Raw genomic sequence first — 57,671 nt, 5'->3', positions numbered from 1 at the left:
GCGGCGACCCTCCCTGATAGGCCTGACCGAAGATCAGCGTCTCGCGCATCTCGGAGATGTCGGTCGCCTTCTTCTTCAGGTCGTTGAACCAGGCGCCGTCGGCCGTCTCGCCATAGAGCACGGTGCCGATGATGCGGTTGTCCTTCAGCACCAGCCGCTTGTAGACGCCGCCGGCCGCATCGCGCAGCACGATCTCCTCGCGATCGTCGCCATCGGCGAAGTCGCCAAGGGAAAACAGGTTGATGCCGGTGACTTTGAGCTTCGTCGGCGTGTCCGAATGCACGAAGGCGGCGGAGCGGTCGCCCGACAGATGCGATGCGGCGACACGCGCCATTTCATAGAGCGGCGCCACCAGGCCATAGACCTGGCCGCCGACTTCGGCGCATTCGCCAAGCGCCATGATGCTGCCATCCGAGGTCTGCATGCCGTCATCGACGACGATGCCGCGGTTGACGGCGATACCGGCGTCCTTGGCAAGACCGATATTGGGGCGAATGCCGACGGCCATCACCACCAGCGTCGCGGGAATGATGCGGCCGTCATCAAGCTCGATGCCCTCGACCTTGCCGTTGCCGATGATCGCCTTGGTATTGGCCTTGGTGATGACCTTGATGCCGCGCTCTTCGACCGCCTTCTGCAGCAGATAGCCGGCGGCGGGATCGAGCTGGCGTTCCATCAGTGTTGCCATAACATGCAGAACGGTGACATCCATGCCGCGCGAGGCAAGGCCGGCAGCCGCTTCGAGACCAAGCAGGCCGCCGCCGATGACGATCGCCTTCTCGCGCGACTGGGCGGCAAGCAGCATCGCCTGCACGTCATCGAGGTCGCGATAGGTGATGACGCCGGGCAGATCCTTGCCCGGGACGGGAATGATGAAGGGCACGGAGCCGGTGGCAATGACAAGCTTGTCGTAGCTCTCGACGACGCCGTGATCCGACGTGACGGTCTTGGCCACCCGATCGATGGCGACGATCTTGTGGCCTTTGTAAAGGGTGATGTTGTTCTTGATGTACCAGCCGTCGCCGTGGATGATGATCTGCTCGTAGTCCTTCTCTCCCGACAGAACGGGCGACAGCATGATGCGGTCGTAATTGACGCGCGGCTCGGCGTTGAAGATCGTAACGCTGTAAAGACCGGGCGCCTGTTCGAGGAGGTGCTCCAGCATGCGGCCCGGCGCCATGCCATTGCCGACGATGACAAGTTTCTGGGTCATAGTTCCAAGTCCTTGAGATTAGGTGGCGGCTACAACGGGGGCAGAGGACCCACGGCGCTCGAGTTGCCTTACGGAGAGATGCATCCAGACGAGCGAAATCGCCACAATCGCGAAAAGTAGCAGGAAACAACTGGACCAAAGGCCGGTGATGTCCTTGAGCAGGCCAAAGACGATCGGCAGGATAAATCCGCCAAGGCCTCCCATCATGCCGACAATGCCGCCGACCGCGCCGATGCTCTCAGGGTAGTAGGCGGGGATGTGCTTGAAAACGGCCGCCTTGCCGAGGCTCATGAAGAAGCCGAGGACGAAGATGACGACGATGAAGACGGCCGGGGTAATTCCAAATGCCGAGCTCGTTGGTGTGACAGCGGGCAGGGAAAGGACTAGGGTAGCGACGGCCGACACCGCAAGCATTGCATACATCACGCTGCGTGCCCCCTTCTTGTCGGAGAGTACGCCGCCGAAGGCGCGAAAGACGCTGCCAGGAATGGAATAGGCAGCCGCAACCATGCCGGCAACCTCAAGATTGAAGCCATAGGCGCCGACCAGATAGCGTGGCAGCCAAAGCGAGAGGGCGACAAAACCTCCAAAGGCGAAGAAATAGTAGAGCGAGAAGCGCCATACCTGAATGTTTTTCAGAGGTGCGAATTCCTGAAGCAAGCTCCTGGATGCAACCCCGCGATCGCGACGAGCGCGGAAGGCCGGATCGTCGGTGGTGGTGAACCAGAAAACGATCGCCATGGCCGCGAGTACCAGCGCCCAGATTTCCGCAACCGCCTGCCATCCCCACGCGATCAGCACGAAGGGAGCGGCAAACTTGGTGACCGCCGCTCCGACATTGCCGGCGCCGAAGATGCCGAGTGCCGTTCCCTGCTTCTCTGGTGGAAAGAACGGGGAAACATAGGCGACGCCTACCGCAAAGGAGCCGCCGGCGAGGCCGACGCCCAGGCCGGCAATCAGCATTTGCATGTAAGTGGTTGCATAGGACAGGAGGAAGGTTGCCACCGCAGCTGCCAGCATTGTGAGCGTGTAGACCAGGCGGCCGCCGTAACGCTCTGTCCATATCCCGAGCAGGATACGAACGACTGATCCGGTGAGCACGGGTGTGCCGACCAGCAAGCCGAATTCGGTCTCGCTCAGGCCGAGTTCCTGCTTGATGCGAATGCCTATGATCGCAAAGATCGTCCAGACGGCGAAACAGATCGTGAAGGCGAATGTGGAAATCCACAATGCTTTCGCCGGTTCGCCGGCGGACATGGGCTGTGTTTTCTTAAGAACAGACATGGCTTCTCCCGGGGCTCGACAAGGTCGTGCCAATCCATCATTGAGGGTCAGAAACACAAAAAGCCGCACCTCAGGGCGCGCGTACGAAAGTACACGGAATATCCTGATCGGCGGCTTTGCCTGAGGCGTCCGTCATTGGACGCTAAAATGCGGCCTTTCGGCTTGCTAGTTTAGAAGCAAGGACCGTGCCAATTCAAAATTGGCCCCCAGTTACGGCGTTCTAAGCAAAAAAGCTTCCGCCGGGCAGGCCATGAAGCGATTAAATCAGCAGTGCGCGCTCCCAATATTTGGGCATTGCTCACAAAGTAGGCATGTCGGTCGTGTTTTTTTGAGCCGCGACATATTCATCAATGCGATCAGGATCAAAAAGGGTGCCGTCGAAAAACCCGTCTGGGCCAAGCGTCAGCATGCCACTTGAGCCAACGGGCGTTTCCATACGCAAGGCGCCCTCGACCTTGGAGCTTGCGGCTGGCATCGCGAGACCCAGCGCCTTCAGAGCGTTCCGGTAAATATCCGGTCGATAAGTGTTGCCGGCGATACGCTGGTGAGATGCGGTGTGTTTGACCTGACCCCAGCGAACCATCTGTGTGTAGAACCAAAGCGCGTGGCTCTTCCACGGAAACGTCGCCGCCTTCGCGTTTGGGACGAAAAAGTCCTTTACGGTTTGAGTGTGCTGGCCACCGATTCTAAGCTCGCCCGTCACTGCGGGCCGCAAAAATTCCACAGACTTGTCGATGTATGCAGGTCCGGAAAGCAATATGGCAAGCTCCTCATGGTTGGCAACATCGGCACACCAGAGTGACGCATTGTAAAGCGCCGTGAGCAATGCGGCGAGGGCTTCGGGATGGCTGTCGCCCCAACGGCCATTCACTCCCAGTACCTTTTCGGGGCTGGATTTCCAGATCGCGGCCTTGACCGTCGCGAGATGCGCACCTCGTTTCAAAACGCCGAACGTATTCCACGGTTCACCGGCGCAATAGCCATCGATGAAACCAGCCTTCAGTGCATTTCCCATATCCGCAGGAGGCAGGATTGCGATCTCAACCTCCCGATCGGGATCGATGCCGCTCGCAGAAAGCCAATATCGAAGTTCGTAGTTATGTCCGGAATAGGGATGCACCACGCCGAAACGGAGCTGATCTCCAGTTCGCTGTGAGATCACCCGCCGCAGCGCCATGCCGCTTGAGCGGGCATCGAGATTGCCAATCGCACCATTCTCGACCATTGCCCGCCACAAGCCACCCGACACCGTGACGGCATTTCCGCCGAGGCCAAGCGCCATGGGCACGATCATTCGCGGCGCCGGCGCCGTGAGTCCAAGGTTACAGGCGATCGGCATCGGCGCGAGGATATGGGCAACCTCAAAGTGCCCGACAGCTAATCTATCCCTGATCGTTGCCCACGAACGCTCGCGCACGAGCGTGAGATCCACCTGCTGCGCTTCGGCAAAGCCCCTCTCTTTGGCAACGACCAGGAGGGCACTATCCACGAGCGGCAAGAAGCCCGCGGTGATTTCGTACCTACTCGTCTTCATGTGTCCCCTCCCGGATCGAGCAGGCTTGCCGCGGTAACGAGGCTTTGAGCAATCTCGACAATTTTCCTGTTCTGGCCCATCGCCGTTCGCCGCAGGAGTGCATAGGCCTCCATCTCCGAAAGCCCGCGCGCGCGCATCAGCAATCCCTTGGCGCGTTCGATCAGCTTTCGGTTTTCCAACTCGCCGCGTGCTTCTTCAAGTTCGCGGCTCAGTCGCGAAAACGCATTGAAACGACTAATCGCCATCTTAAGGATGGGACGAACACGTTCCTGCCTTAGACCGTCGACGATATATGCTGAAACCCCAGCGTCCACAGCAGCTTCGATGGAAGCTTCATCGGACTTGTCTACGAACATCGCGATGGGCCGATTTACGGCACGTGATATCTGAAACATGCTTTCCAACACGTCCCGGTTGGGGTTTTCAAGATCGATGACAATCACATCAGGATTGATCTCGGTGATCCGCCTCGCAAGACCCGTCATATCGGCGATGATTGTTACGTTGTCGTACCCTGCGTCCCGCAAACCTTCTTCAATGATGGATGCGCGAATGCGGTTCTCATCAATCACCAGTACATTCAGACTGTTAGGTTTCATGAGATCGAAGCCACAGGTTATCGGCATTCATTCAATGTCAGGCGCGCAAATAGTGACGGCCGAAACGAAGAGACTCCGCACATGCGGGAAGTCTGCTTCAAAATCAAGCGCTGTCTTGGGTATTGTTGCACGAATAGCGACATGGCAGATATTGAGCGGGTGTCTTCGCTCATTAAACGTAGGGTCACCGCAATCTGGAGTAAAAGATATTACCAGATGTCAGAACTAACCGAAGCAAGCGCGCGATCGGTCTGGTGATAGCATTGTGGGCGAGCGGAGGCTGAAGGCGGAGGATCCTGGCACATTAGAACGTCGGCGCTTATCATGCACTGCATTTTCGGGATGAAACCCCTGGTCAGTGATGCTGACGTGGAACAGGCGGCAAAAAGGCTCTGTTCGTTATGATTGAGATCCGAAGAAACGGCTTTTTGTCGAACGGAAGCCGAGCCTTTCTGACATCTCATGCGCGGCTTTCAGAAGACTGTCTAGATAGGAGGCACGGTTGCGCAGGCCGTCCTCACGTGGGGCAACCAGGCAGAGAGTGGCGATGCACGAGCCCTCGGCCTGATAAATTGGGACAGCGAAGCAATGAGTGAAATTCTCCACCTCGCTGTTGAAGGTGAAATATCCGTCGTCGGAGGCCTGCCGCACCTGAGCGATGAAATCCGCCGGTTCCAGTTGCCTGCCATCCGGCAAGACGAAGTCCTCTGGCGGAATGAAATCAAGAATTTCTCGATCCGAAAGATGTGCGACGAGCAGACGTCCGGAGGCTGTCCAGGGAATGGCGACGAGTTCACCGACATTCGAGGAGATGCGGAACGGACGGATGCCCTCGCGCATCATGGCGACCGTGTATTTATTGCCTTCCAGCAGGCACATCTGCGCGGTTTCGCGGGTCTCCTCTGCCAGAGCGTTCAGCACGCGATCGCATTCGCGCATTAAATCGAATTGTTCGGCATAGGCAGTTCCAAGGAAATAAAGGCGACGGCCGAGAAACACCCGGCCATCGTCCCCTTGATAGTCAAGCATGCCGTGGCCGAGCAAAAGATTGACGAGTTCATAGATAGAGGAGCGCGGTGCGCCGATTTCCGTGGCGATCTCGTTCGGACGCATTGGCTGACGCTTCATCCGCAGAAATTCAAGGATTTCGAAAGCTCGATCTAGCCCACGCATGCGTCGCGATACGGTATCGTTCGGTGTGTCGGCCATGCTCTTCTCCGAATATTCTCAACCGGTCGCAACCGGCGCAATGGGATGCCGTGCGGCGGTGGGTTCTTGCCGATTATTCGGCATTGATGCCCGATGGCCCTCGAGGAGAGGCTGCGATAGCATTCGCCTGTGTGCTAACGCAACGCTTGTCCCGCGCCACCTTATCCCTGTCAGTTGAAACTTGAGGTCTTGAGGAATTCGGCAAGCCGATCTGTTTTCGGACGCACAAACATGTCCTTCGGGTCTCCTTCCTCACAAATGACGCCTTGATTCATGAATATGACACGCGATGAAACCTCGTAGGCGAAGCGCATTTCATGCGTCACGAGCAGCATCGTCATGCCGTCGGCGGCGAGCCCCTTGATGACCTGAAGAACCTCGCCCACCAGTTCGGGATCGAGGGCTGACGTCACTTCATCGAACAACATCAGCCGCGGCGCCATGGCGATTGCACGGGCGATGGCGACACGCTGCTGTTGGCCACCGGAGAGCTGGCCGGGATAATGTTTGGTGCGGGTTGCAAGGCCAACGCGGTCGAGCCATGTGTCGGCGACGGCGCGAGCTTCCGGCTTCGACATCTTCTTCACCTTGACGAGGCCCAGCATCACGTTTTCGGCTGCGGTCATATGCGGAAAAAGATTGAACTGCTGGAAGGCCATACCCGTCAGCGCGCGTTGACGAGCGATTTCCTTCTCGCTCTTGCGGCGGCGGGTGCTACCGTCGACGTGATAGCCGATCTCCTCGCCATCGAGGCTGATCTTACCCCCCTCAAATTCCTCCAGCATGTTGACGCAGCGTAGCATCGTCGTCTTGCCGGAGCCGGACGAGCCGATAATGGAAATGACCTCGCCCTCCTGTACGCTACAGTCGACGCCCTTGAGGACCTCATTCTGGCCGTAGGTTTTGCGCAGGCCCTGGATGTCTAGAATTGTCTTGGCCATCGGTCGGATCTCCTCAGGACGGCAGTGCGGTCTTGCGCTCGACATATTTGCCGAAACGCTCAATACCGAAGTTGACGATGAAATAGAGAGCGCCAGCGAGAAAATAGAACTGGAGGCTCATGAAATTGCGGGAGATGATCTCCTGTGTGCGCAGGAGCAGCTCGGCAACGCCGATGACGGATAGCAGCGTCGAGGCCTTTACCATCTCGGCGGCGGTATTCACCCAGGCCGGCAGGCACTGGCGCATTGCCTGCGGCCATAAAACCGAGGTGAAAGTCTGGCTGAAAGTAAGGCCGATTGCCTTGGCGGCCTCCGTCTGACCTTTCGGGATGGCCTGAAGCGCGCCGCGCACGATTTCACCGACATGCGACGAGCAAAAGATTGCAAGGGCAAGGACACCAGCAGAAAACGGTCCCAGATTGAGACCTACCGCGGAAGAGACGTAATAGCTTGCCAACACGAGCACGAGCACGGGCGTGCCGCGGATGATATCCGTATAGGCCCGGACGGTAAGGCGTAAAACGGTACCGCCGTAGACGAGCGCCAGACCGACGAAAACACCGAGCAAGGAACCGGCGAGAATGGCCAGCAAAGAGATCGACACCGTCACGCCAACGCCGTTCATGATAACGTAGCGGGCGATCCAGATTTGTTCGAAAAATGTGTGGGACATCCGGTCTTACCTGGGCAGAGCCAGCCGGCGCTCGACGAAGCGCATCAGGGCAGCGATGAGGAAACAGGTTGCGACATAGAGAGCTGACGTGACCAGCCAGGTCTCTATGACGCGGAAACTCTCGACATTGATCTTGCGGGCCGCGAAGGTGAGTTCCGGCACGGCGATGGCGGCGGCGAGAGACGTGTCCTTGAAGAGCGAGATGATCGTCGAGGACAATGACGGCAGCACGTTGCGCAACATCAACGGGGCGATGATGGAGCTGCGGATCTGCATCGATGTCAGGCCGATGGAGAGACCGGCTTCGGTCAGGCCCCTCGGAATTGACAGCAGTCCGGCGCGGAATACTTCCGCCAGATAAGCTCCGGAATACAGCGCAAGCACCAGAACGAAACTCTGCAGCTTGTCGAGGCGGAAGCCCATCTGCGGCAGCGCGAAGTAGGCGAAAAGCACCAGGACGAGGATCGGCAGGTTGCGGACCACCGTGACATAGACCTGCGCCGGCACGACTGCGATACGTTTTTTTGACGTCAGCGCGAAGGCCAAGACGAGACCGATCGCAGAGCCGATCAGGATCGAGACTACGGCGAGGCCGAGGCTGAGCGCCAGACCGCTCAAGAGAAAGTCGAAGTTGCGCCAGACGGCTGCGAAATTCAGCGTGTAACCCATGGCGGGCCGTCCCTTTTCAGGCTGGCGGAGCGGGGAGGTTCCCGCTCCGCTCTGCTGTTACTTGAACTCGACCGGGAAGCCGATCTGCGGAGGGGTAAGATCCTTGCCGAACCAGGTCTTGTAGGACTTGGCGTAGCTATCGAATTCGACGCCCGTCATAGCTTCGTGCAGCGCGGTGTTGACGAAGTTCAGCCAGTCCTGATCGCCCCGCTTGACCGCGCAGGCATAGGTCTGCGGGTTCCAACCGAAGCCGGCATCCTTATAGCGGCCGGGATTCTGCGTCATGTACCAGGCGAGCGACGACTGATCGGTGGCCACCGCATCGGCACGTCCCGATTCCAGCGCTTGATAAATGAGATCGACGGATTCGTACTGATCGACCTTAGCGTCGGGTAGGGCCGCATGGACCATGGACTCTGCATAGACGTTCTGGAGAACCGAAATGGTGATCGAAGAGCCGGCCGCCTTCAACGCGGCATAGTCGCCATATTTGCCGTCAGCCTTGAGCATCAGCCCAACGCCTTCACGATAATAGGGAATAGTGAACGCAACCTGCTGCGCGCGTTCACCAGTAACGGTCATGAACTGGCAGGTAATGTCGACCTTGCCCGTCGTGATGTTCGGGATACGGGCGTCGGACGACTGGTTTACATATTCGATTTTATCGGGATCGCCGAAGAGTGCCTTGGCGATGATGTGGCCCATATCGACGTCGAAGCCCTGAAGCTTGTCGTCCGCGCTCTTGAAGTGCCATGGCGCGTTGGTGCTGCCGGTGCCGAGGACAAGGTGCCCGCGAGCGAGCACTTCGTCGAGTTTGCTGCCGTCGGCGAAGGCAGGCGTGGATGAGAGGAGGGTTGCGGCGACCAGCGACATCACGCCGGCGCGGAAGGAAATAGTCATAGCGTTCCCCTTGGTTAAGCGCTTTTGGATATCCAATATACCGGACATGTGTCTGTTCTCTTGGATGGGCATATCAAGGAGCACGGCTGATGACTTGTCAAGAGTGGCTGATGTTGCCGATCGTTAAGGATGTGAATGTGAGGACGAGTTGGCATCCGTCTTTCCGATGACCTGCTTCGGATCGCGGGCGTCAACGCTTGATCAGGAAGTCCAGAGCTTCGAGGATGTCATGCTTCCGAACCTGACGGCGACGGAGACGAACCCCGCCGTCCGGCAAGCTCGGGCGGTCTCGGATCAGTGTATTTTCAGCAATAAAAAGTGTGAGGCCGGATGATGATCAATCTGTCCGTCGTGATTTGACCCGTCTTTCCGCTTGGCACCGACCCTGCCAGGCGGAGACAGGCCTATGAAGTGCTTCACTATTCTGAAGCAATTGCGGGATCAAAGGTTTGCTCGTTCGGAAAAGCTAAGGTGATGTTACCGTTAAGCGTGCGGCGGCAGGGGAGCACCGGCGAGTTTTGTCTTGATCCAGTCCGAAACGCGATAATAGCGCAGGGTGAGCTTAGGCCCATAGTTCATGTAGAAGGGCGCTGACGTCAGCGGCTCCAGCTTGAGCGAAAGATCCTTCTCGGGCACGCCCCTAGCCCATTCCGCCAGAATGCCGCCAAGCATGCTGCCTGTCGGCACACCGCGGCCGGAAAGACCGGTCAGCGCGACAACGCCGGTTGCCAGGTCATAGAGGCGCGGGACCGTGCGATATTGCATGTCCAACTCGCCGAACCAGAAGTATTCCCAGCGGATCTCCTGTTTGATCTGCGGATGCAGCCACTTCAACCTATCGCTCATGACTTGCCGCGTGTATTCCATGTCGCGGCCACGTCGACCCATTGGAAACATGGAGGCGACGATGCGTCCTTCGGCATTGTATTTGTAAACATAGATATCGCCGCGGCCATCGTGGATGGTGGTGTTTCGCGGCAGGATCGATTGGCGCTCCTCATCGGAAAGCGGTTGGGTAGCGGCGACGAAGACTTTCTGGATTTTGAATGTCTGGTCAAGTTTCGGCCAGCCGCCCACGGTGTAGGCGCCGGTCGCGAAGATCACCTTGTCAGCGATGACCTCGCCCTTGGCCGTACTGATCGCCCATCCGTCGGCCTGGCGCTCGCATCCGGTCACCGGCGAGTTGGTGTGGATGATGCCGCCCTCTTGGATCACCGCCCGCGCGAGACCCCGGGAATAGCCGAGCGGGTTCAGATGCCCCGCCTCCTCATGCAGCCAGCCGCCATGAAAGCGCGGGCTGCCGGTGATAGCCGCCACTTCGTCCTTGTCGAGCGCCCGGGTCCTGGCGCCGACGGCATTGTAGGTCCGCACCTTCTCCTGGATCGTCTTCATCGCGCCGGGGTAGGGAGCGCCCATGACATAGCCGTTCTGCTGCCATTCGCATTGGATCTGATAGCGCCGGATCATGCTGGAAACGCGGTCATTCGCGCGGGTCTGCCGGGCGATCAGCCGCTCGGCCCAGGGCTCGTCCAGCATCGCGCGCAATTCGGGCAGGCTGTAGTGCGTGAAGGTCGGCGTGCAATGCCCGGCATTGCGGCCGGAGCCGCCGAAACCGATTTCTTCCTTTTCGAGAAGCACGACGCTGATGCCGCCGCTGGCAAGCTCCAGCGCCGTCGTCAGTCCGGTATAGCCACCGCCGACGATGCAGACGTCTGCCTTGGTTGTGCCTTCCAACTCTGTGGTTTCGGGAGCCGGCGGTGCCGTCGCGTACCACAATGTCGTCTTGAACGGCGAAAACTTGGCCATAGCGGTTTTCCTCAGTTCAGGTCGCTGCGGGCGTCGAGCGCATCGCGCAAGCCGTCGCCGATAAAATTGAAGCTGGTGACGGCAAGGGTGATGGCAACGCCGGGAACGATCGCCAGCCACGGGGCACTGGCCAGATATTGCTGGGCACCGTTCAGCATGTTGCCCCAGCTTGGCAAGGGCGGCTGGATGCCGTAGCCGAGGAAGCTGACATAGGCCTCAAGCAGAATGGCGCGTGCAACCGTCAGGGTCGCCGCTACGATGATCGGGCCTATTGCGTTCGGCAGCAACTCGCGAAACATGATCCAGCCGTTGGAAAGGCCGAGCATGCGGGCCGCCAGCACAAAGTCGCGTTCGCGCAACGAGCGCACCTCTGCCTCGACGATGCGCGCGACCTCCATCCAGCTCGTCACAGCTATAATGACGGTGATCATGAAAGGGCTCGGCTTGATGAAGGCGGCGAGTGCCAGCAGCAAGAAGATGCTGGGGAATGACAGGAAGGCGTCGACGAAGCGCATCAGAAGCATGCCGAGGCGGCCGCCATAATAGCCGGCGACGACACCGATCGTGGTGCCGATCAAGGTGCTGAGTACCATGGCGAAGAAGCCCACCAGAAGCGAGATGCGGCCCGCCATGAAAAGGCGCACGGCAACGTCGCGCCCGAGCGGATCGGTCCCGAAAATATGGTAGCCGGCCGTAAAGGGTGGCGCGAAGCGATGGCGCAAATCGATGAAAAGCTCGTCATAGGGAAGTAGCGACGGCCCGATCAGGCAGGTAAGGATGATGAGCGTGATCATGGCGACGCCGAGGAGGGCGAGCCTGTGGCGAGCGAAACGGCGCAGCGTGCGGTTCTGCCACCAGCGCGTATGCGCGAATACGGGCGGGGAGAGACTGGTGGGGGAAGAGGAAGACATGGCGTTTCTCCTAACCGAGCCGGACGCGCGGATCGACGAAGGCGACCAGCAGATCCGCGAGCAGATTTCCGATCAGCGCGAAGACTGCCGAGAACATCAAAAGGCCCATGACGACCGGGTAGTCGCTGTAGCCGAGACTATCGAGAAAGAGCCGCCCCATTCCCGGCCAGGTGAAGACGGTTTCGGCCACCAGCGCGCCCCCGAGGATCGTCGGCAATTGCACGCCGGCAAGGGTGATCATCGGCAGCAGAGAATTGCCGACGACATGCCGCATCAACACGCGTCGAGGCGACAGGCCCTTGGCCTTGGCGGTGCGGACGAAATCCTGGTTGATGACATCGAGCGTGGCGGTGCGCATGTAGCGGCTCCACACAGCAATGTTGACAAGGGCAAGCACCAGGCTCGGCATGATCAGGTGGATCGCATAATCACCGAACGAGCCATTGCCGACCGTGTACATGTTGCCGGCCGGCAGCCACTTCAGCTTCAGCGAGAAGATATAGATGGCGACAAGGCCGAACCAGAAGGTCGGGATCGACAGTGCCACCATGGCGCCGATGGTGGCGCTATAGTCGAAGATCGAATAGCGCTTGGTCGCACCCCTGATGCCGATCCAGGTGCCGAGAACGATCGAGATCGCCATCGAGGTGCCCATCAGGAGCAGCGTAGCGAAGAGGTGGCCGAGAATGATCGATAGCACCGGCTGGTTGTCGCGATAGGAATGGCCCCAGTCGCCCATCAGCATGTGCCTCAGCCAGTCGAGATACTGGATGGGCAGGGGACGGTCGAGGCCCATCTGCGCGGCGATCCGGTCGAGAGCCTCCTTGGTCATGCCCGGCGTCAGCGTATATTGGGATAGCGGACCGCCGGGTGCGAGGGTGAGAACGGCAAAGCCGATCATCGATACGAGCAGCAGCAGTATCAGGCTCTGCCAAAGGCGACTGAGGAGATAGCGAAGCATGGCATTCGTCTCCGATGGTGATGAGATGGGAAGCGGCCAGCCCTCCGACCCGCAACGGATCGAAGGGCTGGAACGGGACGGCTAGGCCTTGGCCCAGTACCAAGTGCCGACGTTCCATGTGTCGATGCGCACGTTGACGTTGGGGATGACGTTTTCAACCCCTACCTTGTGCCCGCGCACGGTCGCATATTGGAACAGCGGCAGAAAAGGTAGGTCGTGGCGCATGATCTCCTGGATCTTCTGGTAGACCTTCTTGCGCTCCTCCGGCACGAAGATCTGGCCGCCTTCAGCCAGGAGTTTGTCGACTTCCGGATTGGCATATTGCCAGGAGTTCTGACCGGCTCCGCCTTTGGCGGTGATTGCGGTGGAGCGGAAGTAATCCGACGTGTCGGGATCGGAGCCGGTCTGGAAGTTGATGCCGACGACGACGGAATCGAACTTCGACATTGTCCAATAATCGCCCCACATGACCGCCGGCGGCAGGTTGGAGATGGTGAGCTCCACGCCGATATCCTTGAAGGTCTGCTGCATGAACTGCTGCACCTGCTCACGGATATGGTTGCCGGCGGTGGTGGAGTTGGTGAAGGCGAGCCTGACGCCGTCCTTCACGCGAATGCCGTCGGCACCGGGCTTCCAGCCGGCATCGTCGAGGATCTTCTTGGCCTTGTCGGTGCTGAATTCCTGCTTCGGCAGGTCTGGATTATAGTAGAAGGACTGCTGCGGTATGTAACTTTCGGTCGGCGTCGGCAGGCCATAATAGAGCGCATCGATAATCGTCTGCTTGTCGATCGCGCAATAGAGCGCCTCGCGTACCGCCGGGTCCTTGAACTGGGGGCGCTCCATGTTGAAGCCGACGGATTCGACGGTGGCAGCCGGAACAACGGCGACGGCCTTGCCATCCAGCCCCTTGGCCTCGTCATAGTGATCCGGCGTAATCCATTGGAGGCCAACGACGTCGATATCGCCGGTCTTGAACTGCGTATAAAGCACCGTCAGGTCGGGAATATATTTGTAGACCAGGGTCTCGAGGTAGGGACCCTCCCCGTAATAGTCGGTGTTGGCCGCAAGCGTGATGTGATCGCCGGCGATGCGTTCGACCCATTTGAACGGGCCTGTGCCGATGGGCGCGTTGTTAAAGGGCGCGCTGTTCTTGTCCTTCTCCGCGCCAAGGATATGCTTGGGCACGATGAAGGTGGCGGCGAGGATCGACGGGTAGGGCGCAAACGGCTTTTCCATCCGCCAGGTAATTTCCGTCGGCGAGACGACGGTGAGATCGCGCACCAGCTCGTGACCAGTCTTGCGCCAACTGCGGAAATCCGGATCGACCATGAGTTCGAGAGTGAACTTGACGTCTTCGGCGGTGAACGGAGTGCCGTCATGCCATTTCACGCCGTCGCGGAGTTTGATCTTCCACTTAAGACCGTCGGCCGAGATGCCGCCGTTTTCGACGGTCGGGACTTCGGCTGCAAGCGCGGGAGAGAACTTGCCATCCGGGGTGACGTTGAAGAGCGGATCGAAGACGCTGAAATGGATACCCTCATCGACTTCGATGTGTATCAGGTGCGGATTGAAGACGGTCGGCTCCTGCGAAAAGCCGATGACGAGCTGACCGGTCGGCTTGGCGGGCGGTGCCGCGAAGGCTTCGCCGCGGCCGAGAATATTGGGCATGATCAGCCCGGAAGCGCCGAGCGCCATCATGGTGAGCGCCTGACGGCGGGTGGGTTTCAGGAGGATAGTGTCGTTTGCGTCGGACATGTTGTTCCCCTTTTTGTTGGTAGGACGTTGGCTGTTCTTCTCTCTTATTGTTTTTGCTGTCTTTTATTGGCGAGCAGGTCAGAAACCGCTGATCAGTTCGATCTTCGAACCGTCGTGGAAGCGGGAGAAACGGAAGTTCTTGGGATCGACGATCGGCGGCTTGCCGGTGACGATATCGGCCATCAGTCGCCCGGCGGCCGGACCGATGCCGAAGCCGTGGCCGGAAAAGCCGGTCGCGATATGGAAGCCTGGAATGCTGTCGATCGCGTCGATCACCGGCACGGCATCGGGCGTCACGTCGATATAGCCGGCCCAGCGCTGGGCGATCTCGGCCTTTTCGAAAACCGGGAAGGCTTTCTTGAGATTGGCAAGCGCCGTGTTCGAAAGCTTGGTCGACGGTTTCGGATCGAGAACGCGGCAATATTCGAAGGGGCTTGCCTCATCCATCGCCCAGCGGTCGGGAATGCGGACCTCGTCAAGAAAACGGCCGGAGAGGCGGAAATTCAGCGAGCGCCATTCCTTTTTGAACGCCGGCAAGAACTTGCCGGCATAGCGGAAGGATTTCGGCACGATGTCGACGATGTTCTCGTGACCGGAGGCGATGGTGTAGCCGCCATCCTGGCGCTTTCGCAAAGCAAAGCCGTTGGCCCAGATCGCCTGCTCGGGGCCGCCTTCCAGCGGCTTGGTGCGCAGTACGGAGTTCATCACCTTCAACTGCGGCAGGTCGAGTCCGAACATGCCGGCAAACAGGCTTGACCAGGCGCCGCCGGCGAGAACGACCGCCTTGCAGGCGATCGGGCCGCGCTCGGTGATGACGCCCGAGATTTTGCCGCCGGCCGTCTCGATGCCGCGCACGGCGCATTCAGTGAGGATCGTCGCACCCTTGTCGCGCGCGGCTTCGGCGATTGCCGGCGCTGCGCGTTGTGGTTCCGCCCGGCCGTCTGACGCTGTAAAGAGCGCGCCTTTCAGGTCTAATTGGGAGCCCGGAAAAAGGCTCTTGAATTCAGCGGCGCCAACCATGCGGCTATCGAGCTGATAGCCCTCGAGATTCCGGTTCCATCGCTCATGATCAGCATATTGCTTGTCGTCGGCGCAGGTAAAGACGATGCCCGCTTTCCTGTAGCCAGTGTCGCGGCCGGTGCGTTTGTCGAGCGTGCTCCAGATGCGCAGCGCCTCCGCCATCAGCGGTACCTCGCGCGGGTCACGCCTGGAAATGCGTACCCAGCCCCAGTTGCGGCTCGACTGCTCCTGGCCGATTCCCCCCTTTTCACAAAGCGCGACACGCAGACCGCGCTCAGACAGTTCGAGGGCTGTCGAGGTGCCGATGATGCCGCCGCCGATGACGACGACGTCGACTTCCTTGGGCAATTCCGTATCCCCATGCACGGGGACTACATAGGGGCCGGGCATACTCAGTAAGACTCCTCTAGCTGGCAGTTGATCGCAAACTCCGCGACGCTTGCTTCGTTCGGCAGCTCGATCAGCATGGAAACGATGCGGGCGAGATCCTGAGGGCTCGTCATCTCGCTATCGGCCCTGCCGCTGATGCCGCGCGCCATGTCGGTTGCGACAAAACCTGGGCATATGGCCGTCGCGCGGATGCCGAGATCGAATCCTGCGTGGCGAAGCGCATGGGCGAGAGCCACAGCTGCGAATTTTGATACGGCATAAAGCCCGGATTTAGCGCTTTTGACCCGCTTGCCGGAAAGCGAACCAATGATAATGACGCGACCTCGGCCGCTTTCGGACAAAGCAGCCCAGGTGGCTTTTGCCAGACGCTGCGGGGCTTTGACATTGACCTCAAACAGCTGATCCATGTCGTTGTCATCAGCCTCGATGACGGTCTTGGGGATCATGATGCCGGCATTGGCAACGACTGCGTCGATGCGTCCGAAGGCATCGATTGCCGCATCGTTCCAGCGTATCCCGGCCTGCGCATCAAACGCGTCATAGGCAAAGATATGGACGCGAGCAGGGTCGGCCCAGGCCGGCATTTCCGGCTGCCGCATGCCGAGCGAAAGGCGCCAACCGCGGGCGGCCAATTCTTGCGCCAGGGCAGCACCGATGCCGCGGCTGGCACCCGATATCAAGGCGACGCGGTCTTCACTCACAGCCTTCTCCAATACTCGGTTCGTCATGATCGCTCCAAGATACGCCGATAGGTCCGGCGCAAGATGTCGAGGACCAGGTCGTGCTCTTCATCGGTCATCTCCGAAAAGAATTCGCGGGACTGCAGCGTCACCAGCCTGCGCACATGCTCTGCAAGCTGGGCACCTTTGTCGGTGATGTAGAGGGCTTGAGCGCGGCTATCCTCCGGTGCGATTTGTCGCCGCAGGAGCCCATGTCCCTCCATCTGATCGACAAGCCGCCCCATGGCCGAACGGTCCTTGAAAATCACCTGGGCGATCGTGGAAGGGCGGATGCCGGGATTTCCATCGACAAGAAAGAGCGTGGTGATCTTGCCCGTACCCTGGGCGACATCGAGACCTTCGAGCTTCTCGTCGAGATCGCGGGACACCGCGATGTTGATGCTGCGGATGTAAAAGCTCAGCGTATCCTCGAGCACATCGATGTCGATGTCCTTAACAGAGGTAGGGCCATTCTTGGTCGGTGTCGTCATGGCACGGGGCTCGCGATGGCAGCAGAAATCCACGCCCGCAATCCGTCAAGAAAGGGGATATCGCTGAGATGAACGACAATGGATCGTTTGAATTTTCAACGATATGAAACGTCGGATAGTGGACAAATGCAACTATTTTTTTCGACGTCGGTACAAATTTTAATCGCGGAAAGTCATTGCCTATTTCATAAGCTTGGTGCGCCGTGAAAAAGGCAACATGATCAGAAACATCCCGTTTTACATCCGCAGCAGTAGAGTCCCGGACAAGCGATCCCCTTTAAGCACTTGCTTCCCAGTCACCGCCGGGAATAGCTGCGACGAGGCGTTGCGTATAGGCGTGAGCTGGCGCCTGGAAAATCTGTGATGGTGGTCCATATTCGACGATCTCACCCTTGTACATCACCGCCACCTCGTCGCAGATCTGGCTTGCGACGCGCAGGTCATGGGTAATGAAGACCATCGCCACTTTGGTATCCTGCTGAATCTCGGCAAGAAGCTGAAGGATCTGCGCCTGAATGGAGACGTCGAGCGCGGACACGGCCTCGTCGGCTACGAGCAGCACTGGGTCGAACATCAACGCCCGCGCGATACCGATGCGCTGTCGTTGGCCTCCGGAAAATTCGTGCGGAAAGCGATCATAGGCGCCCTCGTCGAGGCCGACGCGTTTGAGCAGCCGCAACGCCTTGGCCCTGGCCTCCTGCATCGACATCGCGTGTGCCATCGGCCCGACCGTCAAAATTCGGCCGATCGTATGGCGGGGGTTGAGCGATGCAAACGGATCCTGAAAGATCATCTGGATATAGGGTCGCATCGGCCTGAACGCCTGATCAGACATGGTCGCGATATCGCGACCATCAAACAGAATCTTGCCGCCGTCCGAGTTCATCAGCTTCAGGAGCACGCGGCCGAGCGAAGACTTGCCCGAGCCCGATTCACCGACGACTCCGAGCGTGCGGCCCTTACGAATGGAGAAGCTGACATCGTTCACCGCATGGACAACCCGCGCTTTGGAGAAAAAGCCGCCACCGCTTCGATAGGTCTTGTTGAGGTTTTGCACCTCCAGCACGACAGGCGTGTCGGTGGCCCCCTCCCGATCCCTACCGGTCATTCGAGGAACGGCGGCGATCAGCCTTTGTGTATAGGGATGGGTCGGCTCCGTCAGGATCTGCAATGCGGGCCCCTGCTCGACCATACGACCCTTTTCCATGACGATAACCCGGTCGGCAATTTCAGCGACGACGCCGAAGTCGTGGGTGATGAACATGACGCTCATGTTCTTGCGCCGCTGAATCTTGCGAATGAGATCGAGAATCTGCGCCTGCGTCGTGACATCGAGCGCCGTGGTCGGTTCGTCGGCGATCAGGATATCGGGATCAAGCGCCAGCGCCATGGCGATCATCACCCGTTGGCGCTGGCCGCCAGACAGGCGGAAAGGATATTGATGCTGCAGCATGACAGGGTCGGGCAATCCAACCTCGGACAACAACTCCTGTACCTTTTCCTGCCGGCTCGAAGGGGTGCCGACCTTATGGGTCTCAAGGACCTCCAGGATCTGATCGCCGATCGTCATCAAGGGGTTCAGCGCCGAAAGCGGATCCTGGAAGATAATGGAGACAGCCCGACCGCGCAGCCCCTGAAGTCTTTTCGGATCAGCGCTCAAAAGGTCAATGCCCTGGAATCGGATGCTGCCGCTCGTGACCCGGATAACCGGCGCCAGCAGGCCCATGATGGCGTTCGCCGTTACCGATTTGCCGGAACCGGATTCACCGATAATGCAGAGAATGTCGCCCCTGTGCAGATCAAAGGAGATATCCTCGACCGCATAGGCGCGCTCCATGTTCTTGGGAAGGCTCACAGTCAGTCCACGCACCGAGAGAACCGGATCGCTGAAGGCAGCGACATTCTGGATATGGGATGGGGTCATGGAAACCTTCCTTGCTCTGAACCAGGGACAACACGCCGTCTCAGCGAGAACTCGTGATTGACAGAAGCAAGAAGGATGCCGGCATTACCGGACATGACGCAAGCAGAGAAATTCCTTGAGCGAATATTCAATTTCACGACGTTTGTGGCTTTTCGCAATCGTCCTTTGACGTTCAGGCGCTATCGACATTTCCTAGTGCTTGCTGGCTTGTAGGATTGGGAAAAGCCCGCCGACCATCTCGGCGTGCAATACGGGTCTCTTCAAGTGGGTGTTGCTGAAGAGCCCGGGGATGTCACTCCGTCGGACAGGTCAATTCACAAAGGTGCGGGGCACAAGGCGCCGATGCTGGTCAAATATCTCAACATCATTGAACAGGACCACCGGTTTATCAAGAAGCTGAGCCGCCCGATGAGAGGCTTCAAATCTTTCTAGTCTGCGTCAGCAACCCTGGATGGCATCGCTGTGGCGCGTATGACCCGCAGTCACCAATTTCCAACCAGTGGCCAATCGGCATTTCAGCAATTCGCTGCACAATTGCGTCCGGCGATAGCTGTTTCTGCGGCCTAAAAAAGTTTGCGACAGCCAGCCCTAATCACGAGAAATTTGCCATTTGACGATTGGGCGAAAACACTGAGGTCCGAGCGCCTGGCGCTCCGCACGACCTCATCATCCACCAGGTCAACATCCTCGAGATGGAACGGCGAAAGCTATCGTCTCGCTCAAAGCCGCGCCAGAAAGGCAGGCTAAGATCCTTTGGGAAATCACTACGCGCGCAAGACGCCCCCGGCTCGGGCTACGCCCTCCCGGCCGTCTCATACGCGCGTAAAGCGTGGCCGACTTTTACTCCGCCGCGTGGCAGGGTTTTGCTCCGCCCTTGACACGCCTCTGAAAGATTTTTGCGTTCCGCGGGGTTGCTATCCGGGCGAAGGGCCTTCAGTAGGTCCTCCTTGAAGAATTGATGCGTAAGACCGGGCTGCGTTTCTTGCAAAAGGTTCAGTGACTGAAGTGACTTTACCGCACTGACCGATCCGCCGATCGCGCGGATGCATTGAATTCTTCAATCCCGATACTGCGCAGTTGTTCATATTCGGGAGCGCCGGGAAACAGCTTCGCCAATGTTACGAGGCCGCCCAGCAAGAATGCTCGATCAGCATCTCCTAGGCCCGCTCTTACGACCATTGCACCTAGCAAAGCCTGCTGACGCCGTTGAGCCGTTTGCTCAGCCGACATGCGGATGTTCCTTAGCCGTTCCAGACCTATGATCCGCCGGTTGAGACGTTTCAGAGGTGGTGAGAGAGGTCTCTTTTGTCTGCCTGCGAAATCGAGCGGCAATCTCGTTAAAGAGTGCGTCGATCTGCGTGTCGGTAATCTCCATCTCGGCCACGCCCGACTTTGTTGCCGCACGTGCAAATCGTTCGGCAGACTTAACTATCAATAATCTTTTACGTTCCATCAGCGCCTGAATTTGAGTGTCGAGATCTAGAGCCGTTGATTTTGAAGCCATATTATCCATATCCCCGTGTCGGTGAAGCTAGGTAGATGCCATTATACTGACTAGTAAGAGTTAGTAAAATAGATTATTTTGATCCGATAGAACCCGTCAGGCGAAACAAATGCCTCGCGTTGGCGGTTCAGGGAGCGATTTGACGGATGCATACTGAACTAGACGGAGAAACGACTATTGCCGATCATGTTTGTTAGGGCACAACTGATCAGTCGAGGCGCTGGACGTTGCGTGATTGCCGCCGCCGCCTATCGCCATCGTAGCCGGATGATCGATAAACAGACCGGCATAGCCTACCGTTCTCGGGGCGATACCGCGGAACTGGTGCATGAAGAATTGGCGCTTCCTGCGGACGTGCCGACCTGGCTAAGCAACGCGATCGAGGGCCGATCCGTGGCCGGCGCCAGCGAGATCCTTTGGAATGCGGTTGAAGAGTTTGAGACGAGAGTGGATGCCCAGCTGGCGCGCGAGTTGATCATCGCACTGCCGGAGGAACTCACACACGAGGAGAACGTGACTCTGATGCGCGAATTCGTGCGCGATCAAGTGACAGCGCGCGGCATGGTCGCCGACTGGGTTTATCACGATAAGCCGGGGAACCCGCACGTCCATCTGCTAATGACCTTGCGGCCTCTGGCGGAAAATGGATTCGGGTTGAAGAAGGTGGCGGTCATCGACGATGACGGTCAGCCGGTGCGCATGCCGGCGTTGGATGCCTCGAAGAAGGGCAAGCAGGTCTATCTGAGATGGGCCGGAGACAAGGAAACGATGAGGCAGTGGAAGTTCGCCTGGGCCGAAATGGCGAGCCGGCATTTGGCGCTCGCCGGCCATGATGTTCGTCTCGATGGCCGCTCTTATGAGGAGCAAGGGATCGGCGGACTTACGCGGCACCATCTCAGTCCGGCTAAGGCAGCGTCGCAGCGACAGGGCGCACAGATGTTGTTCGCACCCGCCGAACTTGCGCGGCGGCAGGCCATGGCCGACCGGTTGTTGAGGAATCCCGAGCTGTTGCTGACCCAGCTTTCCAACCAATATTCCACCTTCGATGAACGCGACATCGCCAGAGCGCTCAACCGCTACATCGACGATCCCGCAGCCTTCGCAAATATCCGCACTAAGCTGATGATGTCGGATGAACTGGTGCTCTTGAAGCCGCATCAGGCATATTGGGAGAGTGACGCGTCAACAGAACCTGCAGTCTATACAACGCGCCAGACGTTGCGCACCGAATGGGAGATGGTAAAATCTGTAGAGGTATTGGTAAGAAGCGGCGGCTTCGCGATTGGCGCGCAACGGGTACGTGCCGCAATCGAACGACTTGAACACCGTGATCCCAATCTGTTGTTCCGGTTGGATGCTGAGCAAGTGGATGCGGTATATCATGTTACCGGAGACAGCGGGATTGCGGTCGTCGTCGGCCTTGCCGGTGCCGGCAAGTCAACACTGTTGGAGGCTGCCCGTCTTGCTTGGGAAGGTGATGGTCGGCAGGTGGTCGGGGCAGCGCTTTCGGGCAAGGCGGCCGAAGGTCTGGCGGTGAGCTCCGGCATCCAGTCACGCACACTGGCTTCTTGGGAGCTTGCCTGGAGCAAGGGCCGTGATCTGCTTGGGCCCGGCGACGTGCTCGTCATCGATGAGGCCGGCATGGTGTCATCGCGTCAGATGGCGCGGATGTTAAGGGCGGGAGAGCAGGCAGGAGCCAAGGTGATACTGGTCGGCGATGCCATGCAGTTGCAGCCGATCGGGGCAGGGGCCGCCTTCCGCGCCGTCGCCGAGCGCATCGGCTTCGCTGAACTGTCCGATGTGCGTCGGCAGCAACAGCAATGGGCCCGCGCTGCATCGAGGCAATTTGCCGAAGGCGCGGTGGAACAAGCGCTCGATGCCTACGCCGCCCAGGGTCATATCATCGAGACGCAAAGCCGCGACGAGGCGATCGACAGGATCGTCGCCGATTGGTCGCAGGCAAGGAAGGAGCGTCCGGACGACCGCAAAATTGATCGCAAACAGAGCCCTACTCGGGACCAGACGGAAGCTATTCTTGATAGCCGCGCTTATCCAGATCCTCATCTAAGGGGCGACCAACTCTTAGTGCTTGCCCATACGAATGAGAGCGTGAAGCGCCTAAATGAGGCATTGCGTTCGGTGATAAAGGAGGAGGGGTTTTTGAACCATCCACGCTCATTTCGGACCGAACGAGGCATGCGTGAGTTCGCCGCTGGCGACCGTATCATCTTCCTGGAAAATGCTCGCATACCCGATCCTGGCCGAATAAAGCCGACGATGCAGCCGGTCAAGAATGGCATGCTAGGCACGGTTATGTCGACGACGGATCGGTTTGGCGCTACGCTATTCACGGTACGCCTCGACAATGGCCATATGGTCGTATTCGGCGAACGTCATTATCGTAACATCGATCACGGCTATGCGGTGACAATCCATAAATCGCAAGGAGCGACGGTCGAGCGCAGTTTCGTGCTGGCGAGCGGCATGATGGACCGCCATTTGACCTATGTGGCGATGACCCGTCATCGTCATCGCGCCGACCTCTACGCAGCACGAGAGGATTTCGCGCCGCGGCGGCGATGGGACGGAAAGACACGCGTCGCCCATAGCGCCGGCGTGACCGGCGAACTTATCGAGACTGGTCAAGCAAAGTTCCGCGAGGGAAACGAGGTTGATCCGACGCCCTATGCCGATCTCAGGACGGACGACGGCAAGCGACATCGAATGTGGGGCGTCAGTCTACCGGCAGCCCTTGCGCAAGCCAACATCAACATTGGTGATAGCGTTACGTTGCGAAAAGACGGAATGGAGCCCGTCACGGTCAAAGTGCCCGTTATCGATGAACAGACGGGCGCGAAGCGCTACGAGGAGCGGCGGGTCGAGCGCAATGTCTGGACGGCAATTCGGGTAGAGTCAGCTGGGGAGAGACAGTCACGGATTGAAATGCAGAGTCATCGCCCGAAACTGTTCAACGAGCTCGTCGAACGCCTTTCGCGCTCGGGCGCCAAGTCGACGACACTCGACTATGAGGCGGAAGACGGCTACCGGCGATACGCAAGGGATTTCGCCCGCCAGCGCGGGATCGTCTGGCTGGCGGACAAGGTCGGTGCCATCGAGGATGCCGTCCACAGACAATTGGCCTGGTTCGCGGAAAAGAGGGAGCAGCTTGCTGCTCTCTGGGAACGGGCGGGCAATGCGCTATCGTCCGCTATCGAGAAGGATCGGCGTGTAATCTATGGCGACGCAAGGCACGTTTTGCGAGATATCGACTCGGAGGATGGTGTAGTCAGCGCGTTAGCACGCAGGGAGCTGGGACATTCGTCGACCGTTGCCACCGCAGCAATGCAGCGAACCTTGCGTTCAACTGATGCCGCCGCTCCACCAATACTTCCCGCGGTGACCGAGTTCAGGACGTCGATCGAGGAGGAGGCGCGCGATCGGACACTGGCTGAACCTCACTATCATCAGGCGCGAAAGGCCTTGACGCAGGCCGCGGAGCGCATATGGCGTGATCCGGCAGGCGCGGTGCAGATGATCGAAGATCTCGTCGTCAGAGGTGTCGCACCCGGTCGGATTGCCGCTGCCGTGGACAGCGATCCCGCCGCTTACGGAGCGTTGCGTGGCTCGGGCAGGATGTTGGATCGGTTGTTGGCTGCCGGGCGCGAGCGCAGGCAGGCGAGCGAGGCCGTTGCAAACGCCGCGACGCGCCTCTCCTCATTGGCTTCGACCTATGCGTCCTCGTTCGAGACGGAGCGTCAAGCCGTCGAAAACCAGCGTCGGCGCATGGGCATCGCCATTCCAAGCCTGTCGCAAGTAGCCCAACGCGAACTGACGCGAATTATGGCAATGGTGAAGCAGAACAGACAGTTATCGGCGGAGATGATCGCCGGGCTCGATCCGAAAATCCGGGATGAATTTGCCACGGTTAGCACTGCGCTTGATGCTCGCTTCGGACGCGGCGCCGTCTTGCGCAACGACAACGATCTAGTCAGCCTAGTGCCTCCTGAAATGCGAAAGACATTCGGCGCAGTGCGAGATAACTTTAAAATCCTACAACAGATCGCTCGTCTCGATGAAAACCAGAGGATTATTTCAGAGCGCAAGGCGCGGGTTGCGGGTCAAACGCGGACCATGGAAAGATAGACCTGGGGCAACGGGTAACCATGCCTTAACATCGAGTCCGAGGAAAGAATACTCATGGTGCCAACCGATAACCACGAGCAAAGTGGAGTCTTCGATGGGGATCTAAAAGCCAGCCTCGCCCACTGTTTTGAGCGCATATAGGACTTGGACTGCCAACGCCGCCCATTTTGATCAATGCTCGGTTATCCGCTCGACGCTGGTTGATCAAGACGCCGGTTCAAAGGCCGGTATGATCGCCGCTGTTGAGACGGACCAGAAGGAGGAGACGCTCGCCGCGGAGACCGGCCAGCTCGAAGAGCCAAAGGCGTCACTGGCGGTCACCACGAGCGATGGAGGGAAGACGGTTAGTACCTCTGTCGCTGACAATGTTCAGAAGGCGGGAGATGCTCACGGCAAGCCGACGAACTGGGACGATCAGCACTCCGATCGATGGCACCATCCGGTCGGCCTCGATCAACAAGCCTATATTCCGAACAGCGACATCGGCTTCGTGTCGGTCGGGCAACCGGCCGTGGTCAAGATCGAGGCGTTCCCGTTCACGCGCTATGGCGTGATCCATGGTCGCGTGACGGCTGTCGCCACCGACGCCATTCCGGAGCCGGATGCCAACCAGCTCGCGGGCGATCCGACCAAGCTGCCACAGGCAACCGTGCCAACGACGAATGTGCAGCGGGTTCAGAACCTCGTCTTCCCCGTTACCATCAAGCTCGACAGCAGCGTCATGAACGTTGACGGCAATTCGGTAACGCTGTCTCCCGGCATGGCCGCGACGGCAGAGATCAAGACCGGTAGACGAGGGATCCTCGAATATCTGTTCTCGCCGATCGTCGAAGTCACGTCGTAGGCCATGCAGGGACGGTGAATCGAATCCACTCACTAGCGAATCCAATTGTTCCAGCGTTGAAGCAACATTGCATTGTTGGCGTTGATCCAGTCCGCATCCGGCACGACAATGTAATCGTGAACATCCTCAGCGCTTGGCATGGTCTTTCTAACCTCCTCAGGGATCAGTGCAGCCGCCTCGATGCTGGGAGGAGTGCAGGACAGAATAGTGCAGGCCTGTGCCTGAGCTTCGGGAGAGTTTAGCCAGAAGGCAATCAGTTTCAGTGCATTGTCGTGATGGGGCGCACCTTTGATCAGTGCGATGCGATCGCCAACCAGAAAGGATGCCTTATAGGACCAGCCAATGGGCAGACCCTCAGTTTGCATCGCCTTTGCTCGCGTTAACCAGATCTGGCCGAGTGAACAATCGCCATTGCGGAAACCTTGCACGCTCTGATCGCCAGTCTTCCACCAGATCGAGACAGCTGGGCGGATTTGATCAAGCCTCTTCAACGCACGATCGACATCGAGAGGAAACAACTTGTCTCGCGGTACGCCATCGGATAGAAGGGCAGCTGCCATCACCCGCCAGGGATCGTCAAAGTTGGGAAACGCACGCCCACCCGGAAATTTCTTCGTATCCCACATATCCGCCCATGTTTCCGGCAGGGGATCGCCGACCTTGCCAACCCGATAGGCCAGCAGAGTGGCCGTCGACTGAAGAAGAGCGCCGCCGGCCACACAGGCGTGAGGTCCAAGATCCTTACGGTCGATAAATTGGCGGCAGAACTCGGTGAGATCCTCCGTGACCTCACGATGTGCCTTTGAGGCTGCCTGTATCTCGCCGTCAAGGTATAGATCCCAGGTGACGTTGCCTGTCTTTACCATTGCATTGGCTTTGGCGCGCATTTCAGCATTGGTGGCGACAACCGTCACAACCTCGATGCCTGTGGCCTTGGTGAATGGGTCGAACCACGCCTCCTTAAGGGCCCGGTCATACGCCCCACCGGTTGAGGCGATGATGACTTGTCCTGCAGCTGTCGCCGATTGTGGAGGAGCAAGTAGCCCCAGGAGGCCGGCAGCAGCATAGGCCAATCGCCGGAGTTGGAATTTACGTGTCGGGCAGCTTTCAGATGACATGGAATGTTCTCTTTGTGTGTGTTTTGAATTTGTTGGCTTCGGCGTCATTGACCGGCTTTGCGGGCGGTCAGCAGGTGTGTCGTTCCCATTAGAAGCAAGGAGACGGCGACGAAAACAGCAGACGCAGCGGCAATCACCGGCGTCAGATTGAAATCGATGTCTTCGAACATCTTACGCCCGATTGATTTTCCGCCGGTGTCCGAGATGAAAAAGGCGACAGTCGCCTCGTCGAATGATGCAAGGAAGGCGAAGACGGAGGCAGATGCGATGCCGGGCGCAATATTGGGCAGCACAACTCGAAAGAATGTCTGCAGCCGGTTTGCGCCACAGCTCAACCCCGCAAGCTCCAACGTCGGATCGAGGCGCTGGAGCGATGCCGTAACCGTAATAACGACATAGGGGATGGCAAGCACGGTATGTGCGATCAGAAAACCGATAAAGCTTCCAGTAAGCTGCAACGGTGAGAAGACCAGATATAGGGCAACGCCGAAGACGACATGCGGAACGATCATTGGCCCAACCGACAGGACCTGAAGCGCGCTTTTGAAGGGAAGATCCCCCCGGACGATGGCAAGCGACGCCATGGTTCCTATGATGGTGGCGCTTGCAGTTGTCGCAATTGCGATCTTGATACTAAACCATGTCGCCGCCATCCAGTCCGGATCACTGAAATAGACCTGATACCAGTGCCAGGTCAGTCCCTGCGGCGGGAACTGAATGTAATCGGTTTGGCTTAGCGACATCGGGATGATGAGCAGCGTCGGCAGAATGAGAAAGAACAGGATGCTTCCGACGAGCACGCCAGCACCGATGAGCGCTGCTGCCCTGCCAAGGGGATGCAAAGCCGCGAGCCTGAGCCTGCCGGTCGCAGCGAAAAGTGGTGGCAAGGTGGAAGATTGATCAATGAACACTGCTGAATCCTTTGCTGAAGGAAAGCGCCTTGCGAAATACGACGATGAAGACGATCGTCATGGCGAGAAGAACCGTCGACAGGGCGGCGGCAAATGGCCAGTCGAGTAGAACAGTGGTCTGCTGGCCGATCAGGTTCGCCATCAGCATCGAACCCGGGCCTCCGACCAGAGCCGGCGTGATGTAAAAGCCCAGCGCAAGAACGAAACACATGGTTGCGCCGGCAAAGACACCTGGGAGGCTGAGAGGCAAGGTCACGAAGAGGAAGGTCCGGATCGCCCCGGCTCCAAGATTGCGTGCCGCTCGGGCATAGTCCTGTGGGAGCATTTGCAAGGTGGAAAAGATTGGGACAATGACGAAGGGCAGGAGCACATGCGTCATCGCCAGCACGACGGCACCTTGCGTGTAGAGAAGCTTGAGCGGACCATCCGTCAGGTTTGTCGCGACGAGTAATGAATTGACGATGCCGTGACGCTGAAGCAGCACGATCCAGGCATATGAGCGGATGAGAACCGAGGTCCATAACGGAATGAAGACGCATGCCGCAATGACCAAGGCCAGCCTCCCTTTGAGGCGGGCCATGGCAAGGGCGACGGGGTAGCCTATGAAAACGCAACTAACGGTGACAGCAGTGGCGATTCCCACGGTATTCGCAAGAACGGCCGCGTAGAGAGGATCATCCAGAAGGCGCCCGTAATTGGCGAATAGGCCTCCGATAAAGCTGAGGGTGATTAACTTGGTCAAAGGATAAAGGAAGCCGATCGCATAGATCGCCAGAAGCGGCAAGACAAGTAGCCAGGAAGAGATGGCTGCATAGTGTCGTGCAGAACCGGGCCGCATCCACGTGGCCGGCCGTAACTGGTTTGTCGCGGTCGAAGGGGAAGCTGGCAAGGTCATGCGGCAAATCCTTCCTTGATCGGGAAGGTTTGCACCCTCGCTTCATCGATCAGGAGATTGACACTGCTTCCTTGTTCGAAGGCCGTCGCTTGTCCGGCGGGCAACTGCACCCGCAGGACAACGCTGGGCAATCTTGTGAGGCGGACAAGCAGGATGTTGGTCGAGCCGAAGAAGACAGATGCCTCTACGATTCCGGCACCCGTACTGTCGCGATTTTGACCTGATGGTGCCAGACTTATATGCTCGGGCCTGATGGCAAGATGAAGCGGCGAACCCTTTACCAAATGGATGGCACTGCCATCCGAAACGGTTGGAGCCCTCAACAGGACGTCTTCCGCTACCTGAAATACATGTTTGCCGCTCTCGGTCCCGACATAAGTACCGGGCACGAAGTTCATCACGCCTATGAAGTCAGCGACGAAGGCGTTGGCAGGTTTGCCGTAAAGCTCGGTAGGCGTTCCTATCTGCTGCAATTCGCCTTGCCGCATGACCGCAACTCGATCGGACATCGCCAGAGCTTCATCCTGATCGTGTGTGACATAGACAACGGTCGCGCCGAGTCGCTGCTGTATGCGTTTGAGCTCGAATTGCATCGCCTCGCGCAGCTTCTTGTCGAGTGCGCCAAGTGGCTCGTCCATGAGAATGACCGGCGGATCGAAGACCAGCGCTCGGGCAACTGCAACCCGCTGCTGTTGCCCGCCTGATAGTTGGTTCGGATAGCGATCCCGGTATTCGGACAGTTGAACGAGTTGAAGTATCTCCTCCAGTCGCGATTTAAGCGGCGCTCCCGAAAGCGCGCGGCGCATCTTCAGCGGAAACGCAATGTTCTGTCCTACCGTCAGATGCGGAAACAACGCATATTTCTGAAAGACCATGCCGATATCACGACGGTTGGGTGGCAGAGGCGTGACGTCTTTGTCGCCAATGCGGATCGTCCCCGCGGTCGGCATCTCGAAGCCGGCAATCATTGTCAGCAGCGATGTCTTGCCGGATCCAGACGGACCGACGATCGAGACGAACTCGCCCGGTTCGATCTCCAGATTTGTGCATCTGACAGCCCAGATGTCTGCATAGCGTTTTTGGAGTTCCGAAAGGATCAATCTTCGGCCAATCAAATCATTACCCTCCTTCTGTTGAGTGAGAATTCCCCATTTTTTTCGCGCTGCCTTAGCCATCCGCGAACGGTGCTAGCCTCTTTTTGGCAGCCCTGCAGATCGCTTGAATGCAGAATTCATTGAACCAGCAACCCGGTGACAGTCACAAAGCGGGCTGCTAAAGCTATTTTGATGTGACAATCGCTTTGCGAAAACTTCACATAATCTTTTTGTTGCATCAAAATATTGGCCTGTCAACAGCGGGAACGGAAAATGATATTAGAACTGGGAGAAGGTGCGGGTTTGGATAGGCAGGCTAGCGGGTTGGGGGATACCGCATATCGGGAAATGAAGGAGCGCTTGATCCGAGGTGTCTATGAGCCCGGCTACAAGATGACGGTACGCGCCGTTGCTGAGGAGCTGGGGATCAGTTCGACGCCTGCTCGCGATGCCATCAATCGCCTGATCGGTGACGGCGCACTGGTTTACGCCGGTCCCAAGACGGTGATTGTTCCTGTTCTTAGGGAGTCGGATTTAAAGGAGATAACCTCGATCAGACTTGCTCTGGAGGGTCTTGCGGCCGAGCGGGCAGCTTTGCATGGGAATAGTCAAGATATTGATAAATTACGACAAATTCAGGATGAAATCAATTCGGCTCTGGAGGTGGGTGACTACACGGCAGCGCTTCGGCACAACAAGGAATTTCATTTCTCGGTCTATCGCATGGCAGACCTTCCTTATCTAGTCTCAATGATCGAAGGGCTCTGGCTGCGCATCGGTCCGTCGCTCTACAACCTCTATCCGGAGTTTGCTGAAGAGAAGTACGGCGTGCGCAATCATGAGATGGCAATGGAGGCACTCGCTGAGCGTGATGGCGCCGCTTTGAGGGCCGCCTTTGAGAACGATATCCGCGATGGCTATCGCAGCCTGCGGCGCGCGGCGAGGAGAAATTTGCGCTCCTGATGCCAAAATTTTGATGCATTGACTTGACGGCGAGTAATTTTGTTGCAACAAAAATATAAAGGCGGTGCAAAGACACGCGTCTGAACTTGCAACAGAAAGCCTCCTATCATGTTTACGGACAAAGCTCAGGGACGAGGCTGGTCGGCTATTCGAGCCCGATCAGCTCATCTCTTTCGCCGGGGAAAAGGCGTTTTTCCGGCTGGTGTTACACGCTCCACGATCGAGAGGGATCCCATCCCGATTTACGTCGCCAAAGGCGAGGGAGCCTATGTCTGGGATGCGGACGGCAACCGTCTGCTCGACCTCAACAACAACTTTACGACATTGATCCATGGCCACGGTTTCGCGCCCGTCACGGAGGCCGTCGAAAAAGTCTTGAAAATGGGCACATGTTTCGCCAATCCCACGGAATATGAGATCGCGCTAGGCGAACTACTGGTCTCGCGCCTACCGGCGATGGAACAGGTGCGTTTCGTCAATAGTGGTACCGAAGCCGTCATGTTTGCCATCAAGGCTGCGCGGGCCTTCACCCGACGATCAGCAATTGTCCGCTTTGCGGGTTCCTATCATGGCGCCTATGACTGGGCCGAGGCCGGTCAGGGTGGCGTGATCGTAGACGACGCTTCCGGAAGAAATTTGCCTAAGCTCGGTTATCCCGGCGCGCCGCAATCGATCGCCGACAATGTCCTTGTTCTGAATTTCAACGATGTTGCCAGTCTAGAGCATTCAATCGCGCCGAGAGCAAACGACGTCGCTGCCATTCTCATCGATCCGATGCCGAGCAGGGCAGGCCTGCTGCATCCGGCGCCGGACTTCATCGCTACAGTATCTGCCGTCGCCCGCAAGTACGGCATTCTTGTTATTGCCGATGAAGTTCTCAATCTAAGGCAGGGTTTTGCCGGTGCTTCGGCCCGCTATGGTCTTGAACCGGATCTGATCACAGTCGGCAAGATCATCGGAGGCGGCTTTCCAGTGGGCGCCATTGGTGGCCGCGCGGACGTCATGGCTGTGTTCGGTAGTGACGATGAGGCGCCGCTGCTTTCACAAGGCGGTACGTTTTCGGCGAATCCCGTGTCCATGGTTGCCGGAAAGGCTGCAATGGAGGCCATGACGCTCGAAGCCTTCGACCGTCTAGAGCGATTGGGGGATGGTTTGCGCAAGGGGTTGGCGGATGTAGTCCTGAAACGGAGCGCCCCGTTTTCAGTTTCCGGAGCGGCGTCTTTGTTTCGCATCCATCCGAGGAGGATCGCGCCGACGAGTTTCCATATGGCGACCATGACATCGGAGGAGAATGACGTCATGCGGGCGCTCTCGCGACATTTCCTGGCATGCGGGATTTTGCTGCCGTTCGGCGCCGCGGCATGCCTGTCGACACCGATGTCTGACGCCGATGTCGAAAGCATTGTCGCAGCATTTGATGACTTTCTGGAAAAGAACAGCAGAACGGATTGGGAGGGACGGTAATGAAAGAAACCTCAATGATGGGTACGGTCGCCGATCGGATCGCAGAAGCGCTCGGACGTCATGGTGTTGAAATGATTTTCGCCCAGAGCCTGCCGTCCGCGCTCATCCTTGCCGCCGAGGCGCGCGGCATTCGCCAGATTGCCTATCGGCAGGAAAACATGGGGGGAGCCATGGCGGATGGCTATGCCCGTAGCTCCGGAAAAGTCGGGGTTGTTGCCGCCCAGAATGGCCCGGCCGCGACCCTCCTTGTGCCACCGTTTGCCGAGTGCCTGAAGGCGAGCATTCCGGTTGTAGCAATGGTCCAGGATGTTGAGCGTGACCAGACGGACAGGAACGCTTTCCAGGATTTTGATCAGATAGCCCTGTTCCAATCCTGCACCAAATGGGTCCGGCGCGTCACAGTTGCTGAACGGGTCGACGACTACGTCGATGCGGCGTTCACTGCCGCCACCTCCGGTCGCCCCGGTCCAGTAGCCTTACTGTTGCCGGCTGACCTCTTACGTTCGCCCGCGCCCGTCGCCGGAGCACCCCGCATCAGCAATCTCGGACGATGGCCGCTTGATCGAACCCGACCATCGGATCACGATCTGCAAACAGCCGCCGAACGGATCGCCAATGCCCGATCGCCCGTCGTTCTTGCCGGCGGCGGTATCCATTGTGCTGGGGCAGCTGAAGAACTGGCACGTTTGCAGGATGAGGCAGGCCTGCCTATCTTCACGACCAATATGGGGAAGGGCGCTGTCAGCGAATTCCATCCACTGTCTGCCGGTGTCCTGGGCTCCCTGGTCGGCCCGCGATCCCTTGGCTTCTACAGCCATGAGCTTATGTCTGAAGCCGATCTGGTCGTCCTCATCGGGACTCGCACCAATCAGAACGGCACTGACAATTGGCGACAGATACCGGCCAAGGCAAGTGTGATCCATATCGACATAGATCCAACGGAGGTAGGCCGAAATTATGAGGCTCTCCGACTTGTCGGCGACGCGAGGGAAACATTGGCGGCGTTGCGCCGGTCGCTTGAAAGCTGCGACCTCGCGCTCAGACGAAACTTGCGCGCGCCTCTCGAAGAGCGGATTGCTTCATTCTGGCGACATTTCGATGAAGCGCGCCATACTCAGTATGCCTCGGTCGATTCTCCCATTCGTCCGGAGCGGGCCATGGCTGAACTGCAGCCCTGGCTGCAGCGCGATATCGCAATCGTCGCGGACGCCAGCTATTCCTCCATGTGGATTCTTGGGCAGTTGAGGGCGCCACAGGCGGGCATGCGTTTCATCACACCGCGAGGCCTAGCCGGACTTGGATGGGGTTTTCCGCTTGCGCTCGGCGCTAAGGCTGCCGAGCCGAAGCGTCCAGTGGTCGCGGTCGTCGGCGACGGCGGTTTTGCCCATAGCTGGGCCGAGCTCGAAACGATGATGCGGATGCGTTTGCCGGTGATCATCATCGTGCTCAACAATGGCATTCTGGGTTTTCAGCGCGATGCCGAGACTGTGAAGTTCGGCCAATATACCTCCGCGTGCCATTTCGCCGAAGTCGATCACGCCGCGCTTGCGAAAGCCTGCGGATGCCCTTCGATCCGCATCAACGATCCCGCAGCACTCGCAGCAGCTCTGAAACGTGGCATCGAAGGAAACGAACCGCTGCTCATCGAAGTGATGACGGATCCAGAGGCACATCCACCCCTGTCACTGTTTGCTGAGATGGATCGTGCAGCATGACCTCGGCTTCTCGGCAAAGGCTTGCTGTCGTGACCGGCGGCAGCTCGGGAATCGGCTTGGCAACCGCTGCAAGCCTGCTCGCGCATGGCTACAAAGTGGCTATTTTCGGGCAGCGCCGGGACCATGTTGCAGCTGCAGAGCAAATGCTTTCGGCGCGGTTCGGCGCTGAGAATGTCTTTGCTCGGACGGTGAACTTGGCCAAGCCAATACAGATACAACGGTTCTTCCATGCGCTGGAGCGCAAGTGGACCACGGCGGATATCCTCATAAGCAACGCGGGTATATCCCCAAAGGGCGAAAACGGTGCAACACCATTCCTACAGATCACCACCAACGAGTGGCACTCGGTTCTCGCGGTCAACCTGACTGGCGCAATGCGGTGTTGCCAGGCCGTCCTGCCGCACATGATCGACCGTGATTTCGGGCGCATCGTGTTCATCAGTTCGATTGCTGGCCGCACGATTCCACAGATCTCGGGTGCAGCTTACGCCGCGTCGAAGTCAGCGCTTGCCGGGTTGGCTCGCTCGCTAGTGGCTGCCTCTGCCGGTCACCGCATTACCATCAATCTTGTCGCTCCCGGCAGGATTGCGACGCAAATGGCAGGGGCACCAGACGGTGAGACCAACAGGGCTGCGCTTGCTCGCATTCCACTCGGACGGATCGGGACACCGGAGGATGTTGCAGCCGCCATCTGCTTTCTCGTCTCGGAAGAGGCGGGGTTCATCAATGGTGCCGTGCTGGATGTGAATGGCGGTGAGTTTGCTCCGCTATAATACAAGCCGGAGGAGGAGATATGGATTTTCGAATTCTTGTCCATTCGCACGATGTGCAAATGTTTCTGCTTCTGCAACATCTTCTCGCCATTGACGGGTTTCCTGTCGCACTTGTGCGCACTTTGGACGAAACGGTGCGCGCACTGCGTGACGATAGCGTGCGTGTCGTCATCATGTATGGCGCGTCCTCTGAAATGGGCCCTGGGGGCTTGCGATCTCTCAAGGTCGCACGGCCTGAAATCGCAATTGCTCTCCTTTGCAATGAATTCGACAAATTGAGGGATCCATTGTTCGAAAAGGATGGTGCCGATCTTGTTTTAACGCGCCCCTTTGATCCGGTTCGTCTCATCGCATTTCTTCGCTGCCTCAGGTCAGATGCTCTGATCGAAAAAAGCGGCGTCGCGGCAGAGGCCAATGTGCTTCGCTACGCCGACCTCGAAATGAATTCAGCTACCGCCAAGGTGCATAGAAGTGGTCACGATGTCCCATTGACCGCCTTGCAGTTCCGCCTGCTACGCCATCTCTTGCAAAATCCTGAAGCTGTTCAAAGCCGTGAGACGCTGATTGATGCAGCGTGGCCAGCGGATGCTGATGTTGAGCCCCGCACGGTGGATATTCATATAGGTCTCATTCGCAAGGCACTTCGAATGTTGGGGCCGGATCTTATTCGTACTGTTCGTACGCGTGGCTATGCGCTGACCAACTAGTTCAGCCTGCGGGCTGAACGCTCCACTCCAAAGTAACGAGGCGCCCCGCGCGCCTGTTCTTCTGCTCGCCATTGTTGTAGTAGCTTGCCGCCCTGGGTCACAGATTTATACAGGGATTGTTGCATGGCCTGCAGGGGAACGCCACGATGCGCCGCCTCGATCAGATCGCTGGATCGAAACCCGTGGACAAAAAACTTCCGGATCCAGACCCGCTCGCTTGCAACGTGCCTTCAAGATTGATCCTTTTGCCCCCATTGATCGATACGGCGGAAAACTTGGCCGGGCAACGACCTAGCGCGAGTGCGGTGGCATGTCAGCGGAATTTATGACCGGAGCGCCATAAAGGCCGTGTTCCCAAGGGATACCGACATGCGCTGTGATTTAAGCCGGCTTGGAACAGCGCTGATCTGGCCCTTTCAAGGAGAAAACGGCATATGGCCAGATCTCGGCAGACCGCACCAGCGCTGGGGTGCAATCAAAGCACGACGACCTTCGTACCGACGGCGACTCGGCCATAGAGATCCATCACATCCGGATTTGCCATGCGGATGCAGCCAGAGGATACCGCCTTGCCGATCGAGTTGGGCTCATTGGTGCCGTGGATGCGGTAGAGGGTGGAACCGAGATAGAGCGCTCTCGCTCCAAGGGGATTATTGAGACCGCCATCCATGTAGTCAGGCAATTCCGGCCGGCGAGCGATCATTTCCTTGGGCGGCGTCCAGGTCGGCCACTCTGCTTTGCGGCTGATCGTCTCCGTGCCCTTCCAGGCGAAGCCCTGCTTGCCGACACCGATGCCGTATTTGAGGGCAGTTCCGTCGTTGAGCACGAGATAAAGGCGCTTTTCCTTTGTGGAGATCACGATTGTGCCAGGATCGTAGCCGGAAAAGGGGACAACCGTGCGCGGGATGGGTGACCGCGCCAGGCTCGCCCGCCTGTCATCTTTGACGCCAGAATTGAGTTGGGGAGAGATCGCGCCCCGATCGATCGAAGCCCGCCGTTGTGGACGGGGTTGCGACGGGAAATCGCCGTTTTCGTCGTCATAATAGCCATAGGGGTCACCCCGATAGTAATAGTCATCGTCGAAACGACGATCATCGCGATAGCGCGGCGGCGCCTCCCGCCCATAGTGCGGAGTAGCATAGCCGCCATCCAGGTCATCGCCATAATCCGGCAAATACCGCCATTCCTGGGCATGCACGGAGACGCTTGTCATCAGCACAGCCAGAGCGGGCAAAAGGATCAATCTTGAAGTCTTCATGTCACAACCAACTTACCGAACAACGCACGGGACCGCGCCCCGCGTCGGCGGGGTATGCGTGCCGCCGACAATTTCGGAAGCGACAGGCATAATTGTGGCAGCGGCGATCGAAAACGAAGATTTGCGGACGGCGTCAGTAGAGCAATCGAGTTCGTATCGTTCCCGGGATCTGGCGAAGCGCATCAAGTATGTCATCGGCTGTCTGGCCGACGCCCTCGGCTTCGATGACCACGTAGCCGGTGTCGCCGTGCGTCTGCAGGAACTCACCGACGATATTAAGTGCGCGGGACGAAAAAATCGCATTCAGACTGTTTAGCATGCCAGGGCGATTTTCATGAACATGGATGAAACGCGTGCCGTTTGGACGTGGCGGCAATTGAACCTGGGGAAAATTGACGGCGCCCAGCGTCGAGCCGACGTCGGAATATTCCACAAGCTTCCTGGAGACCTCTCCTCCGATGCGCTCCTGGGCTTCTTCGGTCGAGCCGCCAATATGCGGCGTCAGTATGACATTGTCCAAACCCTGGAGCGGCGTTTCGAAACGCTCGTTGTTTGATGCCGGCTCCTTAGGGAACACGTCCACGGCTGCCCCCGCGAGATGTCCTTCTTTCAAAACCTTCGCAAGCGCTTCGAGATCCACCACGGTCCCGCGGGAGTTATTGATGAAAAGCGCTCCCTTTTTCATTCTGCGCAGTTCGGTCTCTGTTATCATGTTTTGCGTCGAACTGGTTTCGGGAACATGCATCGTCACGAAATCCGAGATTTCGAGAAGCTCGCCGAGGGTGGCCATCGATTCTGAATTGCCGTGGCGAAGCTTGTCTGAAGGATCGAAATAGCGCACGTTCATGCCCATGCTTTCCGCAAGAACGCTAAGCTGCGAACCGATGTTGCCGTAGCCTACGATACCAAGCGTTTTTCCACGCACCTCACGACTGCCGACAGCAGATTTGTCCCATCCGCCCTCATGCGCAGAAGCAGAACGCGGGAAAATCCGCCGCGTCAGCATTATGATCTCACCGATCACAAGCTCGGCGACCGAGCGGGTGTTCGAATAGGGAGCGTTGAAAACTGGGATGCCGCGTCGGCGGGCCGCATCCAGGTCGACTTGATTTGTCCCCACGGAAAAACAACCGACGGCAATAAGCTTTTTGGCGGAGCTGAAAATCTCCTCCGTCAGCTGGGTGCGCGAACGAATGCCGATAATGTGCGCCTCGGCTATACAGCTCTTGAGATCCTTGTCATCCAAGGCCTTCGGCAAATGGGTCACATTGACGTAGCCGGATGACGTAAAATAGTCCACGGCGCTCTGGCTGATGCCTTCAAGCAGAAGGACGGAAATCCGCTCGCGCGGGAGAGAAAGTTGTCGGGTCATTGAATTGCTTTCGATTTTCGAATTCGACGAAGCCGGGGTTGCTTGTCGGCCGTAAAGCTCGCAGATATGGCAAAATCTTTAGCGACCATCCAACGGAAAACGCAACAACAAACTCCACTCCGATGGCAGATAGGGAGGTGTCAGTCCGTCCAATCGCTCCGAAAGATCTGCTAGGAGACGACATTGACGCTGTCGCTTTGGAGGCTCAAAGCCATCACCATCGATACTTGATCAGGAGCGATTGAATTGACGAAGACGGCCAGGCTCGCAACGCGGCGGATGTCGGACGTACGGGCTTCCGGCTGGTGCCAGCCAACGACATCAGTGGCCGGATGTAAGATTGGAGTGTGCAACCTTATGTCGAGAGACGGTTACCTGAAAACTAAAAGTTGACAATCCGATACTGGTGGCCTATACGGTGATCGTCGATATTTGCTTGCTGAGCTTTGGTTACCGCGCGTTTGGCACCGCGCCCTGAACGAACCTTCCTTTCAAAAATCGCTACCACCATCCGCAACGCTTTCGTGTTGTGGTTTCTTTATTGCTATGAAAGGGTTCATCATGACCACTGGCACAGTTAAATGGTTTAATTCCACCAAGGGCTTCGGCTTCATCCAGCCTGACAATGGCGGCACCGATGCATTCGTCCATATCTCCGCTGTCGAACGCGCTGGTATGCGCGAGCTCGTCGAAGGCCAGAAGATCGGCTTCGAACTGGAGCGCGACGTCAAGTCGGGCAAAATGTCGGCCTGCAATCTCCAGGCTGCCTAAGGCACCCGGTATCGGCTTTCCCTTGACCACGGATGTACTGGCACTGTTGAGAGCATGATACCAAACCAAGGTCAGGCAGATTGCCTGGCCTTTTTTATTGCCGCATTGACCCGGCCTTAATCTAGGAAACATCATGACACAGACTTACAGCAAATCTCGCCAGAAGGCGGAGATCGCTTTCGGCAATGTCCAATCGCAATTCTTTGCCCGCAACAACGCCGTCGATGAACTCGACTTCCTTACCCGTTCCCGCGAGGAAAAGACCCTGCGCCTTCGTGAAGCGCGTCTTGCTAAGGAACTGCAGGACCGCACCGCGGCGACCGCTTCCCTCCTGGCTAAACGCGCCAGGAAGCCCTGATCTTTTTAACCCGAATCCCAGGATAGACATTTGAAGAACTCCAGAAACACCGAGCTTTCCGATCGCCGCGCGGCAGCCGCGCAAGCAAAGACGGCTCTTCTGACTGCCTATCGCACGGCGCAGACGGCGGCCCAGCCGACCAGGTTGGCGCGGGAGGCGGAACGCGTGGCCGTGGCCGCGGCCCGGGAGGAGCGGCGTCTTGAACGCGAGCGGGTAAAGCTTGAGGAGCAAGAGCGGCTGGTGGCCGAGGCGACCGAGCGGCAGGAAGCCGTAGTTGCTGCGGCCCGCGCCGAAACCGAAGCGCGTGAGACAGCCGAAAAAGGCCGTGTGGCTCGCCTGATCGAAGATGAAGCCACTCGAAAGGCTGACCGCGATCGGCGCTACGCCAACCGCAAGGCCCGACAAGCTTAGTGGCCACGTCTCTCTAAGGCCGGTAATCGACCCACCTCGGTTGTTAATCGGCCTTGCTGCACGACCCATCGGGCCCAATCCTGCGCAAGGTACGTCGCGCTGCGTTGAATGACAGTCGCCTCCGACATCGTCGCGACTTCGAACTAAACCCAGCGCCGAATGAATCGCTGCTGAAAGTCTGTCGCCTACGGGAGCTTCCATCGTAGAAAATACGGGCGAGCTTCAGGCAATCAACACGGCCGGGCAGATCGCTATTCAGGAAATCCTGCGGATGGTCATCCGCTCGATGGCGCCCGAGGCAACTTTATGACAACGCCAAGGCGGAAAACTTCGTGAAGACGCTGGGGGTTGAAGCGGTGTGTCCGCTGGCGTTCGAAGCCAATGACGATGTCAACGAAGATCTTCCCTACTTCGTCGAAGAGGTCTACACAAACGTCGGCTCCATTCAGCGCTCTGCTTCTTGGGTCACCAACAGTTCGAGCATTAGCACGTCTAGCAGATCAGCAACCTGATCCTTGCGCACCCCAAGGGGACTACTTCAACTTCAGGCAATTCGAGACCATGGTTTGATGAGAGAAGACTTCATTCAATCGCTCAACGAGGAGCTTGGCGCCGACGTTCTCTTTGGCGCAGACATTCCAGCACGTTTCCGCAATGACTGGGCAGGGCTTGAACCTGTCACGCCATTGGCCCTCGTGCGTCCGCGCACGACCGAACAAATATCAGCAACGCTCAGGCTTTGTGATCGTTTCAAGATTTCGGTCGTTCCCCAGGGCGGATTGACGGGTCTTGCTGGCGGCGCCCGCCCGATCGAAGGCGGCGTTGCGCTATCGCTCGATCGCATGAACGGCATTGACGAAATCGACCCTGTCATGGCGACGATGACGGTCCAGGCCGGTACGCCGCTCGGTGTCATCCAGAGGGCCGCGGAGGAAGCGGGGCTGTTCTTCGGGCTTGATCTTGGCGCCCGCGATTCCTGCGTCATCGGCGGAAATCTTTCCACCAATGCCGGCGGCAATCGCGTCATTCGCTTCGGCATGGCGCGCGAACACGTGCTTGGCCTTGAGGTGGTCTTGCCCGATGGTACGATCGTGCGCTCGCTCAACAAGATGCTGAAGAACAACGCCGGCTATGACCTAAAGCAGCTTTTCATCGGCTCCGAGGGGACGCTCGGTATCATCACCCGCGCCGTGCTGCGCCTACAGGCGAAGCCCGCGGCGCTCGCCAGCGCCTTGTGCGGCTGTTCCGGTTTTCCGGCCATGCTGGAGTTACTAAAGAGCGCCCGGTTGCGCATGGGTTCGGCGCTGATCGCTTTCGAGGTCATGTGGCCGAGCTTCTATGATTTCATGACTGGCAATCTACCCGAACTGCGCCGGGCATTGTCCGAACCGCACGGTATCTATGTGCTGATCGAAGCAGGTGGGCGCGACGCGGACGAAAACCGGACGATGCTCGAACATATCCTGTCTGATGCCCTTGAAGAGGGTTGGGTGTCCGACGCGGTCCTGTCGTCCTCGGAGCGTGAAGCCCGCGAACTCTGGGCGGTTCGCGATAGCGTTTCGGAATATGGGCGGCTCATGGGGCCTCAGACTGCGTTCGATGTCGGGCTCCCCACCAGCGTAGCCGGCAGCGTGGTGAGCGAGATTGAAGCGGCGATGAAAAACCGCTGGCCCGATGCAATTGCGCTCAGCTACGGCCATATCGGTGACAGCAACCTGCATTTCGTCTGCAACATCCCCTCGCTTGGCAATTCGCAGCCGCATAAGGAAATCACCGAGCTTGTGTTTACGGCTGTCGGCCGGGCGGGCGGCACGATTTCCGCCGAACACGGGATAGGCCTGCTGAAGAAACCCTATCTCAAGCTCTCCCGCACGCCGGAAGAGTTGGCCCTGATGGAGCGCATCAAGCGCGCTATCGATCCGAACAATATTCTCAACACCGGTAAGGTGCTGACGATTTGAGCCGATCCGTCTCTGAAGCTAACTCGGTGGACATACCGGCGAAGCAAGCTTCGAGTTCCTGAGCTCGAACCGGACCAGGCCCCCATGTTTTCATCGATAGCGTCCTTGGAGATTACATGAATCACCTCAAGGGCGACAGGAAGGCGGCGGAGAAAAGTCGTAAGAGGCAATCTGTCATGGCGAGTGCGCGAGGCACAGAGGAGCCAATCGGGCGCGATATACTTTAAGTTTAAACTTGTTTTTTGCTCTGTATCGCTCGATACTGAAATCTCCGCGGTGGGCTTTGAATATCGGTTTGGCCTGTCACCGTTTTCTAGCGAGCACGGAGAGTTCGACATGGCCTTCGCCTATCTTGCCTTTTTCGAAAGCTCCGACGACGGTGACCTCGCAATCAGCGAAGCCGATCTCGCAACTGTTGCCGCAATCATCAAGACAACTCCCGGCCTTGCATCCGCGAATCTCTATACGCCCGAGACGACCAACGACATGTACAACAAAGTCGAGCGATCGCCGGTCCTTGGACTCCAGCTTTATTTCGATCAACTGACCACACTCGAAAGGGCCGTCGGCCCTTCGGGCCATCTGCAGCAGCTCGCGGCCTTTGATGTTCTCACCAGCATAAGGGGTACCAAGGCGACGCAGCAGGCGATGTATGTGCGGCCGTTTCCGGTCGATGACGGCAAGCTGCGCACCGGTGATGGTCAGTTGCCATGCAGCTACGTGGTTCACTATCCCGGCCTCGCCGGGGATATGAATGCCTGGCTGCACCACTATGTTAGCCACCATCCGCAGGTCATGCGCACCTTTCCGGATATCCGCCAGATCGAGGTTCTATCACGGGTCGACTGGTGCGGCTTCCTTCCCTGGGAGCGCGTCAATCACATGCAGCGAAACCGGGTGATGTTCGATAACCCCGTCGCCCTACAGACCGCCTTGCAGTCTCCCGCGCGCGTTGCCATGCGGGAGGATTTCAAGACGCTTCCTCCCTTTGAAGGCGGCAATTCGCATTTTCCGATGGCGACACGGATCATCGTCCCATAAGCAAAGACGCACCTATTCGACCTGATAACCTGTCTCGGCCAATACCGGCGACCATTCGGCTTGGACGTCGTCCGGCGGCACGGAAGCGAGCAGGCTTTGCGTATAGGGATGCTGCGGGTTGGCGAAGACCGTCTCCGTCGCCCCGCTCTCCACCACTTCGCCGCGATACATCACCAGCACGCGGTCGCAGAGATAGCGCACGACGGAAAGGTCGTGCGAGATAAACATCATGGAGAAACCGTGTTCGTCCCGCAACTTCAATAGGAGATCCAGCAGTTGCGCCTGAACCGAAACATCGAGGCCCGATACGATCTCATCGGCGACCAGAATGCGCGGCACCGAGCAGAGGGCGCGGGCAATATTGACGCGTTGCTTCTGGCCACCGGACAGTTGTGAGGGGAAGCGCATCGCCGCATCCGGCGGCAGGCCGATTTCAGCGAGCAGCTCGGCGGCGCGATCCATGCGCTCTCGCTTGCCGGCGTGGAGGCCACTCGCCTCATTCGCCTGGGTGACGATGCTACCGACCTGGCGGCGCGGATTGAGCGCCGATTGCGGATCTTGAAACACCATCTGGATATGGTCGCGGCGATAAGCCTTTTCCGACGATCCATTGGCGGTAATATCGCGGCCCGCAAGCGTGAGGCGACCTTCGGTCGCTGTATCCAGCCCGACGACAAGACGGGCGAGCGAGCTCTTGCCGCTACCGCTTTCTCCGACGATGCCAACGAATTCGCCTTCACCGAGCGTGAAATCGACGCCGTTGACCGCCCTAAACTTGGGGTTCCTGTTGAAGGGGCTCCAGGCGACCGTGTAGGCCTTGGTTAGCTTTTCGCCTTGCAGATAGTTCTTCGCTGTTTCGACGTTGCGGGCCGGAGCCAACGGCGGCGGCACGATCTCAGGCGTCTTTTCCGTGCGGATGCAGGCGGCGATATGGTCGGGTGCAATTTCCGCAAGCGGCGGCTCGGCCTCGGTGCAGGCGGCGACGGCATTCGGACAGCGGGAGGCAAAACGGCAGCCGGTAATATCCTTCAGCACGCGTAGCCCCGGCATGCGCTCCGGCAGGATGTAGAGGCCGCGGCGCTCTCCACTGATGGTGGGATTGGCGAGTTGAAGACAGCGCGTATAGGGATGTGCCGGCGCCGAGAACAGTTGCTTGGCGGGTCCGCGCTCGGCCGGACGCCCGGCATAGAGCACCATGATCTCATCGCTGATCTGCGAAGCAAGCCGCAGGTCATGGGTGATGAAGATGACCGCCGTGCCGTCACGCTTCTGCATCTCGGCGATCAGCTTGACGATACGGGCCTGGATGGTGACGTCGAGGGCCGTTGTCGGTTCGTCGGCGATCAGCAGGCGCGGGCGGCTGGCAAAGGCCATGGCGATCAGGATGCGCTGGCACATGCCGCCGGAAAGCTGATGCGGGTATTTGCCAAGTAGCGCTGCGCCATGTGGCAGGTGCACCGCTTCGAATTCGGCAAGCGCCCGCTGCCGCCAGTGTTCGCCCGGAGCAAGGCCAATTCGCAAGAGATGTTCCCTCATCTGCTGACCGACGGTCAGCACCGGGTTGAGGCCGGACAGGGGCTCCTGCGGGATGAAGGCGATGTCCCGACCGAGCAGATTGCGACGGCGCTCCGACGCCATTGCTACAAGGTCCTCACCGGCGAATTCGAGTGTCCCCTTGGTGACGGCGAAGCCGCTCGGGAGGAACTGCGAAATAGTGCGACCGATCATCGACTTTCCGGCGCCGGACTCGCCGACGAGGCCGAGAATCATGCCCGGTGCGAGCGTGAAGTTGAGATCGCTCAGGACGGGAAAGGACTCGTTGCCCCCGAATGAGTCTACGCAGAGGTTTCGTGCGGCTAATATGGTCATGTCAGGTCCTCTCCGTCTGCGTCAGGCGCGAGTCGAGGGATCGGCGCAGACCGTCTCCGAGAATGTTGAAGCCGAAGACGGCAAAGAAGATCGCGAAAACCGGACAGAGAAGATTGAGTGGCGCCTCGTAAATGTTCTGCCGGGCGTCGGCGATCATCTGTCCCCAGGCGGGCGTGTCTGCACCGACGCTCATGCCGACAAAGGAGAGGATCGCCTCGACGATGACGGCGACGCCCATTTCCAGGCTCATGAGCGTGATCAGCAGCGGCAGCGTGCCGGGCAGGATTTCGCGCGTGATCGTGCGCCAATGGGAAAAGCCGACGAGCTGAGCGGCGGCGACATAGTCCCGCCGTCGCAGCACCAGCACCTCGCTGCGCAGCACCCGGCAAAAGCGCGTCCAGTCGACGAGCACGATGGCGAGGATCACATTGCGAATGCCGGTGCCGAGGCCGACCATCAGGATCAACGACAGGATGACGGGCGGGAACGAGAGCCAGATTTCCACGACGCGCCCGATCAGCCAATCGACCCAGCCGCCGAAATAGCCGGCGATATGCGCCAGGATCGCGCCGATGATCATGGCGCCGAACGAGGCGATGAAGGCGACGGTGAGTGCAACGCGCGTGCCGAAGATCAGGCGCGAGAGGATACAGCGTCCGAGGCTGTCGGTGCCGAGCGGAAACATCGCGTCGCCGCCATCCGCCCAGGCAGGCGGCGTCAGGATGGACAAGAGGTTTTGTTCATTCGGATCGTTGGGTGCGATCCAAGGCGCGAAAATCGCGCAGACCGCCAGGATGGCAATGATGACGAGGCCTGTCTGAACGCGGCCGGATCTCAACCAGAGCGGAAGATGTTTCATTATCAGCGCGCCGTCAGTTTTGGGTTGAGGATCAGGTAAAGACTATCGACCACGGTATTGATGACGAGGACGGCGACGCAATAGGTCAGGCCCGCGCCCTGAATGATCGGCAGATCGGCATTGCGGATCGCATCGACCATCAGATTGCCCATGCCGGGGTAGGAATAGATGAGTTCCACCAGGAGCGTGCCGCCGAACAGAAAGCCGAACTGCACGCCCATCAGGCTGAGTGTCGGTAGGATGGCGTTCTTGAGCGCGTGGCGGATGAGGATGCGTTTCTCCGACAGGCCGCGCAGCCGCGCCTGCTGAATATAATCATCCTGATAGGCGTCGAGCAGGCTCGATCGCAGCACGCGCATGAGCGACGGCGAAAGCGCGATGCCGAGCGCGAGGCTCGGCAGTATCATATGCTTGATCGCGTCCCAGAAGACCGCAATGTTGCCGGTGATGAGGCTATCGAGCAGAAGAAAACCCGTCACCATCGGTCGCTCGAAGCCGGGGCTGAGGCGTCCGGTAAACGGCAGGAGATTGAAGAAGACGCCGAAAATCAGGAGCAGGAACAGGCTCCACAGGAACTCCGGCAGCGACAGAAGCAGGATGGAGAGGAAATCCATCACGGCTTCTGCGCGCGTTCCGCGCACGTAGAACAGGAAAAGCCCGCCGGCGAGGCCGAAGACAGTGGCAACGACCATGGCGAGCACCGCCAGCTCGATGGTCGCGGGCAGCGTCGAGCCGATCAGCGAGGACACGTCCTGGCGGAAATGGATCGAGCGACCGATATCGCCATGCAGAAGCTTGACGAGCCAAATGCCGTATTGCTCGATGAGCGGCCGGTCGAACCCCATCTCCTTGCGCATCGCCTCGATCTCTTCGACCGTCGCATTCGGTGGCATCGACATTGCCGCCGGATCGACCGGCAGGACGCGCAGGATGCAAAAGAGAAGCGCGGACACGATGAGCAGGATCGGTATCGCGGTCAGAAGACGTTTTACCAGCAGTTTGGCGATGGTCACGAACATGCGCATGCCTTGTCTTACGAAGCCAGGAAGGCAGCCCGGAGCGAACCCCGGACCCCATGGTCTTTCAAGCTATGCAGCGCAAACTCACGACCACGACATGGTGTTGCCCAGGATCCAGGCGTTGCCATACTTGGCGTAAGCGAGGTTCTTTTTGCGGACCAATGTCTGGACGCTCTGCAGGAGCGGAATGGTGGCTCCGGTTTCGACGGCTTCTTTTGCAAGATCCCGGTAGCCGGCCACGCGCTTGTCATAGACAGGCTCGGCGAAGAGGTTGAGAACCTTCTGGCCGATCTCCATTCCCTTCCATGCGCCGAACGGCATTTTTGGATTCAGCAGATAGCCGGAGAAGATCTCGGGGTCACCCGTGGCGTTGTCGAAGCTATAGAGGGTCGCCTCCGGCAGTTTGCCGCCACGATTGAGCTCGAAATACTTCGAATATTCGATCTGCTGTATCTCGCACTTGATGCCGACCTTTCCCCACATCTGAACAAGCGCGCGGGCGATGTCGAAATCGCTGGGGAACTGGCCGTTGGTGGCCGCAAGCGTGATGGTTGCAGGCTTGTCGGCGCTGAAGCCTGACTTGGCGAGCAGCTCCTTGGACAGGGCTGGATCGTATTTGAAGCTGTAACCTTCGACGAAACCTGGTGTGCCAGGCGTCGCGGGAACCGAGAGCGGGACGGCCGCACCGCCATAGAAAGCCTTGGAAAGGGCAGCCTTGTCGATGGCGTGGTGTGCGGCAAGCCGGACATTCTCGTCGGCAAAGCCCATGTCGTTGCGGATCTGCAGCAGGATGATGCGGGTGAACGGATTGATTTCGGCGGTGAGCCCCTCCACCTTGCCGAGACGTTCGGCCTCACGGACGGGGATGTTGACGGTGAGGTCGATCTGGCCGGACTGGATGGCGGCGGTGCGCGCCGAAGGATCCTTGATGATTTCGATGGTGACGTTCTTGATCTTCGGCTTTGCGCCGAAATAATCATCGTTGCGCTGAAGCACGATGCGTGAGTTCATCTGGTAGTCGACGAGCTTGTAGGGTCCAGTGCCGACGGGCTTTTTCAGGAACCCATCCTGGCCGACGGATTCCATGTATTTCTTCGGAACGAGATAGCTTCCGAGAAAAGCCAGCCATTGCGGCGCGGTCGGTGTCGGTGCCGAGAATTTCATGATGCCGCTGGTCGGCGACGTAACTTCGATCGCGGTCAGATTGCGCCAGGAATTGGCGATATCGAGCTTCAGGCCGGATTTGATGCGATCGACGAAGGTGTAGCTGAAGTCCTCCATCGTCATCGGATCGCCATTGTGGAACTTGACATCGTTGCGGATCTCGAACGGCATGGAAAGACCGTCGGTGGCAAGGTCCCACTTGGTAATGAGATTGGGGATGAGCTTCAGATCGGGCGACTGATCGAGCGGCTGGTCAAAGACCAGCTTGAAGATCGGCTGCGCATCCGGAACGAAGCGCTGGTTCGGATCCCAGGACGGCACGTCGCTTGGCCAGCCGATGGAGACGCTGTCGGTGTCCGCCGCATAGGTGAAGCTTGCGCGCGAGAGCACGGCGCCGCTAACTGCAGCAAGGCCGAGCATCTGCAGGAGATTTCTGCGGTCTAGTTCAAAAGTCATCACGATCCCTCTGGTGTGCACACGTGGCCTTGCTGCTCTGTGCAGCGATAGGGGGCCGGTGAGCCTGCGGCGGTTGTTGAACGCAAGCCTGCAATCTTGCCGAGGGCTTTTTGGTTTTTGCTATTTTAGCCTCTTTTCGCGGGCTTCCCCTTAGCAATTACGGAGATCGTAGAACGGGCTAAAAATTACTTCAAGCCTAAAATTTATTGATTACTCGAATTTCATTCGGCAAGGGATGTTCCGGGATAAAAGGCGGAAAAATAGGCGTTTCAGGTGGGTGGAAGCGCAAGGCGTCGTTTTCTTTCGGCGCAAGAATGTGGCCAGGTCCGATCGAAGCCGAAAAAAACATTGACGCTCTTTCAAGTTATTTTATGCTTAAAATGTTGTTTGAGCGAATTGATCCTATCATCCCGGCAAATCCGAAGAGGGGACGTTGATGCTAGACCCGCATTGCCATTCAAGCAGCATCAAGGTGGAGCGCCCTGCCGCTCTCGCATTTGAATTGATGTCGGATGGGCTGAAGCAGGGAAGCTGGGCATGGGGCAGCTTCGACCGGAGAGAGGTCGAGCCGGGCCTGTTTTGCGGCACATCGATTTTCTCCGGCAAACAGACCTATGTACGCCTCGATGTGGATCGGGATCGTTTGCAGGTGGATTACGAGGTCGGCGGGTCGAAGGAGGCCATGCAGTTTCGCAACATGTCCCGCGTCATTCCCGGCGACCTGTTGAATATGGGGCAGAACACATGCGTCGTCACGCTGCTGACCTGGCGCCTGCAAACCCAGACCGACGCGGAATGGATCCAATTCGGCACGATCCATGAGGCGGAGATGTTCCTGATCAAAGGTCTTCTCGAGCGCGAATGAAGGACAACATGACACACTCTCCCTATCTATTGTTTGCAGATCGGGCACGCGCCAACCCCGAAGCAGCCTTATTGATCGCACCGGCCAGCGCCGGGCTACCCTATGCACCACAGGGGTTTCGTCACAGCTACGCCGAGGTGTTCGCTGAAGCTGCCGCGCTGAGCCAAAAATTTGCGGCCGCCGGTTACGGCCTTGGCTCGCGGGTGGCTCTGCTTCTGGAAAACCGGCCGGAATTCTTCACCTTCTGGCTGGCGCTGAATGCCATCGGCGCGTCGATCGTGCCGATCAATCCGGATCTGCGGCGTGACGAACTTGTTTTCCAGCTCGATATGGCCGAGGCGCCGCTGCTGATCGCGATTGCCGAGCGGCTGGCGGACCTTGCCGACATCCATCCCGGCAAGGTCACGGTAATCGGGGCGAAGGACGACATTCCGCCGTCGCCTGTGAGGCTGACGGCGGAGCCGGGCGGCCCGGACGCGGAATGCGCCCTGCTGTTCACATCCGGCAGCACCGGCAAGCCCAAGGGCTGCATGCTCTCCAACATCTATTTCATCCGCCTTGCCGAGTGGTACACTACTCAGGGCGGCGTTGCTGATATGGCGGAGGGTAGCGAGATTGCGCTCACGCCGCTGCCGATGTTCCATATGAACGCGCTTGGTTGCACGGCGGTTGGCATGATCATGAAAGGCGGCGCCATTGTGCCGCTCGATCGCTTCCATTCCAAGAGCTGGTGGGCCTCGATCGCCGATTCCGGTGCAACCATCATTCATTGTCTCGGTGTCATTCCGGCCATCCTGCTGCAGATGTCGCCAGTCGAGGCCGAACGCGCGCACAGGGTCAAATTCGCGCTCGGCCCCGGCGTCGATGCCCGGCACAAGGTCGAATTTGAGGAGCGCTATCGCATCCCGATCGTCGAAGCCTGGGCCATGACCGAGACAGGTGGGCGGGCCGTCACCACGACGGCGGCCGACGATTACGCGCCGGGACTGCGCTGCATCGGCCGGCCGCGCGCCGGCATGGAGTACAGGATCGTCGACGATGCCGGCAACACGGTCGAGTTGGGGACACCCGGTGAGCTTCTGGTGCGGGCGGAAGGGCGCAACCCGCGAGACGGTTTCTTCAGCGGCTATCTCAAGGATGAGAAAGCGACGGAAGAGGCCTGGGAAGGCGGCTGGTTCCACACCGGCGATGTCGTCTATGCCGGCGAGAACGGGTTGCTCTACTTCTTCGATCGCAAGAAGAGCATCGTGCGTCGCAGCGGCGAGAATATTGCCGTACTTGAAGTCGAGGCAGCGCTTGCCAAGTTGCCCGGCATCAAGGCGTCGGCGGTGACGCCGGTGCCTGACGATCTGCGCGGCGAGGAGGTTTTCGCCTTCATCGTTGAGGCTGAGGTTACAGCAGGCGGCGATCTTCAGCAGCGGGCCTCGCGTATCATCGAGGCCTGCGGTGCATATATCGCCTATCACAAACTGCCCGGCTATGTGGTCTTCATCGAGAAGCTTCCCGTCAGTTCCACACAGAAGGTCCAGCGCGGCGAGATCAAGACCATGGCGGCCAAGGCGGTCGAAGACGGCTCGGCGATCGACCTGCGCAAGCTAAAGGCAACGATCCGCAAAGGTGGCTGATGTGGAGCACTTTCGAAGGGCGAGTGCATCTGTTATACAATAAATCAAAGCTAAAATCCTTTCTAAGGAGATCCGTATGACACCGGAAAAAATTCTCTATGAAACCGCTGTCACCGCTTTCGGTGGCCGGGACGGCAAGGCGCAAAGCGCCGATGGCAGTTTTGTGGTTGGTCTTTCCGTGCCGAAGGGGCTTGGCGGGCCGGGCGGGGAGGGCACCAACCCTGAACAACTGTTCGCTGCCGGCTATGCTGCCTGCTTCCTCGGTGCGGTGAAGCTGGTCGCGCGCACCCGGAAAATAGCGCTTGCCGACGACGCGTCGGTGACTGCCAAGGTCGGCATCGGCCCGGTGTCAGTCGGCTATGCGCTCGCGGTCGAACTCACGGCTTCGCTGCCGGGTATCGACAGAGCTCTGGCGGAGGAGATCGTTGCCGGCGCTCACGAGCGTTGCCCCTATTCCAATGCCACGCGCGGCAATGTCGATGTGGTTCTGACGGTGGCCGGATGACGGCTTCGCGCCCCCGCAAATCCTATGACGGCGTGGTTCTGGCGGTGCCGGTGGCGGTGCCCTATGAGCGATATTCGATCGAGAGCGCGCATTGGTGGATCGGTCGGGCGTTACGAACGCTGGCAGACGGAGCGGGCATCAGCCATCGGGAATTCGACGGGTTTGCGGTCTCGAGCTTCACCATGGGACCGGATGCGGCGATCGCGCTGACGCAGCATTTCGGCCTGACGCCCCGCTGGCTGGATCATCTGCCAATGGGCGGTGCCTCCGGCATCGTCTCGATCCGGCGTGCGGCCCGCGCCGTGCAGGCGGGTGACGTGAATATCGTCGCCTGTGTCGCCGCCGATACTAATCAGGTCGACACGTTTCGCAAGACGCTCGCCAGCTTCTCCCGCTTTGCCCAGGACGCCTCCTATCCCTATGGCGCTGGTGGACCCAATGCCAGTTTCGCGCTGATCGCTCGGGCCTACATGGATCGCTACGGCGCTACACGCGAGGACTTCGGCAAGCTGTGCGTCGCGCAGCGCGACAATGCGCTGCGCTATCCGCATGCGCTGATGAAGAAGCCGCTGACTTTGGAGCAGTACATGTCGGCACGGCCGATTGCCGAGCCGTTTCATCTCTTTGATTGTGTCATGCCCTGCGCCGGCGCCGAGGCCTTCCTGGTCATGCGCGAGGAAACCGCAGTGTCGCTCGGCCTTCCTTTCGTGCGGCTGCTGTCGGCGATCGAGCGGCACAATGCTTTCCCCGATGATGCCGTGCAGATGCGCGGCGGGTGGGTGATGGATCGCGACGAGCTCTATGGTATGGCCAGCCTGACGCCCGATGATATCGACTTCGTGCAGACCTATGACGATTACCCGGTCATCTCCATGATGCAGTTCGAGGATCTCGGTTTCTGCGGTAAGGGCGAGGGGCCGGATTTCGTGCGCCAGCACACATTCACGATCGACGGTTCCTTTCCACACAATACCTCGGGCGGGCAGCTCTCGGTGGGACAGGCGGGCGCTGCCGGCGGCCATCTTGGCATCGTCGAGGCCATGCGCCAGCTTCTGGGCTCGGCGGGCGGCACACAGGTGGCGGACGTCAAGGTCGGCCTCGTGTCCGGTTTCGGTATGATCAACTACGACCGCGGTCTTGCATCGGCGGCGGCGATCCTGGCGAGGCAATCGGTATGACCCGTCCGCTCGCAAAACCACTACGCAAGAACCCGCTTTCCCGCACCAAGGTGCCCTTGCTGCCGCCATCGGCGCGTAGCCGCAAGGCGCAAGGGCTGACGCTTGCAGCCGCCACGGGCCGCTTCATGCTGCAATGCTGCGCCGAATGCGGAACATATGCTTATCCGCCGCGCGACGCCTGCCCGCGCTGCCTGTCGGCAGCACTTCCCTTCGTCGATGCGCCGACAGGCGGTACGCTGCTTTCCAAGACTTCGGTTGAGGTTACCAGTGATCCCTATTTTCGCGAGCATATGCCGTGGCGGGTGGGGCTCGTTCAGCTCGATTGCGGGCCAAGTGTGGTCACGCATCTTCATGGCGATTGTGCCGGCACCGGTAGCCGGGTGACGCTGTCGCTGCAACTCGACAAAAGCGGCCAGGCCGTTTTCTTTGCCAAACCCGTTTCGGAGACGCCGCATATGGAAGACGATCCTCAATGGCGTGAAATGACAGCCGACCCGAAGCATCGGCGTATGCTGATCACCGACGGCCGCAGCCCCGTGGCACTGGCTCTGGCCGCCGCACTGAAGAAGGCGGGTGCGTCCACGATTTATGTCGGCATCGCCAACCGCTGGAAGCCATTTGACGGCCAGTTGCAGCTCGAGGCGATCGACGGTGTCGAGATCGTCGATCTCGACCTCACGAGCGAGCGGTCGGTGCAGGAGCTGGCGGCCGATATCGGCGCCAAGGTCGAAGTTCTCATCAATACGGCCGACCATGTGCGGCCTGCCCATCTTTTCGACGCGGGCGCGGCCAATACCGTGCGCGACACAATGGATCATACGGTCATGGGTCTGATGCGCCTTGCCCAATCCTTCGGACCGGTGATGCGGGCGCGCGGCGCGGACGGTGTTGCCGCGGCCGCCTGGGTCAATATCCTCTCGGTGCACGCGCTCAGCAGCGGCCCGCAATTCGGCGTGCATTCGGCGGCGCATGCCGCCTGCCTATCCCTCTCGCAATGGCTGCGCACGCAGCTTCGTCCCGGTGGTGTGCGGGTGATCAACGCCTTTGCCGGGCCGCTCGACACGGAGTGGTTCCAGACTGTGCCGCCACCCAAGGTCGCGCCCAAGACGCTGGCCGATGCTATTGTCGACGGGCTGAAGCGTGGGCTTGAGGATATCTATGTCGGCGACGTCGCCAAGGATCTTTATGCGCGGCTTCTCGATAATCAAAAGGCCGTCGAACGCGAGGCGGAACAATGAGCGTCGATATTCTCGAAACTCTGGCTGGTTCGCTTGCCAGCGGTGACATCCGTGTGGTGGATCTCACCCATACGCTTTCACCGGACTTTCCTATCATCGCCATGCCACCGGAGCTGGGCCAGTCTGCCCCCTTCCGCATGGAACGTATTTCCCGTTACGATGCCGGCGGGCCGGCCTGGTACTGGAACAACCTCTCCTTCGGTGAGCATACCGGCACGCATTTCGATGCGCCGATCCACTGGTATACGGGCCGTGATCTGCCGCTAAATTCCGTCGATACATTACCGCCGACGGATATGATTGCGCGGGCCTGCGTCATCGATTGCTCACGCGAAAGCGTCGGAAACGCCGATTTCCTGCTGACGGTTGCCGATGTGATGGTGTGGGAAGAGCAGCATGGTCAAATTCCGCCACGCTCGTGGGTGTTGCTTCGCACTGACTGGTCGAAACTCAATGGTGCAGCTTATGCCAATCTCCTCGCCGATGGTGCGCATACGCCGGGGCCGAATGCGGAGGTCATGCAATGGCTAGTGACCGAGCGCGACATTCTCGGTTTTGGGACCGAGACCATCGGGACCGATGCCGGGCAGGCGGGCCATTTCTCGCCGCCCTATCCGGCGCATCACTATCTGCATGGCGCCGGGCGCTACGGGCTGCAATGCCTTGCCAACCTCGACCAATTGCCGGCGACGGGCGCGATGATTTTTGCGGCGCCTCTGAAGATCCAGGGCGGATCGGGAAGTCCTCTACGCGTGTTGGCCCTGGTTCAGTCGCGCTCGACGGGATGAGGGGCGATCGCCACGCGCCTGGCAGCGGTATCGTAGAAGCTCGTCAAAAGCTCCAGCATTTCGGTCGCATCGCCGAGCCCTTTTTCCGCGTGGTCCATTTTCTGGATGAGCGAGATCAGCAAATGCCGGCGCAGGGTGCGGTAGTCCTGCGTCAGCTTGCTGCCTTTGCGTGTCGGCACATAAAGCGTGTCCTTGCGCGACCGGCCCTTCACTCGCTCGATTAGCTGCAAGGCCTGCAATTTCTTGATCGCATATTGAATGTTGGCGGTGTCGTCGCGGCCGAGGAGGCGGGAGATTTCGGCAAGGCCCTTCGGCTTGTTGCGGTAGCGGATCGTATGAAGGACGGCGGTGTCGAGGCCGCTGAGGCCAGACCCGGCAAGCTCGCTGGCACATTCCGACTGCCAGCGCACGAAGGCCGCGGAAATCCGCCAGAGCGACCATTCGAATTCGGTCAGCGCCGCTTCCGCCACTTCCGTCGCCGTCTCGTCGAGTGGAATTTCGTTTGCTGTAGGCGAATTCATTTGGTTCTCCAGAGTGGATATGGCTACGATTAAAGCCTTAAATTCCCGTTTTGACGAGAGCAAAACGACGCGTGACAACGAACAGGACGAGGGAACAATGCGCATATTCTGGCAAAGCTTCATCGACGCCACGGCCAGCGCCACTTACATGCATAAGCTTTCGGACTACCTGAACGGCATCGCCGAGCCCGGTACGACAGTCGAGGTTTTCGGCATCAGTCCGCCGGACCGGCACTTCGGGCGGCTGGCGGAATTCCGTTGCGCGGCGATCGCGATAGACAACGGGCTCGAAGCCGAAAAGCGCGGCTATGATGCGGTGGTTCTCGGCCATTTTCAGGATCCCGGCCTTTTCGAGCTCAAATCGGCGGTGAGCATCCCGGTGATCGGCGCAGGCGAGGTCTCGATGCACTATGCCGCCCGCTTCGGACGGCGCCTCGCGCTTGTCACCCTCGATGACGTCTTTCAGACCTGGCACTATGAGCAGGCTGATCTCTACGGACTGGGCGACCGGGTGAAGCACGTGGTGGGGATGAATTGCGCGCCATCCGATTTCAGCGCCGCCTTTGCCGGCGACGATGAGGCGCGCAAACGTATGCTTGCAGCCTTCAGTGCCTGTGCCGAACCGCTTGTGCGCGATGGCGCCGATGTCGTGGTGCCGGCCGGCATCCTGCCCGGCCTGCTGGTCGGCGGCGAATATGGCTTCAAGGTGCTGCATGCGCCGGTCGTCAATCCAGCTGCGGTGACCTTGAAGAGCGCCGAAATGGATGTGCGCCTGCGGAAACTCAACGGCATCGACGTGAGCCGCGGCCCCTTCTGCTCGCTCGCAACGTCGGAAGCAGTCAAGGATTTCCGCAGCTTCGTCGCCCATGGCCGGCAGACGCCGTTGTTTTCAGACGACGTCTGAGTGATCTCATCCGATCGTTGGCGTCAGCGCAAGCGTTGCAGCGTTGCCTCTGCCGGGATCAGCGACACATATTTCTCGCCATCGAGTTGCTTGCGATGCTCGGTTTTCGCCGCGATGACCAATGTCGGATCGGTCAGCGCCCGCACGGCCGAAGCGGCCATGATCTTGCCGGCTTGCAGCATTCAGTCGACTGACGGCGGCGAAGGTGCGGCTTTGTGTGGAATTCCTAGCCACAAGGCTCAAGGTGCAGGCGGCATTAATGCCTTTCCTTGAGGAGCGCTTGCGATAGCATCCGGGATGCTTCTCCGGATTTAACCGTGAAAAGCTGCCAATTGTGCAGCCCCTCGATAAGGTCCTCGGTCGACTGTGTGTTCGCCGTCTGACTGCGTGCAGAAATACGCCATATGCTGGCCACCGTATCGGATCTGCTTCCAGCTTCGTTCAAAATGCCCGATCGTTCCTGATGTCGTTTCCAAGTCGCGCCACGCAACCCTCAATCTTGGCCAGCAGGATCTCGAAATCGATCGGCTTGGTTCCTTCGACATCATTGGATGGTTTCGGCAATAAGCTCTCGCTTACACTGCAGGCGCATTCGCAAACTGGAATTCCTTAGACTATTGGTGCTGCATGACGCTCAACCCGCCGTCCACAGTCAGGCAGGTTGCATTCATGAAGGGGCATTCGTCCGAGATCATGAAAACCGCAGCCATGGCGATCTCTTCGGGTGATGCGATGCGGCCGCCCGGATGAAGCTTCAGCGTTTCCGCCTTAGCTTTTTCCGGATCCGGGAAACTATTCCAGTAATCCACGACTTTCTGCGTCGCGACATAGCCAGGTGCCAGGGCATTCACGCGAACGTTCTTCGAAGCATATTCGATCCCCAGCGACTTGGTCATTCCCAGAAGGGCGTGCTTGGCGAGCGGATAGGGAAAGGTATGCGGAATGATCGTGAAGGCATGCGTCGAGGCGATGTTAAGGATCACGCCGCCCCCGTTGACGATCATCTGTGGCAGCACGGACCGGCAGCAGTTCCAGGCCCCCTTGAGGTTGATGTCGAAGCAGCGCTGCCATTCCTCATCCGTTGATTGCAACGGTTCCGCAAATACATTGACGCCAGCATTGTTGACGAGCGCATTGAGGCTTCCGATCTGCTTGTCTGCCTCGGCGATGGCCGCCTTTATAGCCGCCGCGTCGGTAATGTCGGTGGCGTGGTGACCGAGGATGGCGCCCTTCGCCTTCAGTTCAGCGGCCGTTTGCGCAAGAACCGATTCATCACGATCGACAAGGAAGAGACGTGCGTCTTCAGCCGCGAAAGCCTCTGCGATTGCCCGTCCAATTCCCTGAGCAGCGCCTGTGATAAAGACCCTTTTGTCAGAAAGGCGGTTCGGCATCCTGTATTTCCTCTTCAAGCATTGCTGAACATGGTGGGTGGTCAGGATTGGCATTATCCCGGGATTTCGTGGGGTTGCAGCCGGATTGAGCCCTCAAGACCTTCCCCGTGGTGCAGAACCTTCAGATCGCCCAGACCCGGCAGGTTATGGCCGTTGGCCAAATGGGACATTGGCTCGAAGCAGAAGTAGTCCCGGCGAAATTCGGGGTCAAACTTGCTATCCGAAAGAAAAATGAACGTATGCTGGAAAAGTGGGTCCGCGGTCAGGGCGAGGGCCGTGCGGTTTTCCGGCCAGGTGATTTGCGCCTCGCCGCTCCAGCCCTCGAAGCCGTTGTTGATCCAGCGGTTGGGCAAGGGAGACGGCCGCGAAAAGTCGAGCTCGGTCGGAATGTCGGCGGGCTTGCCAGGCAGCCAGCCGGCGGTCTCGGTCCAGTAGCGCTGCGTCTTCGCGCAAAGCGTCGTCTGCTCGGTCAGCGGAAAGAACGGATGCCAACCGAGCCCGAAGGGCAGGGCATCTTCGCCGGTATTCTCCAACCGCATATGCAGCCTCAGCCCGTCGGCAGACAAAGTGATGGTCTGTTTCACGTCGTAGCTGTAAGGCGTCCCCTGTCCTTGGTGGCGGTAACCGATCTGCACTTCGTTGCGGCTGCGGGACAAAAGCGACCATTCGCCCAACCAGCCGTCGCCATGAAGATAATGGGCGTCCCAGGACGTGTTGGGCAAAAGCGAATAGTTGCGACCCCCGAATGCGAAACGGTTGTTGCGGACGCGATTGCCGAAGGGGACAAGCGGATAACAGGCGGAGGAACGTGCATCGGCAGCGTCCTGCGCGGGTCTCAGAAGCGGGATCTTGCGGCCATCCACCAACCAGGAGAAATCGAGCAACAGGCCGCCCGACGTCGAAACACGGGCCGAAAAAGAGCCCGCCTGCAAGTCGATGAGAGCCATTGAGCGGCTGCCTTTCCCGGGCTGATCCTGATGCGCGGCA

53 protein-coding genes and 2 pseudogenes (1 of these 55 only partly in view) are annotated in these 57,671 nt (G+C 58.8%); 21 read left to right on the top strand and 34 right to left on the bottom strand.

What is annotated here, in order from left to right:
- The 17 genes from nirB to FHT29_RS25045 form a co-directional block, all read right to left on the bottom strand.
- A protein-coding gene (gene nirB / locus FHT29_RS25125; RefSeq protein WP_168600287.1) for a nitrite reductase large subunit NirB crosses the window boundary here: on the bottom strand, positions 1-1,213 show its 5' portion. It extends 1,238 nt beyond the left edge of the window; the window shows 1,213 of its 2,451 coding nt (coding positions 1-1,213); it begins with the start codon at positions 1,211-1,213; the stop codon falls past the left edge of the window.
- A gap of 18 nt (positions 1,214-1,231) precedes the next feature.
- Entirely contained in the window at positions 1,232-2,497 is a 1,266-nt protein-coding gene (locus FHT29_RS25120) for a nitrate/nitrite transporter (RefSeq protein WP_168600286.1), read from the bottom strand.
- A gap of 298 nt (positions 2,498-2,795) precedes the next feature.
- Positions 2,796-4,031 carry a CmpA/NrtA family ABC transporter substrate-binding protein gene (locus tag FHT29_RS25115; protein ID WP_047555671.1) on the bottom strand — a complete coding sequence of 412 codons (1,236 nt, stop codon included), beginning with the start codon at positions 4,029-4,031 and terminating at the stop codon, positions 2,796-2,798.
- The gene (locus tag FHT29_RS25110) at positions 4,028-4,630 is read right to left on the bottom strand and encodes an ANTAR domain-containing protein (protein ID WP_047555896.1); all 603 of its coding nucleotides are present in this window, start codon (positions 4,628-4,630) and stop codon (positions 4,028-4,030) included. Before FHT29_RS25110 ends, FHT29_RS25115 begins: the two co-directional genes overlap by 4 nt.
- 399 nt (positions 4,631-5,029) lie before the next feature.
- Positions 5,030-5,839, bottom strand: a complete 810-nt coding sequence (locus tag FHT29_RS25105) for an IclR family transcriptional regulator (RefSeq protein WP_037191093.1) — start codon at positions 5,837-5,839, stop codon at positions 5,030-5,032.
- A 170-nt stretch (positions 5,840-6,009) separates the two neighbouring features.
- Entirely contained in the window at positions 6,010-6,780 is a 771-nt protein-coding gene (locus tag FHT29_RS25100; protein ID WP_168600285.1) for an amino acid ABC transporter ATP-binding protein, read from the bottom strand.
- A 13-nt stretch (positions 6,781-6,793) separates the two neighbouring features.
- Complete coding sequence (locus tag FHT29_RS25095) at positions 6,794-7,453, bottom strand: amino acid ABC transporter permease (protein WP_037191089.1); 660 nt, start codon at positions 7,451-7,453, stop codon at positions 6,794-6,796.
- 6 nt (positions 7,454-7,459) lie between these two features.
- Positions 7,460-8,122, bottom strand: a complete 663-nt coding sequence (locus FHT29_RS25090) for an amino acid ABC transporter permease (RefSeq protein WP_092575308.1) — start codon at positions 8,120-8,122, stop codon at positions 7,460-7,462.
- Between the two features lie 57 nt (positions 8,123-8,179).
- Entirely contained in the window at positions 8,180-9,022 is an 843-nt protein-coding gene (locus FHT29_RS25085; protein ID WP_113084755.1) for a transporter substrate-binding domain-containing protein, read from the bottom strand.
- A gap of 483 nt (positions 9,023-9,505) precedes the next feature.
- Positions 9,506-10,828, bottom strand: a complete 1,323-nt coding sequence (locus FHT29_RS25080) for an FAD-binding oxidoreductase (RefSeq protein ID WP_168596004.1) — start codon at positions 10,826-10,828, stop codon at positions 9,506-9,508.
- Between the two features lie 11 nt (positions 10,829-10,839).
- Complete coding sequence (locus FHT29_RS25075) at positions 10,840-11,739, bottom strand: ABC transporter permease (protein ID WP_047640572.1); 900 nt, start codon at positions 11,737-11,739, stop codon at positions 10,840-10,842.
- Positions 11,740-11,749: 10 nt separating this feature from the next.
- Positions 11,750-12,700, bottom strand: coding sequence for an ABC transporter permease (locus tag FHT29_RS25070; protein ID WP_047555684.1), 951 nt, complete (start codon positions 12,698-12,700; stop codon positions 11,750-11,752).
- 81 nt (positions 12,701-12,781) lie between these two features.
- Complete coding sequence (locus FHT29_RS25065) at positions 12,782-14,455, bottom strand: peptide ABC transporter substrate-binding protein (RefSeq protein ID WP_047555686.1); 1,674 nt, start codon at positions 14,453-14,455, stop codon at positions 12,782-12,784.
- Between the two features lie 78 nt (positions 14,456-14,533).
- Positions 14,534-15,865, bottom strand: a complete 1,332-nt coding sequence (locus FHT29_RS25060) for an FAD-binding oxidoreductase (protein WP_092575320.1) — start codon at positions 15,863-15,865, stop codon at positions 14,534-14,536.
- Between the two features lie 2 nt (positions 15,866-15,867).
- The gene (locus FHT29_RS25055) at positions 15,868-16,593 is read right to left on the bottom strand and encodes an SDR family NAD(P)-dependent oxidoreductase (protein ID WP_186453528.1); all 726 of its coding nucleotides are present in this window, start codon (positions 16,591-16,593) and stop codon (positions 15,868-15,870) included.
- Positions 16,590-17,075, bottom strand: coding sequence for a MarR family transcriptional regulator (locus tag FHT29_RS25050; RefSeq protein ID WP_092575326.1), 486 nt, complete (start codon positions 17,073-17,075; stop codon positions 16,590-16,592). Before FHT29_RS25050 ends, FHT29_RS25055 begins: the two co-directional genes overlap by 4 nt.
- Positions 17,076-17,352: 277 nt before the next feature.
- Positions 17,353-18,999, bottom strand: coding sequence for an ABC transporter ATP-binding protein (locus tag FHT29_RS25045; RefSeq protein ID WP_051963207.1), 1,647 nt, complete (start codon positions 18,997-18,999; stop codon positions 17,353-17,355).
- Between the two features lie 348 nt (positions 19,000-19,347).
- On the opposite strand from FHT29_RS25045, the pseudogene FHT29_RS25040 reads away from it, so the two are divergent.
- Positions 19,348-19,566: pseudogene (locus tag FHT29_RS25040) on the top strand (DDE-type integrase/transposase/recombinase); the annotation flags it as partial.
- 444 nt (positions 19,567-20,010) lie between these two features.
- On the opposite strand, the gene FHT29_RS25035 reads toward FHT29_RS25040, so the two are convergent.
- A complete protein-coding gene (locus FHT29_RS25035; protein ID WP_037191065.1) occupies positions 20,011-20,229 on the bottom strand; it encodes a conjugal transfer protein TraD in 219 nt (72 codons plus the stop codon).
- The gene (locus FHT29_RS25030; RefSeq protein WP_168600284.1) at positions 20,219-20,503 is read right to left on the bottom strand and encodes a TraC family protein; all 285 of its coding nucleotides are present in this window, start codon (positions 20,501-20,503) and stop codon (positions 20,219-20,221) included. The genes FHT29_RS25035 and FHT29_RS25030 overlap by 11 nt, the downstream gene beginning before the upstream one ends.
- Before the next feature lie 177 nt (positions 20,504-20,680).
- Here FHT29_RS25030 and traA point away from each other — a divergent pair, with 177 nt between their 5' ends.
- Positions 20,681-24,646, top strand: a complete 3,966-nt coding sequence (traA, locus tag FHT29_RS25025; RefSeq protein ID WP_113108956.1) for a Ti-type conjugative transfer relaxase TraA — start codon at positions 20,681-20,683, stop codon at positions 24,644-24,646.
- Positions 24,647-24,875: 229 nt separating this feature from the next.
- Complete coding sequence (locus FHT29_RS25020; RefSeq protein WP_113108957.1) at positions 24,876-25,490, top strand: HlyD family secretion protein; 615 nt, start codon at positions 24,876-24,878, stop codon at positions 25,488-25,490.
- 32 nt (positions 25,491-25,522) lie between these two features.
- On the opposite strand, the gene FHT29_RS25015 is transcribed toward FHT29_RS25020, so the two are convergent.
- From FHT29_RS25015 to FHT29_RS25000, 4 genes are read right to left on the bottom strand one after another with little or no spacing between them, the layout of a single operon-like run.
- On the bottom strand, positions 25,523-26,608 hold the full coding sequence (locus tag FHT29_RS25015) for an extracellular solute-binding protein (protein WP_168600283.1): 1,086 nt from the start codon (positions 26,606-26,608) through the stop codon (positions 25,523-25,525).
- A gap of 44 nt (positions 26,609-26,652) precedes the next feature.
- Positions 26,653-27,450, bottom strand: a complete 798-nt coding sequence (locus FHT29_RS25010; protein ID WP_246703115.1) for an ABC transporter permease — start codon at positions 27,448-27,450, stop codon at positions 26,653-26,655.
- Positions 27,451-27,508: 58 nt separating this feature from the next.
- A complete protein-coding gene (locus FHT29_RS25005; protein WP_092575341.1) occupies positions 27,509-28,414 on the bottom strand; it encodes an ABC transporter permease in 906 nt (301 codons plus the stop codon).
- Positions 28,411-29,529: an ABC transporter ATP-binding protein gene (locus FHT29_RS25000; protein WP_168600282.1), complete on the bottom strand. Its 1,119-nt coding sequence runs from the start codon at positions 29,527-29,529 to the stop codon at positions 28,411-28,413. The genes FHT29_RS25005 and FHT29_RS25000 overlap by 4 nt, the downstream gene beginning before the upstream one ends.
- A 252-nt stretch (positions 29,530-29,781) precedes the next feature.
- Between FHT29_RS25000 and FHT29_RS24995 the strand changes: the two genes are divergently transcribed.
- From FHT29_RS24995 to FHT29_RS24975, 5 genes are all read left to right on the top strand, one after another.
- Positions 29,782-30,471 (top strand): GntR family transcriptional regulator, encoded by a 690-nt coding sequence (locus FHT29_RS24995; protein ID WP_168600281.1) that lies wholly within the window; start codon positions 29,782-29,784, stop codon positions 30,469-30,471.
- Between the two features lie 108 nt (positions 30,472-30,579).
- On the top strand, positions 30,580-31,935 hold the full coding sequence (locus FHT29_RS24990; RefSeq protein WP_168600280.1) for an aspartate aminotransferase family protein: 1,356 nt from the start codon (positions 30,580-30,582) through the stop codon (positions 31,933-31,935).
- Positions 31,935-33,650, top strand: coding sequence for an acetolactate synthase catalytic subunit (locus tag FHT29_RS24985; RefSeq protein ID WP_168600279.1), 1,716 nt, complete (start codon positions 31,935-31,937; stop codon positions 33,648-33,650). The genes FHT29_RS24990 and FHT29_RS24985 overlap by 1 nt, the downstream gene beginning before the upstream one ends.
- Positions 33,647-34,423, top strand: coding sequence for a 3-oxoacyl-ACP reductase FabG (gene fabG, locus FHT29_RS24980; protein ID WP_168600278.1), 777 nt, complete (start codon positions 33,647-33,649; stop codon positions 34,421-34,423). Before FHT29_RS24985 ends, fabG begins: the two co-directional genes overlap by 4 nt.
- A gap of 20 nt (positions 34,424-34,443) precedes the next feature.
- Entirely contained in the window at positions 34,444-35,130 is a 687-nt protein-coding gene (locus FHT29_RS24975) for a response regulator transcription factor (protein WP_168600277.1), read from the top strand.
- Position 35,131: 1 nt separating this feature from the next.
- Here FHT29_RS24975 and FHT29_RS34640 read toward each other — a convergent pair.
- The 3 genes and pseudogenes from FHT29_RS34640 to serA form a co-directional block, all read right to left on the bottom strand.
- A pseudogene (locus FHT29_RS34640) lies at positions 35,132-35,367 on the bottom strand (hypothetical protein); the annotation flags it as partial.
- 238 nt (positions 35,368-35,605) lie between these two features.
- The gene (locus tag FHT29_RS24965; protein ID WP_037191043.1) at positions 35,606-36,388 is read right to left on the bottom strand and encodes a L,D-transpeptidase; all 783 of its coding nucleotides are present in this window, start codon (positions 36,386-36,388) and stop codon (positions 35,606-35,608) included.
- Between the two features lie 133 nt (positions 36,389-36,521).
- Positions 36,522-37,760 (bottom strand): phosphoglycerate dehydrogenase, encoded by a 1,239-nt coding sequence (gene serA, locus FHT29_RS24960; protein ID WP_168600276.1) that lies wholly within the window; start codon positions 37,758-37,760, stop codon positions 36,522-36,524.
- Between the two features lie 561 nt (positions 37,761-38,321).
- On the opposite strand from serA, the gene FHT29_RS24955 reads away from it, so the two are divergent.
- The 6 genes from FHT29_RS24955 to FHT29_RS24930 all read left to right on the top strand — a co-directional run bounded on the left by FHT29_RS24955 (position 38,322) and on the right by FHT29_RS24930 (position 42,302).
- Positions 38,322-38,531, top strand: coding sequence for a cold-shock protein (locus FHT29_RS24955; protein WP_037191038.1), 210 nt, complete (start codon positions 38,322-38,324; stop codon positions 38,529-38,531).
- Positions 38,532-38,664: 133 nt separating this feature from the next.
- Entirely contained in the window at positions 38,665-38,889 is a 225-nt protein-coding gene (locus tag FHT29_RS24950; RefSeq protein WP_037191036.1) for a hypothetical protein, read from the top strand.
- 30 nt (positions 38,890-38,919) lie between these two features.
- On the top strand, positions 38,920-39,300 hold the full coding sequence (locus FHT29_RS24945) for a DUF6481 family protein (RefSeq protein ID WP_037191034.1): 381 nt from the start codon (positions 38,920-38,922) through the stop codon (positions 39,298-39,300).
- Between the two features lie 332 nt (positions 39,301-39,632).
- Positions 39,633-39,812, top strand: coding sequence for a hypothetical protein (locus FHT29_RS24940; RefSeq protein WP_168600275.1), 180 nt, complete (start codon positions 39,633-39,635; stop codon positions 39,810-39,812).
- A 57-nt stretch (positions 39,813-39,869) separates the two neighbouring features.
- Positions 39,870-41,261, top strand: a complete 1,392-nt coding sequence (locus tag FHT29_RS24935) for an FAD-binding oxidoreductase (protein WP_168600274.1) — start codon at positions 39,870-39,872, stop codon at positions 41,259-41,261.
- A gap of 336 nt (positions 41,262-41,597) precedes the next feature.
- Positions 41,598-42,302 (top strand): hypothetical protein, encoded by a 705-nt coding sequence (locus FHT29_RS24930; protein ID WP_168600249.1) that lies wholly within the window; start codon positions 41,598-41,600, stop codon positions 42,300-42,302.
- Between the two features lie 12 nt (positions 42,303-42,314).
- On the opposite strand, the gene FHT29_RS24925 is transcribed toward FHT29_RS24930, so the two are convergent.
- The 4 genes from FHT29_RS24925 to FHT29_RS24910 form a co-directional block, all read right to left on the bottom strand.
- Complete coding sequence (locus FHT29_RS24925; protein WP_168600273.1) at positions 42,315-44,171, bottom strand: ABC transporter ATP-binding protein; 1,857 nt, start codon at positions 44,169-44,171, stop codon at positions 42,315-42,317.
- A gap of 1 nt (position 44,172) precedes the next feature.
- Entirely contained in the window at positions 44,173-45,030 is an 858-nt protein-coding gene (locus FHT29_RS24920) for an ABC transporter permease (RefSeq protein WP_168600272.1), read from the bottom strand.
- A 2-nt stretch (positions 45,031-45,032) separates the two neighbouring features.
- The gene (locus tag FHT29_RS24915) at positions 45,033-46,055 is read right to left on the bottom strand and encodes an ABC transporter permease (protein WP_210250236.1); all 1,023 of its coding nucleotides are present in this window, start codon (positions 46,053-46,055) and stop codon (positions 45,033-45,035) included.
- A 78-nt stretch (positions 46,056-46,133) separates the two neighbouring features.
- On the bottom strand, positions 46,134-47,669 hold the full coding sequence (locus tag FHT29_RS24910) for an ABC transporter substrate-binding protein (protein ID WP_168600271.1): 1,536 nt from the start codon (positions 47,667-47,669) through the stop codon (positions 46,134-46,136).
- A gap of 436 nt (positions 47,670-48,105) precedes the next feature.
- Between FHT29_RS24910 and FHT29_RS24905 the strand changes: the two genes are divergently transcribed.
- From FHT29_RS24905 to FHT29_RS24880, 6 genes are all read left to right on the top strand, one after another.
- Positions 48,106-48,534 carry a hypothetical protein gene (locus FHT29_RS24905; protein WP_168600270.1) on the top strand — a complete coding sequence of 143 codons (429 nt, stop codon included), beginning with the start codon at positions 48,106-48,108 and terminating at the stop codon, positions 48,532-48,534.
- An 8-nt stretch (positions 48,535-48,542) separates the two neighbouring features.
- Positions 48,543-50,159 carry an AMP-binding protein gene (locus FHT29_RS24900; RefSeq protein WP_168600269.1) on the top strand — a complete coding sequence of 539 codons (1,617 nt, stop codon included), beginning with the start codon at positions 48,543-48,545 and terminating at the stop codon, positions 50,157-50,159.
- A gap of 76 nt (positions 50,160-50,235) precedes the next feature.
- Positions 50,236-50,664 (top strand): organic hydroperoxide resistance protein, encoded by a 429-nt coding sequence (locus tag FHT29_RS24895; RefSeq protein ID WP_168596019.1) that lies wholly within the window; start codon positions 50,236-50,238, stop codon positions 50,662-50,664.
- Positions 50,661-51,842: a thiolase family protein gene (locus tag FHT29_RS24890; protein ID WP_112442816.1), complete on the top strand. Its 1,182-nt coding sequence runs from the start codon at positions 50,661-50,663 to the stop codon at positions 51,840-51,842. Before FHT29_RS24895 ends, FHT29_RS24890 begins: the two co-directional genes overlap by 4 nt.
- Positions 51,839-53,080, top strand: a complete 1,242-nt coding sequence (locus tag FHT29_RS24885; protein ID WP_168600268.1) for an SDR family NAD(P)-dependent oxidoreductase — start codon at positions 51,839-51,841, stop codon at positions 53,078-53,080. Before FHT29_RS24890 ends, FHT29_RS24885 begins: the two co-directional genes overlap by 4 nt.
- Positions 53,077-53,868 (top strand): cyclase family protein, encoded by a 792-nt coding sequence (locus tag FHT29_RS24880; RefSeq protein WP_168600267.1) that lies wholly within the window; start codon positions 53,077-53,079, stop codon positions 53,866-53,868. Before FHT29_RS24885 ends, FHT29_RS24880 begins: the two co-directional genes overlap by 4 nt.
- Here the strand turns inward: FHT29_RS24880 and FHT29_RS24875 are convergent.
- Positions 53,847-54,389, bottom strand: a complete 543-nt coding sequence (locus tag FHT29_RS24875; protein ID WP_052224397.1) for a winged helix DNA-binding protein — start codon at positions 54,387-54,389, stop codon at positions 53,847-53,849. The two genes, FHT29_RS24880 and FHT29_RS24875, sit on opposite strands and share 22 nt — an antisense overlap.
- Positions 54,390-54,486: 97 nt before the next feature.
- Between FHT29_RS24875 and FHT29_RS24870 the strand changes: the two genes are divergently transcribed.
- Positions 54,487-55,293, top strand: a complete 807-nt coding sequence (locus FHT29_RS24870; protein WP_047640615.1) for an aspartate/glutamate racemase family protein — start codon at positions 54,487-54,489, stop codon at positions 55,291-55,293.
- 23 nt (positions 55,294-55,316) lie between these two features.
- On the opposite strand, the gene FHT29_RS24865 is transcribed toward FHT29_RS24870, so the two are convergent.
- From FHT29_RS24865 to FHT29_RS24855, 3 genes are all read right to left on the bottom strand, one after another.
- Positions 55,317-55,475: an amidohydrolase gene (locus tag FHT29_RS24865; RefSeq protein WP_168600266.1), complete on the bottom strand. Its 159-nt coding sequence runs from the start codon at positions 55,473-55,475 to the stop codon at positions 55,317-55,319.
- Positions 55,476-55,907: 432 nt separating this feature from the next.
- On the bottom strand, positions 55,908-56,684 hold the full coding sequence (locus tag FHT29_RS24860) for an SDR family oxidoreductase (RefSeq protein ID WP_047640595.1): 777 nt from the start codon (positions 56,682-56,684) through the stop codon (positions 55,908-55,910).
- A gap of 53 nt (positions 56,685-56,737) precedes the next feature.
- Positions 56,738-57,631, bottom strand: coding sequence for an aldose 1-epimerase (locus tag FHT29_RS24855; RefSeq protein ID WP_168596025.1), 894 nt, complete (start codon positions 57,629-57,631; stop codon positions 56,738-56,740).
- Positions 57,632-57,671: the final 40 nt, after the last annotated feature.

The sequence above is a fragment of the Rhizobium sp. SG741 genome, from assembly GCF_012275435.1.
Lineage (GTDB): Bacteria > Pseudomonadota > Alphaproteobacteria > Rhizobiales > Rhizobiaceae > Rhizobium > Rhizobium lusitanum.
Note: the sequence above shows the minus strand (reverse complement) of the source record. Positions and strands in the feature narration are given on the sequence as shown.

Coding starts and splice junctions, on each gene's coding strand:
- FHT29_RS25120 (WP_168600286.1), bottom strand. CDS start 2,497: ATGTCTGTTCTTAAGAAAACACAGCCCATGTCCGCCGGCGAACCGGCG.
- FHT29_RS25115 (WP_047555671.1), bottom strand. CDS start 4,031: ATGAAGACGAGTAGGTACGAAATCACCGCGGGCTTCTTGCCGCTCGTG.
- FHT29_RS25110 (WP_047555896.1), bottom strand. CDS start 4,630: ATGAAACCTAACAGTCTGAATGTACTGGTGATTGATGAGAACCGCATT.
- FHT29_RS25105 (WP_037191093.1), bottom strand. CDS start 5,839: ATGGCCGACACACCGAACGATACCGTATCGCGACGCATGCGTGGGCTA.
- FHT29_RS25100 (WP_168600285.1), bottom strand. CDS start 6,780: ATGGCCAAGACAATTCTAGACATCCAGGGCCTGCGCAAAACCTACGGC.
- FHT29_RS25095 (WP_037191089.1), bottom strand. CDS start 7,453: ATGTCCCACACATTTTTCGAACAAATCTGGATCGCCCGCTACGTTATC.
- FHT29_RS25090 (WP_092575308.1), bottom strand. CDS start 8,122: ATGGGTTACACGCTGAATTTCGCAGCCGTCTGGCGCAACTTCGACTTT.
- FHT29_RS25085 (WP_113084755.1), bottom strand. CDS start 9,022: ATGACTATTTCCTTCCGCGCCGGCGTGATGTCGCTGGTCGCCGCAACC.
- FHT29_RS25080 (WP_168596004.1), bottom strand. CDS start 10,828: ATGGCCAAGTTTTCGCCGTTCAAGACGACATTGTGGTACGCGACGGCA.
- FHT29_RS25075 (WP_047640572.1), bottom strand. CDS start 11,739: ATGTCTTCCTCTTCCCCCACCAGTCTCTCCCCGCCCGTATTCGCGCAT.
- FHT29_RS25070 (WP_047555684.1), bottom strand. CDS start 12,700: ATGCTTCGCTATCTCCTCAGTCGCCTTTGGCAGAGCCTGATACTGCTG.
- FHT29_RS25065 (WP_047555686.1), bottom strand. CDS start 14,455: ATGTCCGACGCAAACGACACTATCCTCCTGAAACCCACCCGCCGTCAG.
- FHT29_RS25060 (WP_092575320.1), bottom strand. CDS start 15,865: ATGCCCGGCCCCTATGTAGTCCCCGTGCATGGGGATACGGAATTGCCC.
- FHT29_RS25055 (WP_186453528.1), bottom strand. CDS start 16,593: ATGACGAACCGAGTATTGGAGAAGGCTGTGAGTGAAGACCGCGTCGCC.
- FHT29_RS25050 (WP_092575326.1), bottom strand. CDS start 17,075: ATGACGACACCGACCAAGAATGGCCCTACCTCTGTTAAGGACATCGAC.
- FHT29_RS25045 (WP_051963207.1), bottom strand. CDS start 18,999: ATGACCCCATCCCATATCCAGAATGTCGCTGCCTTCAGCGATCCGGTT.
- FHT29_RS25035 (WP_037191065.1), bottom strand. CDS start 20,229: ATGTCGGCTGAGCAAACGGCTCAACGGCGTCAGCAGGCTTTGCTAGGT.
- FHT29_RS25030 (WP_168600284.1), bottom strand. CDS start 20,503: ATGGCTTCAAAATCAACGGCTCTAGATCTCGACACTCAAATTCAGGCG.
- FHT29_RS25020 (WP_113108957.1), top strand. CDS start 24,876: ATGATCGCCGCTGTTGAGACGGACCAGAAGGAGGAGACGCTCGCCGCG.
- FHT29_RS25015 (WP_168600283.1), bottom strand. CDS start 26,608: ATGTCATCTGAAAGCTGCCCGACACGTAAATTCCAACTCCGGCGATTG.
- FHT29_RS25005 (WP_092575341.1), bottom strand. CDS start 28,414: ATGACCTTGCCAGCTTCCCCTTCGACCGCGACAAACCAGTTACGGCCG.
- FHT29_RS24995 (WP_168600281.1), top strand. CDS start 29,782: ATGATATTAGAACTGGGAGAAGGTGCGGGTTTGGATAGGCAGGCTAGC.
- FHT29_RS24990 (WP_168600280.1), top strand. CDS start 30,580: ATGTTTACGGACAAAGCTCAGGGACGAGGCTGGTCGGCTATTCGAGCC.
- FHT29_RS24985 (WP_168600279.1), top strand. CDS start 31,935: ATGAAAGAAACCTCAATGATGGGTACGGTCGCCGATCGGATCGCAGAA.
- fabG (WP_168600278.1), top strand. CDS start 33,647: ATGACCTCGGCTTCTCGGCAAAGGCTTGCTGTCGTGACCGGCGGCAGC.
- FHT29_RS24975 (WP_168600277.1), top strand. CDS start 34,444: ATGGATTTTCGAATTCTTGTCCATTCGCACGATGTGCAAATGTTTCTG.
- FHT29_RS24965 (WP_037191043.1), bottom strand. CDS start 36,388: ATGAAGACTTCAAGATTGATCCTTTTGCCCGCTCTGGCTGTGCTGATG.
- serA (WP_168600276.1), bottom strand. CDS start 37,760: ATGACCCGACAACTTTCTCTCCCGCGCGAGCGGATTTCCGTCCTTCTG.
- FHT29_RS24955 (WP_037191038.1), top strand. CDS start 38,322: ATGACCACTGGCACAGTTAAATGGTTTAATTCCACCAAGGGCTTCGGC.
- FHT29_RS24950 (WP_037191036.1), top strand. CDS start 38,665: ATGACACAGACTTACAGCAAATCTCGCCAGAAGGCGGAGATCGCTTTC.
- FHT29_RS24935 (WP_168600274.1), top strand. CDS start 39,870: ATGAGAGAAGACTTCATTCAATCGCTCAACGAGGAGCTTGGCGCCGAC.
- FHT29_RS24930 (WP_168600249.1), top strand. CDS start 41,598: ATGGCCTTCGCCTATCTTGCCTTTTTCGAAAGCTCCGACGACGGTGAC.
- FHT29_RS24925 (WP_168600273.1), bottom strand. CDS start 44,171: ATGACCATATTAGCCGCACGAAACCTCTGCGTAGACTCATTCGGGGGC.
- FHT29_RS24920 (WP_168600272.1), bottom strand. CDS start 45,030: ATGAAACATCTTCCGCTCTGGTTGAGATCCGGCCGCGTTCAGACAGGC.
- FHT29_RS24915 (WP_210250236.1), bottom strand. CDS start 46,055: ATGCGCATGTTCGTGACCATCGCCAAACTGCTGGTAAAACGTCTTCTG.
- FHT29_RS24910 (WP_168600271.1), bottom strand. CDS start 47,669: ATGACTTTTGAACTAGACCGCAGAAATCTCCTGCAGATGCTCGGCCTT.
- FHT29_RS24905 (WP_168600270.1), top strand. CDS start 48,106: ATGCTAGACCCGCATTGCCATTCAAGCAGCATCAAGGTGGAGCGCCCT.
- FHT29_RS24900 (WP_168600269.1), top strand. CDS start 48,543: ATGACACACTCTCCCTATCTATTGTTTGCAGATCGGGCACGCGCCAAC.
- FHT29_RS24895 (WP_168596019.1), top strand. CDS start 50,236: ATGACACCGGAAAAAATTCTCTATGAAACCGCTGTCACCGCTTTCGGT.
- FHT29_RS24890 (WP_112442816.1), top strand. CDS start 50,661: ATGACGGCTTCGCGCCCCCGCAAATCCTATGACGGCGTGGTTCTGGCG.
- FHT29_RS24885 (WP_168600268.1), top strand. CDS start 51,839: ATGACCCGTCCGCTCGCAAAACCACTACGCAAGAACCCGCTTTCCCGC.
- FHT29_RS24880 (WP_168600267.1), top strand. CDS start 53,077: ATGAGCGTCGATATTCTCGAAACTCTGGCTGGTTCGCTTGCCAGCGGT.
- FHT29_RS24875 (WP_052224397.1), bottom strand. CDS start 54,389: ATGAATTCGCCTACAGCAAACGAAATTCCACTCGACGAGACGGCGACG.
- FHT29_RS24870 (WP_047640615.1), top strand. CDS start 54,487: ATGCGCATATTCTGGCAAAGCTTCATCGACGCCACGGCCAGCGCCACT.
- FHT29_RS24865 (WP_168600266.1), bottom strand. CDS start 55,475: ATGCTGCAAGCCGGCAAGATCATGGCCGCTTCGGCCGTGCGGGCGCTG.
- FHT29_RS24860 (WP_047640595.1), bottom strand. CDS start 56,684: ATGCCGAACCGCCTTTCTGACAAAAGGGTCTTTATCACAGGCGCTGCT.
- FHT29_RS24855 (WP_168596025.1), bottom strand. CDS start 57,631: ATGGCTCTCATCGACTTGCAGGCGGGCTCTTTTTCGGCCCGTGTTTCG.